60 protein-coding genes and 1 tRNA gene (2 of these 61 only partly in view) are annotated in these 55,637 nt (G+C 65.5%); 34 read left to right on the top strand and 27 right to left on the bottom strand.

Annotated features, from left to right (window positions below; translation table 11 throughout):
* Both JWN03_RS18185 and JWN03_RS18180 read left to right on the top strand, forming a co-directional pair.
* Positions 1–42, top strand: partial view of a helix-turn-helix domain-containing protein gene (locus JWN03_RS18185; RefSeq protein WP_297616054.1) — the 3' portion only. Its footprint begins 564 nt before the window's first position; only the last 42 of its 606 coding nucleotides appear in the window; the start codon falls outside the window, past its left edge; its stop codon occupies positions 40–42.
* A 56-nt stretch (positions 43–98) separates the two neighbouring features.
* A tRNA-Leu gene (locus JWN03_RS18180) sits at positions 99–172 on the top strand.
* Between the two features lie 244 nt (positions 173–416).
* Here the strand turns inward: JWN03_RS18180 and JWN03_RS18175 are convergent.
* Positions 417–653 carry a hypothetical protein gene (locus tag JWN03_RS18175; RefSeq protein ID WP_297616052.1) on the bottom strand — a complete coding sequence of 79 codons (237 nt, stop codon included), beginning with the start codon at positions 651–653 and terminating at the stop codon, positions 417–419.
* 209 nt (positions 654–862) lie between these two features.
* Between JWN03_RS18175 and JWN03_RS18170 the strand changes: the two genes are divergently transcribed.
* Genes JWN03_RS18170 through JWN03_RS18160 form a run of 3 tightly spaced genes read left to right on the top strand, consistent with a single transcriptional unit; the run spans position 863 to position 2,521 of the window.
* Positions 863–1,189 carry a hypothetical protein gene (locus JWN03_RS18170; RefSeq protein ID WP_297616051.1) on the top strand — a complete coding sequence of 109 codons (327 nt, stop codon included), beginning with the start codon at positions 863–865 and terminating at the stop codon, positions 1,187–1,189.
* Positions 1,170–1,685 (top strand): DUF6879 family protein, encoded by a 516-nt coding sequence (locus tag JWN03_RS18165; RefSeq protein ID WP_297616049.1) that lies wholly within the window; start codon positions 1,170–1,172, stop codon positions 1,683–1,685. Before JWN03_RS18170 ends, JWN03_RS18165 begins: the two co-directional genes overlap by 20 nt.
* A complete protein-coding gene (locus JWN03_RS18160) occupies positions 1,682–2,521 on the top strand; it encodes a helix-turn-helix domain-containing protein (protein WP_297616047.1) in 840 nt (279 codons plus the stop codon). Before JWN03_RS18165 ends, JWN03_RS18160 begins: the two co-directional genes overlap by 4 nt.
* 434 nt (positions 2,522–2,955) lie before the next feature.
* On the opposite strand, the gene JWN03_RS45530 is transcribed toward JWN03_RS18160, so the two are convergent.
* Both JWN03_RS45530 and JWN03_RS18155 read right to left on the bottom strand, forming a co-directional pair.
* Positions 2,956–3,204, bottom strand: a complete 249-nt coding sequence (locus tag JWN03_RS45530; protein WP_366914442.1) for a hypothetical protein — start codon at positions 3,202–3,204, stop codon at positions 2,956–2,958.
* A 22-nt stretch (positions 3,205–3,226) separates the two neighbouring features.
* Positions 3,227–4,501, bottom strand: a complete 1,275-nt coding sequence (locus JWN03_RS18155; RefSeq protein ID WP_366914441.1) for a tyrosine-type recombinase/integrase — start codon at positions 4,499–4,501, stop codon at positions 3,227–3,229.
* 288 nt (positions 4,502–4,789) lie between these two features.
* On the opposite strand from JWN03_RS18155, the gene JWN03_RS18150 reads away from it, so the two are divergent.
* Together JWN03_RS18150 and JWN03_RS18145 are read left to right on the top strand one after the other, a co-directional pair.
* On the top strand, positions 4,790–4,924 hold the full coding sequence (locus JWN03_RS18150) for a hypothetical protein (RefSeq protein ID WP_297616045.1): 135 nt from the start codon (positions 4,790–4,792) through the stop codon (positions 4,922–4,924).
* A 366-nt stretch (positions 4,925–5,290) separates the two neighbouring features.
* Positions 5,291–6,145 (top strand): alpha/beta fold hydrolase, encoded by an 855-nt coding sequence (locus tag JWN03_RS18145; RefSeq protein ID WP_297616043.1) that lies wholly within the window; start codon positions 5,291–5,293, stop codon positions 6,143–6,145.
* 193 nt (positions 6,146–6,338) lie between these two features.
* On the opposite strand, the gene JWN03_RS45820 is transcribed toward JWN03_RS18145, so the two are convergent.
* Both JWN03_RS45820 and JWN03_RS18135 read right to left on the bottom strand, forming a co-directional pair.
* Positions 6,339–6,887 carry a hypothetical protein gene (locus JWN03_RS45820; RefSeq protein WP_297616041.1) on the bottom strand — a complete coding sequence of 183 codons (549 nt, stop codon included), beginning with the start codon at positions 6,885–6,887 and terminating at the stop codon, positions 6,339–6,341.
* A gap of 349 nt (positions 6,888–7,236) precedes the next feature.
* Positions 7,237–7,521: a hypothetical protein gene (locus JWN03_RS18135; protein WP_297616039.1), complete on the bottom strand. Its 285-nt coding sequence runs from the start codon at positions 7,519–7,521 to the stop codon at positions 7,237–7,239.
* An 869-nt stretch (positions 7,522–8,390) separates the two neighbouring features.
* On the opposite strand from JWN03_RS18135, the gene JWN03_RS18130 reads away from it, so the two are divergent.
* Together JWN03_RS18130 and JWN03_RS18125 are read left to right on the top strand one after the other, a co-directional pair.
* On the top strand, positions 8,391–8,834 hold the full coding sequence (locus JWN03_RS18130) for a hypothetical protein (RefSeq protein WP_297616037.1): 444 nt from the start codon (positions 8,391–8,393) through the stop codon (positions 8,832–8,834).
* A gap of 264 nt (positions 8,835–9,098) precedes the next feature.
* Positions 9,099–9,560 (top strand): hypothetical protein, encoded by a 462-nt coding sequence (locus JWN03_RS18125; protein WP_297616035.1) that lies wholly within the window; start codon positions 9,099–9,101, stop codon positions 9,558–9,560.
* A 40-nt stretch (positions 9,561–9,600) separates the two neighbouring features.
* Here JWN03_RS18125 and JWN03_RS18120 read toward each other — a convergent pair whose 3' ends face one another.
* Complete coding sequence (locus JWN03_RS18120; protein ID WP_297616033.1) at positions 9,601–10,899, bottom strand: acyltransferase family protein; 1,299 nt, start codon at positions 10,897–10,899, stop codon at positions 9,601–9,603.
* A gap of 95 nt (positions 10,900–10,994) precedes the next feature.
* The gene (locus JWN03_RS18115) at positions 10,995–11,747 is read right to left on the bottom strand and encodes an SDR family NAD(P)-dependent oxidoreductase (protein ID WP_297616030.1); all 753 of its coding nucleotides are present in this window, start codon (positions 11,745–11,747) and stop codon (positions 10,995–10,997) included.
* A 148-nt stretch (positions 11,748–11,895) separates the two neighbouring features.
* Here JWN03_RS18115 and JWN03_RS18110 point away from each other — a divergent pair, with 148 nt between their 5' ends.
* Complete coding sequence (locus JWN03_RS18110) at positions 11,896–12,474, top strand: LppP/LprE family lipoprotein (protein WP_297616028.1); 579 nt, start codon at positions 11,896–11,898, stop codon at positions 12,472–12,474.
* A gap of 149 nt (positions 12,475–12,623) precedes the next feature.
* Here JWN03_RS18110 and JWN03_RS18105 read toward each other — a convergent pair whose 3' ends face one another.
* A complete protein-coding gene (locus tag JWN03_RS18105; protein WP_297616026.1) occupies positions 12,624–13,439 on the bottom strand; it encodes a M20 metallopeptidase family protein in 816 nt (271 codons plus the stop codon).
* A complete protein-coding gene (locus JWN03_RS18100; protein WP_297616024.1) occupies positions 13,436–14,764 on the bottom strand; it encodes an MFS transporter in 1,329 nt (442 codons plus the stop codon). Before JWN03_RS18100 ends, JWN03_RS18105 begins: the two co-directional genes overlap by 4 nt.
* A 121-nt stretch (positions 14,765–14,885) precedes the next feature.
* On the opposite strand from JWN03_RS18100, the gene JWN03_RS18095 reads away from it, so the two are divergent.
* Positions 14,886–15,518, top strand: coding sequence for a TetR/AcrR family transcriptional regulator (locus JWN03_RS18095; RefSeq protein WP_297616022.1), 633 nt, complete (start codon positions 14,886–14,888; stop codon positions 15,516–15,518).
* Here the strand turns inward: JWN03_RS18095 and JWN03_RS18090 are convergent.
* The 3 genes from JWN03_RS18090 to JWN03_RS18080 form a co-directional block, all read right to left on the bottom strand.
* Positions 15,515–16,330 (bottom strand): alpha/beta fold hydrolase, encoded by an 816-nt coding sequence (locus JWN03_RS18090; protein WP_297616101.1) that lies wholly within the window; start codon positions 16,328–16,330, stop codon positions 15,515–15,517. The two genes, JWN03_RS18095 and JWN03_RS18090, sit on opposite strands and share 4 nt — an antisense overlap.
* Positions 16,331–16,447: 117 nt before the next feature.
* Positions 16,448–17,899: a sulfatase-like hydrolase/transferase gene (locus tag JWN03_RS18085; protein ID WP_297616020.1), complete on the bottom strand. Its 1,452-nt coding sequence runs from the start codon at positions 17,897–17,899 to the stop codon at positions 16,448–16,450.
* A gap of 41 nt (positions 17,900–17,940) precedes the next feature.
* Positions 17,941–18,885 (bottom strand): formylglycine-generating enzyme family protein, encoded by a 945-nt coding sequence (locus tag JWN03_RS18080; RefSeq protein ID WP_297616018.1) that lies wholly within the window; start codon positions 18,883–18,885, stop codon positions 17,941–17,943.
* Between the two features lie 241 nt (positions 18,886–19,126).
* Between JWN03_RS18080 and JWN03_RS18075 the strand changes: the two genes are divergently transcribed.
* Positions 19,127–19,537, top strand: a complete 411-nt coding sequence (locus JWN03_RS18075; RefSeq protein WP_297616016.1) for a MarR family winged helix-turn-helix transcriptional regulator — start codon at positions 19,127–19,129, stop codon at positions 19,535–19,537.
* Here JWN03_RS18075 and JWN03_RS18070 read toward each other — a convergent pair.
* Positions 19,507–20,727 carry an acyl-CoA dehydrogenase family protein gene (locus JWN03_RS18070; RefSeq protein WP_297616014.1) on the bottom strand — a complete coding sequence of 407 codons (1,221 nt, stop codon included), beginning with the start codon at positions 20,725–20,727 and terminating at the stop codon, positions 19,507–19,509. The two genes, JWN03_RS18075 and JWN03_RS18070, sit on opposite strands and share 31 nt — an antisense overlap.
* Positions 20,728–20,811: 84 nt before the next feature.
* Positions 20,812–21,156: a hypothetical protein gene (locus tag JWN03_RS18065; RefSeq protein ID WP_297616012.1), complete on the bottom strand. Its 345-nt coding sequence runs from the start codon at positions 21,154–21,156 to the stop codon at positions 20,812–20,814.
* Between the two features lie 74 nt (positions 21,157–21,230).
* Between JWN03_RS18065 and JWN03_RS18060 the strand changes: the two genes are divergently transcribed.
* The 4 genes from JWN03_RS18060 to JWN03_RS18045 are packed head-to-tail and all read left to right on the top strand — an operon-like array spanning position 21,231 to position 23,419.
* Positions 21,231–21,542, top strand: a complete 312-nt coding sequence (locus JWN03_RS18060; RefSeq protein WP_297616010.1) for an ArsR/SmtB family transcription factor — start codon at positions 21,231–21,233, stop codon at positions 21,540–21,542.
* A complete protein-coding gene (locus tag JWN03_RS18055; protein ID WP_297616008.1) occupies positions 21,539–22,078 on the top strand; it encodes an SRPBCC domain-containing protein in 540 nt (179 codons plus the stop codon). The genes JWN03_RS18060 and JWN03_RS18055 overlap by 4 nt, the downstream gene beginning before the upstream one ends.
* A gap of 15 nt (positions 22,079–22,093) precedes the next feature.
* A complete protein-coding gene (locus JWN03_RS18050) occupies positions 22,094–22,549 on the top strand; it encodes an NUDIX hydrolase (RefSeq protein WP_297616006.1) in 456 nt (151 codons plus the stop codon).
* A 57-nt stretch (positions 22,550–22,606) separates the two neighbouring features.
* Entirely contained in the window at positions 22,607–23,419 is an 813-nt protein-coding gene (locus tag JWN03_RS18045) for a ParA family protein (protein ID WP_297616004.1), read from the top strand.
* A gap of 29 nt (positions 23,420–23,448) precedes the next feature.
* Here the strand turns inward: JWN03_RS18045 and JWN03_RS18040 are convergent, their stop codons facing one another.
* From JWN03_RS18040 to JWN03_RS18025, 4 genes are all read right to left on the bottom strand, one after another.
* Entirely contained in the window at positions 23,449–23,673 is a 225-nt protein-coding gene (locus JWN03_RS18040) for a hypothetical protein (RefSeq protein WP_297616002.1), read from the bottom strand.
* Positions 23,674–23,857: 184 nt separating this feature from the next.
* Positions 23,858–24,082, bottom strand: coding sequence for a 4-oxalocrotonate tautomerase DmpI (gene dmpI, locus JWN03_RS18035; protein ID WP_297616000.1), 225 nt, complete (start codon positions 24,080–24,082; stop codon positions 23,858–23,860).
* A 64-nt stretch (positions 24,083–24,146) separates the two neighbouring features.
* The gene (locus JWN03_RS18030) at positions 24,147–25,049 is read right to left on the bottom strand and encodes a LysR family transcriptional regulator (protein WP_297615998.1); all 903 of its coding nucleotides are present in this window, start codon (positions 25,047–25,049) and stop codon (positions 24,147–24,149) included.
* Positions 25,050–25,187: 138 nt separating this feature from the next.
* Positions 25,188–26,084: a LysR family transcriptional regulator gene (locus JWN03_RS18025; RefSeq protein ID WP_297615996.1), complete on the bottom strand. Its 897-nt coding sequence runs from the start codon at positions 26,082–26,084 to the stop codon at positions 25,188–25,190.
* Between the two features lie 188 nt (positions 26,085–26,272).
* Between JWN03_RS18025 and JWN03_RS18020 the strand changes: the two genes are divergently transcribed.
* Positions 26,273–26,770 carry a hypothetical protein gene (locus JWN03_RS18020; protein ID WP_297615994.1) on the top strand — a complete coding sequence of 166 codons (498 nt, stop codon included), beginning with the start codon at positions 26,273–26,275 and terminating at the stop codon, positions 26,768–26,770.
* Positions 26,771–26,816: 46 nt separating this feature from the next.
* On the opposite strand, the gene JWN03_RS18015 is transcribed toward JWN03_RS18020, so the two are convergent.
* The 3 genes from JWN03_RS18015 to JWN03_RS18005 all read right to left on the bottom strand — a co-directional run bounded on the left by JWN03_RS18015 (position 26,817) and on the right by JWN03_RS18005 (position 29,224).
* Positions 26,817–27,380: a TetR/AcrR family transcriptional regulator gene (locus tag JWN03_RS18015; protein ID WP_297615992.1), complete on the bottom strand. Its 564-nt coding sequence runs from the start codon at positions 27,378–27,380 to the stop codon at positions 26,817–26,819.
* Entirely contained in the window at positions 27,381–28,019 is a 639-nt protein-coding gene (locus JWN03_RS18010) for a hypothetical protein (RefSeq protein WP_297615990.1), read from the bottom strand.
* 134 nt (positions 28,020–28,153) lie between these two features.
* Complete coding sequence (locus tag JWN03_RS18005) at positions 28,154–29,224, bottom strand: alpha/beta hydrolase (RefSeq protein ID WP_297615988.1); 1,071 nt, start codon at positions 29,222–29,224, stop codon at positions 28,154–28,156.
* Positions 29,225–29,641: 417 nt separating this feature from the next.
* Here JWN03_RS18005 and JWN03_RS18000 point away from each other — a divergent pair, with 417 nt between their 5' ends.
* From JWN03_RS18000 to hrpB, 4 genes are all read left to right on the top strand, one after another.
* Positions 29,642–30,091, top strand: a complete 450-nt coding sequence (locus tag JWN03_RS18000) for a hypothetical protein (protein ID WP_297615986.1) — start codon at positions 29,642–29,644, stop codon at positions 30,089–30,091.
* A gap of 27 nt (positions 30,092–30,118) precedes the next feature.
* The gene (locus JWN03_RS17995) at positions 30,119–30,940 is read left to right on the top strand and encodes a helix-turn-helix domain-containing protein (RefSeq protein ID WP_297615984.1); all 822 of its coding nucleotides are present in this window, start codon (positions 30,119–30,121) and stop codon (positions 30,938–30,940) included.
* Between the two features lie 96 nt (positions 30,941–31,036).
* Complete coding sequence (locus JWN03_RS17990; RefSeq protein WP_297615982.1) at positions 31,037–31,627, top strand: DUF6636 domain-containing protein; 591 nt, start codon at positions 31,037–31,039, stop codon at positions 31,625–31,627.
* A 306-nt stretch (positions 31,628–31,933) separates the two neighbouring features.
* On the top strand, positions 31,934–34,414 hold the full coding sequence (hrpB, locus tag JWN03_RS17985) for an ATP-dependent helicase HrpB (protein WP_297615980.1): 2,481 nt from the start codon (positions 31,934–31,936) through the stop codon (positions 34,412–34,414).
* A 4-nt stretch (positions 34,415–34,418) separates the two neighbouring features.
* Here the strand turns inward: hrpB and JWN03_RS17980 are convergent, their stop codons facing one another.
* Positions 34,419–35,207, bottom strand: coding sequence for a maleylpyruvate isomerase family mycothiol-dependent enzyme (locus JWN03_RS17980; protein WP_297615978.1), 789 nt, complete (start codon positions 35,205–35,207; stop codon positions 34,419–34,421).
* A gap of 241 nt (positions 35,208–35,448) precedes the next feature.
* The gene (locus JWN03_RS17975; RefSeq protein WP_297615976.1) at positions 35,449–36,345 is read right to left on the bottom strand and encodes a LysR family transcriptional regulator; all 897 of its coding nucleotides are present in this window, start codon (positions 36,343–36,345) and stop codon (positions 35,449–35,451) included.
* A gap of 91 nt (positions 36,346–36,436) precedes the next feature.
* Here JWN03_RS17975 and JWN03_RS17970 point away from each other — a divergent pair, with 91 nt between their 5' ends.
* From JWN03_RS17970 to JWN03_RS17940, 7 genes are all read left to right on the top strand, one after another.
* Positions 36,437–37,684, top strand: a complete 1,248-nt coding sequence (locus JWN03_RS17970; RefSeq protein WP_297615974.1) for an MFS transporter — start codon at positions 36,437–36,439, stop codon at positions 37,682–37,684.
* A gap of 77 nt (positions 37,685–37,761) precedes the next feature.
* Complete coding sequence (locus JWN03_RS17965; protein WP_297615972.1) at positions 37,762–38,538, top strand: hypothetical protein; 777 nt, start codon at positions 37,762–37,764, stop codon at positions 38,536–38,538.
* Between the two features lie 140 nt (positions 38,539–38,678).
* Positions 38,679–40,640: an ArnT family glycosyltransferase gene (locus JWN03_RS17960; protein ID WP_297615970.1), complete on the top strand. Its 1,962-nt coding sequence runs from the start codon at positions 38,679–38,681 to the stop codon at positions 40,638–40,640.
* A 146-nt stretch (positions 40,641–40,786) separates the two neighbouring features.
* Positions 40,787–41,911 carry a BTAD domain-containing putative transcriptional regulator gene (locus JWN03_RS17955; protein ID WP_297615968.1) on the top strand — a complete coding sequence of 375 codons (1,125 nt, stop codon included), beginning with the start codon at positions 40,787–40,789 and terminating at the stop codon, positions 41,909–41,911.
* A gap of 112 nt (positions 41,912–42,023) precedes the next feature.
* Complete coding sequence (locus JWN03_RS17950; protein ID WP_297615966.1) at positions 42,024–43,253, top strand: cytochrome P450; 1,230 nt, start codon at positions 42,024–42,026, stop codon at positions 43,251–43,253.
* 36 nt (positions 43,254–43,289) lie between these two features.
* Entirely contained in the window at positions 43,290–43,859 is a 570-nt protein-coding gene (locus JWN03_RS17945; protein ID WP_297615964.1) for a TetR/AcrR family transcriptional regulator, read from the top strand.
* Between the two features lie 25 nt (positions 43,860–43,884).
* Positions 43,885–44,172 (top strand): chorismate mutase, encoded by a 288-nt coding sequence (locus tag JWN03_RS17940; RefSeq protein WP_297615962.1) that lies wholly within the window; start codon positions 43,885–43,887, stop codon positions 44,170–44,172.
* Positions 44,173–44,181: 9 nt separating this feature from the next.
* Here the strand turns inward: JWN03_RS17940 and JWN03_RS17935 are convergent, their stop codons facing one another.
* Positions 44,182–45,099 carry an alpha/beta hydrolase gene (locus JWN03_RS17935; protein WP_297615960.1) on the bottom strand — a complete coding sequence of 306 codons (918 nt, stop codon included), beginning with the start codon at positions 45,097–45,099 and terminating at the stop codon, positions 44,182–44,184.
* A 7-nt stretch (positions 45,100–45,106) separates the two neighbouring features.
* Positions 45,107–46,570 (bottom strand): flavin-containing monooxygenase, encoded by a 1,464-nt coding sequence (locus JWN03_RS17930; protein WP_297615958.1) that lies wholly within the window; start codon positions 46,568–46,570, stop codon positions 45,107–45,109.
* 139 nt (positions 46,571–46,709) lie between these two features.
* On the opposite strand from JWN03_RS17930, the gene JWN03_RS17925 reads away from it, so the two are divergent.
* From JWN03_RS17925 to JWN03_RS17915, 3 genes are all read left to right on the top strand, one after another.
* Positions 46,710–47,750 carry an NAD(P)-dependent alcohol dehydrogenase gene (locus tag JWN03_RS17925; protein WP_297615956.1) on the top strand — a complete coding sequence of 347 codons (1,041 nt, stop codon included), beginning with the start codon at positions 46,710–46,712 and terminating at the stop codon, positions 47,748–47,750.
* A 409-nt stretch (positions 47,751–48,159) separates the two neighbouring features.
* The gene (locus tag JWN03_RS17920) at positions 48,160–49,686 is read left to right on the top strand and encodes an APC family permease (RefSeq protein WP_441343010.1); all 1,527 of its coding nucleotides are present in this window, start codon (positions 48,160–48,162) and stop codon (positions 49,684–49,686) included.
* 150 nt (positions 49,687–49,836) lie between these two features.
* Positions 49,837–50,124, top strand: coding sequence for a hypothetical protein (locus JWN03_RS17915; protein WP_297616097.1), 288 nt, complete (start codon positions 49,837–49,839; stop codon positions 50,122–50,124).
* 73 nt (positions 50,125–50,197) lie between these two features.
* Here JWN03_RS17915 and JWN03_RS17910 read toward each other — a convergent pair whose 3' ends face one another.
* Positions 50,198–50,833 carry a DUF305 domain-containing protein gene (locus tag JWN03_RS17910; protein ID WP_297615954.1) on the bottom strand — a complete coding sequence of 212 codons (636 nt, stop codon included), beginning with the start codon at positions 50,831–50,833 and terminating at the stop codon, positions 50,198–50,200.
* A gap of 90 nt (positions 50,834–50,923) precedes the next feature.
* A complete protein-coding gene (locus JWN03_RS17905; protein ID WP_297615952.1) occupies positions 50,924–51,340 on the bottom strand; it encodes a DUF6153 family protein in 417 nt (138 codons plus the stop codon).
* A 118-nt stretch (positions 51,341–51,458) separates the two neighbouring features.
* Here JWN03_RS17905 and JWN03_RS17900 point away from each other — a divergent pair, with 118 nt between their 5' ends.
* The 3 genes from JWN03_RS17900 to JWN03_RS17890 form a co-directional block, all read left to right on the top strand.
* A complete protein-coding gene (locus JWN03_RS17900) occupies positions 51,459–52,376 on the top strand; it encodes a ribonuclease Z (RefSeq protein WP_297615950.1) in 918 nt (305 codons plus the stop codon).
* 125 nt (positions 52,377–52,501) lie between these two features.
* Entirely contained in the window at positions 52,502–54,178 is a 1,677-nt protein-coding gene (locus JWN03_RS17895) for a DUF885 domain-containing protein (protein ID WP_297615948.1), read from the top strand.
* 468 nt (positions 54,179–54,646) lie between these two features.
* Positions 54,647–55,637, top strand: partial view of an MDR family MFS transporter gene (locus JWN03_RS17890; protein ID WP_297615946.1) — the 5' portion only. It continues 422 nt past the right edge of the window; the window shows 991 of its 1,413 coding nt (coding positions 1–991); it begins with the start codon at positions 54,647–54,649; its stop codon lies off the right edge, out of view.

The raw sequence follows: 55,637 nt of genomic DNA, 5'->3' as shown, positions 1-55,637 counted from the left end.
GAAGACGCCACAATCCGCCGCTCCCCCCACAAACCCCGCTAAATCACCCCGAGGCTAATTCCACTCTTGTCCGTACTGCTCGGTACTCTGACCCAGACGCCCCCGTAGCCCAATTGGCAGAGGCAGCGGACTTAAAATCCGCCAAGTGTCGGTTCGAGTCCGACCGGGGGCACTGTAAAGGCGCAGGTAAGCGCCCTGCTGCGGTGGTGTGACAGGTCAACACGGCCTGCCGTACCACCCCCATGCCATCCCAGCGGGTTATGTACCGGCAGGTGGGCCATCTTCGTCGGCGATGCGCTGGCGAATCACGTCTACGGTTCGGTCCTTGGGGACGCGCTCGGGCCAGAATATGGCCCCGACCAGAACGCCCAGGGGAATTCCCACCGCGAGAACGAATCCCAACATAGTGCCGCTGCTCACCGGATTTCGGTGTCGGACACGGACACTGGGTCCATGTCGATTACGGGGATCGTCGCCGCGGCTATCGCGCTCATAACCTCTTCGTGGAATTCCTCAGGGCTCACCGGCCAGCCGTCGTCGCCGACGAACGACCACGAGCCATCACTGTGCTGGAGGTAGCTGCGCGGGCCGTCCTCGGGTGCGAGGGTCAGCTTGCGCGGGTCTTCGTTATCCCATCGTGCGGGTGCGTTCATGGCCCGCCCCTTCCGTCGTCCGGCTGGATAGCACCCACCGCCGGGGAAGCCGACGCGCGGATTACAACCCGGCGGCGGGGCTTGAAGAAACGGTATTGGCGCGCCGACGAGGCGAACTAGGATCTTGCGCCATATTGCGCCGAATTGTCGTGCGCCAGTTCGGAGGCGGATTGATGATGAATGGGTCCATCCACTACACAGGAGGAACCATGAAGCTCGAACGACTTGGCGGCGACAGCACGGACGGACAATCACCCACTCTCTTTCTCAGCGATCGGGGTACCTACATCGCGCAGAGCTGGCGCACCGACCGACCGGACACCATCGAAATTCCGCACCGCCTGATCCGGCACCTGAAGCCGGGAACGTGCTTTGGTGCCCTGCTGCGCGACACAGGGAACGGCACATTCCTTCTTACAGGCGAACCGGTCACGGACCCGGAAGCGTTGGAACAGATTCGGCTTCCCGGTCATGAAACAGCGGTTGAGGTGCCGATCGGCACGGAGCGGAGGCGCGATGCTGCACCTGGCGTTTGATGACCTGGCGGATGCCTTCCGCACACACCGCCGGGCGTTCCACCTGGAGGTCCGCGACGACTACAGCGGTGTAGCCGGGGAAGCGGATCGGGTACGGCGATTCCTGAACGGGGAACCGCAAGATCCGGCGGCGAGTGCACGTTGGCACGCGCTCATGCGGGAGGTTGCCGGGGTGGCCTGCGCAGTGCAGCGGGTCCGGGTTATCACCGAGCCGCACGGCGACTACACCCGATTCGCAGTGGGCACGACTGTGCCCAATCTTCAAGCAGGCGAGGATATTCGGTGGCTGCCCCGGCAGGATGCACCGCCGGATCTGCCGGACGATGATTGGTGGCTGTTCGATGATGAACTTGCTGCCTACACGGTGTTCGAGCGGGACGGCTCAGCGTTGCCGGGCTGGGCCGCTATCACTGATCCTGTGATTACCGCCTATTGTGCGCAACTTCGAGATCAGTTGTGGGGGAAGGCAATCCCGCACAACGAGTACGCGAAGTGACCAACGCAGGTGAAGCGCGCCGCGATCTGGGAGCCCGGCTCCGGGGGCTCAGGGTCGCGGCACGCTTGCGTGGGTATCAACTAGCCGAGCGCGCCGGTTGGCATGCGGCCAAGGTCTCTCGCATTGAGCACGGCGCGCAGGCTATGAGCGAGGACGACTTGGCGGCGTGGTGCCGCATCACCGAGGCTGAAGACGAGTACCCGGATCTGCTCGCTACCCTGCGCAACATCTCCGCCGCATGGATGGAATGGCGGCGCATCGTCGGCCTCGGGTACGCCGGTCACCAACGGCAGATCAGCGGCTTGGAGGACCGGAGCGAGCTGTTACGCGGCTACGACCCGCAGGTGTTCCACGGGCTGTTGCAGACGGCGAACTACGCACGAGCACTGATGGTGGCAGGCATGGAGTTCCTGAACACCCACCGCGATCTGGACGAGGCCGTAGCGGCTCGCGTGGAGCGGCAGAGCGTCCTCTACGAAGGACGGCACCGCTTCTACCTTCTAGTCGGCGAGCAGGCGCTACAGACCACTGTGGGAGACGATGCCGTCATGGTCGAGCAGTTGCGGCATGTGCTCGACCTGATGAGCCTGCCTCGCCTGGTGTTCGGCGTCGTCCCAGGTCGAGCCCAGTTCTTCCGCCGCACAACGGATTTCGTTCTGTATGACCGGCGCAAGGTGTTGGTGGAGACCATTACGGCCGAATCCACCATCACCCAGCCCCGAGAGATCGCCCTGTACGAGAAGGTGTTCAACCAGCTGTCCGAGCAAGCCGTGCATGGCGATGCCGCCCGCGCGTTGCTGACTGCGGTGTTGGAGCAGCGCGGGGCGAGCGCGTAGGTCAGCCCGCGAGCGATGGCATTCTGCGAAGAGTGCCGCGCAGCGTTAGCGATTGCTGGAAGAATGCTAGTTATGACGAGTGAGAATGAAAACGATCCCGAAATTCGGCTGTCCAGGATTGTGGGCGGCCCGGAGACCGAAGGTATCGCAGCAGTCCAGCACATCAAAGCCGACGATCTGAACGAGAGTCGCGTCGGACGCTTTCTTGGGTTCCACCATGAGGACGCAGGAGTTAACTACCAGGTGAAAATCCTGAGGGTGGCTCGGAATGAGGCCGACACGGCTCCACCTGGAACCGCGCCCGGAGTCTCGGTGTGGGTGCGCCATCCGCAAGTGTTGGACCACAAGTGTTGGACCACGCACCCTACGAGGAACGGTGGCATCTGCCGTTCGACTACGACCTGGAGTTCTACGATCTCATTGCACTGTGATCGTTAGCCTGCCGAGCGCCGACCAAACAGTGACACCACGTTAGACGGAATCGCCTCAGCCGCAATGCTTTCCGTTACAGATGGCTGCCCTGTCGCAGAGCCGAGCGCCTTGGGCGGTTCGGGGAGGTTGTTGCCTGCGCCGCCCTCCTCTTCGGGAATCCAGTCACCGTAGGTATTCAGGGTCAATGTGAAAGTGCTGTGCCCCAACCACTTTGACACCTGCATGTAGTGCGTACCGGCCATCAGCTGCATCACGGCGAAGGTATGACGCAGGTCATGCAGGCGTACGCCGCGCGTGGCCGGGATGGCGGGAGTGTTCTGGGTGGCGGGTATCTCGGGAGCGCTGACCGGCAGACCCAGGGCGCCGAGCGCGGGGCGGAAAATGGTGTCGTAGAACGCGCCCATGGCCATCGGCTGAGACCAGTCCAGCGGGACCGCGTAGCGCTGCCCGGTGGGTCTGTAGCCTCCTCCGTTCTGGCGACTTGGCCACAAGGGCGCAGTCAGTTCCGCGGAGCGAGCGTGGCGAATGGCTGGGTCGCTGCCTGGCCCGCCATGGAGATAGGCGTACAGCCGCGCTGCAAGCCGGGAGTGGGACAGAGCGCTTGCTGCGCTTGGACTTTGGCGTACTGGTGACCCATTCCGACTTACCTGGAGTGCCGGTGCTCTTACGGGTCTTGGTCCGGCGGACGTGCACCGTGCAGCGGATCACGTTCGGTGCGATGTGGAATTCCAGGTCTCGCACCTCGAGCCCGGCGTTCTCGCTGGCGCGCAGCCCGGTGTACGCCAGAAAGCTCACCATCAGCCCGTAGATGGGATAGCCGGGCAAGCGATGAGCGGAGGGAATCGCAGAGGTGCCTGACGCGGCCCCGCTCGGTGTGGTGACTAGTTCGCCCGCGATGGTCGCGCTCAGCCGGGCCACCCGTTCGGCGGTGAGCGGATTGTGTTCGAAGCCTTCGTGATCCCCGGTGGCACGGTTGGTGTCGAAGTCCACCCGGTCGGCCGGATTGGACGGGATGGCGTCGTGTCGCACCGCGTACTTGAGTACCCGCCGGAACGTGCCCCAGCCGTGTTTCACGGTGGCAGGCGAGAGGGTGTTGTCCAGTTGGCCGTCTGCGCCCTGGCGCGACTTCTGCCGGACGAGCGCGGCTAAGAACTCCTCGCAGTCGTGCGGGGTGATTGCGGCAATCGCCTTGGAGCTGAACATCTTCAATGCGTAGCGCTGGAGGTTGGCCTCGTACCCGTCCAAGGTGTTCTGCTTCAGGCGACCCTGCTTCACCTTGACCTGCAAGCTGTCCAGCCAAGCCTTGGCGTAGTACCCGAACGGCAGGTCGCCCGCCTTGCGCGCTTCAGCGAGAGCGCTGGTGCCTGTGGTGTGCCGGGCGGCGTTCAGCTCGTCGCGGCGGGCTTCGGCGGCTTCGCGGTTGGGGTAGGTCTCCTGCTGCTGCACCTGCTTCTTGCGACCGTTCGGCCGGTTGGGGTCGGCCGGGATGGGCAGGCCGAATTCGTCGCAAGCGGGTTCGACCGGACCTCCCGCGGAGTGCTTGAGCATCGTAGCCAGTGCTTCGTTAAATTGCTCTTGTTGTGAATCGAAAACGACAGAAACGCAGGTCGCGACGGTGTCGATTCGAACCTCACCTCACCGTCCGACGCCAATGCAACAGCTCGCAAGACCGGACCCACGATTTGCACTGTCCGACTACAGATTTCAGCATAGCTGCCCCTGATCACCTGGGAGGCGGACAACGGCTTCACCTTCCACTACGGCAACAATGGGATCGCGCCCTACCCCGGCTCGCAGTCGTGCTACTTCCGGATCGACCGCGGCAGCAACGGGCGGATGCGCGACCTCGTCTCCGGCAGCTCGGGGTGGCCACAGCAGTCGTTGACCGGCACCGTCACCAGCCCGACGACGCTGTTCCTCGAAACCGGCGACAAGGTGACCTCCGACTGCATGCCGTCGGCTCTGCACTGAGCGCGGCCAGCGGGGGAGTGAATCGGGTTGCCCCAGAAGCAGAGTCGAGCAGCGGGTCATCAACACTGAGCTGGACCGCAACTTGGTTTACGTCGCCGCACCCTCATCTCGTGAACGCGCTCAACTCGGCATGAGTGCGCACCAGGAAGCGCTGTCGGCCAACCATTTCGGACGGCCGACCAACGCGCGGGTCGCGGCAGATTAGTGCGTTGATCGCGCAACTGGCCTGAGGCCGCTGGGCTTAGAGATCCCCCGAATTGCGTGTACCCCAGTCGATCTCGCCCTGGATAGTCGGGGTGTCGACAATGGTCGACGGATTGGTGTGCCAGTGTGGCTGAGTGGTGAGTACTACGACAGGGGGAGTTCATGGCGGGCATAGCTGGTGATAGCGGTAGTGAACGTTGGGATGGCCGACCGACGTTCGTCCTCGTGCACGGAGCGCACGGCAATGCCGCAGCGTGGTCATCACTGCTTCAAGAGCTTGCATTACTCGGGCACCGTGCGCTCGCGGTTGATCTGCCAGGCCACGGGATCGACGCGTGTTTCCCGCTGTCGTACCAATCACCGCAGGACTTGAGGGCGTTTACTGCACAATCCTCACCACTGGCCGCGGTGACGCTGGAAGACAACGTCGCCCACGTCGAGTCCATGGTTCGCCGGGTCGCGCAGTTCGGGCCGGTAGTGCTTGCCGGGACCAGTGGAGGTGGCGCGACCATCAGCGGCGTCGGCAACAGGGTGCCCGACCTGCTGGCCCGCATCGTCTACATCTCGGCCTGGTGCTGCGTCGAGCTACCCAGCGTGGCAGCGTACTTGGCCACCCTCGGCCATCACGATGTCGCCGAATCCATGGTCAACTGGCGCGCGGCCGACCCGCAGTTGCTACAGGTACTCAAGGCGGGACTGATGGCTGATGCCACCGATGAGCAGTTCCGTGTTTGCTTGAATACGTTGGAGCCGGCTGACTCCGCGCAGGTGCTTGCCGCCGATTCCCGTGTGGACGCGGCGACGTGGGGTCGGATTCCGCGAACCTATATCCGGCTTGCCCAGGATCGGGCCATACCTATCGACTTGCAGGACAAGATGATCGCCGAGGCCGATGAACTCACTCCTGGCAATCGCTTCGACGTCCACACGGTCGATACCAGCCATATGGGAGTACGACTGCACAGCGACGAAATCGCCGATATCCTCGACCGCATCGTGGCATCGGATGCGCACTGACCAGCGTAAGTCGAACGACCGGCGCAGCTCAGCCAGGGATACGTGCAGTTGCCATTCGGTCATGAGCACCGTCATGGCCGAATCGAGGGAATGCCCTGGAATCGGCATGTGCGGGTGTTGGGAAGCACTGTCGGCCAGCCAGTTTGGGCGGCTGACCAACGCGCGGGTCGCGGCAAGAGCGGATGTTCCCGTTCTAGCTCTTCCGGTGTGACGACGGGTTGCGCGGAGAATCGGCCGAATCGTTCACCCTCGGGAAGGATTCGGCCGATTCGACGGTCAGTGCTGGCAGAGCCATTCGGTCGGTGCCATAGTGGCCGGCGTTGCCCGCGTCCAGGTGGACCCACCGGCCGTCGCCCTCGCAGGGGGCGCCTTCGACCTGTCCCGAACTCTGCGGGGTGGTCGAGGGTATGTCGACCGGTGCGGACGTTTCGGGGGCGGTGGTGTCCGGGCCTGCGCCGTGGTTGGGGTTGGTGCAGATCGTGCCCTCGCAGGGCACCCAGGTACCGTCGCCGTTCGGGTTCGGGATGGCATTGGGGGCGATGTAGCTACCGAGCGGACATCCCGGATCTTGGTTCTTCGCGCAGTATTCGGCGCTCAGATTGTTGCCGGTGGACCCATCCGCGCCGCGCTGAGCGGGCGTAGTGGGCACCGGTCGCGGCGGCGGTACGTGAGCCGCGATCAGGCTCAGCGAGCGCGCCGATGTACTGGACGCTTGATATGCGGGTAGCTGAACTATAGCCATGGCAGATCAATGTAGAAGTCGGTTCCAGTGATCGGTGTGCCCGGCTCGCGGTTGTTTTTCGGTGACCGCAGCTGAGCCGTGCGCGGTGTGACTCACAGCAACAGGTTGCGATGTTGTCGCGCTGTCACGTGGTGCATCCCGCAGGAGTTCGATTCCGATCAACACGGTCAGCGATAGGTGAGGATTCGGGCGCGTGGCTGATTCGGTCAGCGCGGGATCGACCCCACCGCCGACCGCGCCCCGAGGCTGCCCTGCTTTACGCTTGGGCCGGCCGACAATCGAGACGGGCGGGTAGAGCTGTTGCCAGCACCCCGCCCGCACGTTCGGACCCGGCATTCCTGGGCGGGTGTCAGTTGTGGGCGCACAGCCATTCGGTGCCGTAATGGGCGGCGTTGCCGCCGTCGAGGTGCACCCAGTGACCATCGCCTTCGCAGGGTGCGCCTTCGGTCGGCACGGGCCCGGGCGGCGGGGTGGCGATGACGCCGGGCAGACCTCGGAACACGCCGTCGGGTAGCGGGATCGAAATGCCCGGGACCGGCTGCCACACGTCGGCGTTCGCGGTGGCTGTCATCAACAGTGGCGCCGCGAGGGCGGTGCTCACCGCTGCGGCCAGTATCGCTGCACGCTGCTTCATACGGTCCTCCTGTGGAGATGGCTCGGAACTGCTCTGGGACAACCCATCTATCTGTAGCTGAACAGTAACTGTTAGAAGGCTGTGGACAGGATCACATGCGCGTTGGACGGCCTCGGATCCGCATGGTGGCTTGCCCCCGCGTACCCCCGAGCTGGCCGGTTGGAACAGCGCGGGCTACTCAGGGCTGATGTCAGCACCGAGCTGGCCAGGATCTGGGTCAGCTGCCAGGAGCGGATGATCGGTGCGCTAATCGGCTACTTAAGACTGGTGGTAGGACCGAAGCTCAGCCAACTGGGCTGCCGACCGCTCAGTGCGAATCACCGGTGATCGACGATAAACCCGCCTAACTATCCTCATATCGGCGGAAATCCGCAGTTCACGGCGGGTGGGTGTTGTTGTAGATGCTGTACGTGTCACCCCGGGCACTGCGAACTGCTGGCAGATCAGCAGCTTGATCGGCATCGTGCCTGGTTCCACCCCGCTGTCAGTCCACGGTGTAGGTCAGGGAGCCTCTGGGGCGCCACGAGTTCATCTCCGAATCGAGCTGCCGCCCAATCCATCCCGGCGGCGGCACCGGGGACCGGTGGGATCCGGACCCCCTTGGAACAGCGGGTCCGGGGTTCGAGTCGCTGATGGCGCATACTCTGAACCTTCGTTGTTTCGGTTCGAACAGCTCTCGTGGTTCATCGGTGACAAGATGAATCACCCCGGCATGTCCGGGAATTCGAGAGAGAGCCGATGTGACGAGCGAGGAATTGCAGCCCTGGCCGGAGTCGTATTCTTACGAACCGTTCGGAGCGGCGGGGTATCCGGGTGGGCCGACGCCAGGCCAACCGCGGCCGCGGACGGTCACCTATGCCTTCTATCTGATGCTGGCCGGTGCCGCGCTCACCCTCGTGGGTCTGTTGTACGACTTCACCCAGTTGGCGGGCGTGCGCGAGAGGGCGACCCACAACGCCCACGGTAAACTGGCCGACAGTCAGGTCGATGCGATCATCGCAGTCGCCTTCGCGATCTCGTTGATCTCCGTCGGGCTCTGGATCTGGATGGCGTTCTCGAATCGTGCCGGAAAGAACTGGGCGCGCATCACCGGGTCGGTTCTCTTCGGCTTGTCCACATTGAGCATTCTGTACTCGACGATCAGGGGGAACGAGACCGGGATCGCGGCCGTGATCACCTTCCTGACTTGGCTTGTCGGCCTCGCCGCCGTGATCTTTTTGTGGATCAAACAATCCAGCGCCCACTTCCGCCCCGCACCGGTGTACACGCCATACCCTCTCGGCTCGCACCCCGCAGGCCCCTACGGCTTCTGACCCGCACCTCCGCTCATCGGTTAGACCTGTGTTCGCTCCTGGACCGTAGTGGGGTCGAGTGCGCCCAATCGCTACAGTCCGCAGACGTGCTGTAGGCAACCGTCAAGAGGTGCCACATCGAATTTGAAACCTCGAAAGTGCTTGGAGTGCAGTGGAAGTGCGGTATCCCCGCGCGGCGGGGAACCACTTCGGCCGAAGGTGTGGTTTCGACCCGGATTTCCGGGCAGGGCAATCGCGTAACTCGCCGCAGCCGCGGCGTTGGGGGTGGCCACCATCGTCACGGGCGCGACTGCATCCGCGCAGGGCTCTATTACCAGCTCGACGGCTTACTGCGTCGGTACGACCTATACGGTCACCCTGCCCGCCGCCGACGCCGCGTCGGTCATGGCGGGCCTCCCGATCACCGATAACCAGCTGGTATTGGTGGTGGCACCGAGCGGCGGAAGCCTCACCCCGATCCCCTCCACCGCAGCCGCGTATGTGGCCGGCAAGGACGTGACCTTCCAGTGGACGCCGACTGCGGCTGGCAACACCACCGGACTCTGGGTCTACCCCTACAACGGCCAGGGCATGGAATACCGCAATGGCTCGCTGGTGCGGTACATCGATATCGTTCAGAGTGCTCCCGCCGGCACAACTTGCTCACCGTCGACCGGTGGGACAGGTAGCGCAGGGTCTATTCCGGTGATCGGCGGTCTCCTGAGCAGCCTTTCGGCTCAGAAGTAGCATCACCCTGCTGAAAGCCCTGGCTTGCCAGGGCTTTCAGTCACTTCGCTGCGATTGCTATCGGTTGGGCCCGCGCGTCCATTTTGGCGATCACGCGGTGACCGAGGTTGAGGAAGGGTTTCTCGACCTTGTGGTAGGTCAGGGTGGCGAGGGCGATCGAGCCGAATACCCATGTGCACCAGGTGAGCCAGGCCGCGGGGATACCAGCGACCGACACCGTCCATTTGGGTAGGAAGTTGATTGCCAGGGCGTGCACGAAGTACAGCGAGTAGCTGATTCGTCCCAGGAACAGCAATGGGCGCGGGAAGGAATACCGGCGCAGCAGTAGCGTCGCCGCGAACAGCAGGTAGGCGGCGGCCATGGTGATGGCATTGTGCTTCCAGGTGACCAGGACGCCGAGTTTCGTTTCCAGGGCGGGCTGTTGGAGAAGTGCGAGCCCGATGACCGCGCATACGGCGAGCCCGAACACTCCCCAGCCGAGCCTGGCGGTGATCTCGCCCGCTGTCATCCGGTACATCACCGTGCCGACGAACATCGTGGCGAAGATCGCGGCGGAGTACCCCGACGGCCCAGGTTGGTTGAGCACCAACGGGATAGCGAGCGATGCGAGTAGGACCGCGGCGACGGCCGAGCGTCTGGTGGCCGCCCGGCGGGCGAAGAACACCGCGACCACCGCTGTCGCAGCCACGACGATCAGACGGGTAGCAAGGTTCGCGTCGGAGCCGTTGACCATCGAGGTCGGCAGGAACAGTTCGGCGAGAAGCATCGAACCGATCGCAAGCACGGCCAGCGGCACCGATCGACGATTCAGTCTGCCGATGAACAGCAGCGACACCACCATGTAGAACACCAGCTCGTAGGAGAGTGTCCACGCGACGACGACCATCTGAGAGTTCGGGCCGCTGATGAACCAGTGCGCCATGGTGAAATTCGTGAAGATGTTCCATGCGGGGCTGGCCATCCAGCCGGGCGGCCCACCGTACATGCGCAGGGCATGCAGGATCATCGCGGCAATCAGGCAGCCCCAGAACAGCGGGAACAGCCGGAAGAACCGGCCTGCCCAGAACGCGCCCAGCGACCGCCCTCGCTCCAATGATGCGGGAATGATGTAGCCGCTGACGATAAAGAAGACAAAGACCCCGAACACGCCGGCCCCGAAGTATGCCGCCGAAAATCGTTCATAGCCCGGCCACATCAGCTCCGAACAATGCTCGATCACTACCGCCAAGGCCGCCACACCTCGAAGCGCATCCAGAAATTCGAACCGGCCGCCCCGTGTGCGTACTTTCTCCTCGACCGGCTCGATCGGATTCGCAACAGCCTCATCGGATGTCGTCACGCCCCACCCCCAAGAATTCGAACAAGAACCGCCAAGAACATAGCCAGCGATCGTGACCGGAGTCGAATCGTGGCCACCCCCACTCCCCAGGCGCTTCAGAGGGCCATTTTGCCGTTGTCGACGGTATAGACGGCGCCGTGCACGGCGGAGGCTTCCGGGGAGCAGAGAAAGGTGATGACGTTGGCCACCTGGGCGGGGTCCATCAGGCCGCGGGCCGCGGCGGTTTTCATGATGAGGGTGTAGTCGGGGTCTTCGGGGAAGGTGAAATTCTGCAGGAGGGGTGTGGTCATGCCGCCGGGGCAGACGACATTGATGCGGATGCCGCGACCGTCGAATTCGAGGGCCATGGCGCGGGTGAGGCCGATGAGGCCGTGTTTGGCGGCGCAGTAGGCGGCCGAGTAGGCCTGGCCTTCGAGGCCCGCGATGGAGGCGACGTTGACTATGTTGCCCTGCCGTTCGAGCAGGTGGGGGAGTGCGGCCCGGGAGAGGAAGAAGGGGGCGTTCAGATTGATGGCGAGGTCGTGCTGCCAGTCGGCGTCGGTGGTCTGCGCGGTGTGGCGCATGGTGTGCGCACCCGCCGCATTGACCAGGATGTCGACTCCGCCGAAACGCTCGACGCAGGCTTCGATCACCGTGGCGCTCGCGGCCGGATCGGCGAGATCGGCTGCCAGCCAAGCAGTTTCGGGGCCCTCGAGGGTGGCGCTCAGGCGGTCCCTGTCGCGCCCGACGCCGAAGACCCTGGCCCCGCCCGCCTGCAGCGACCGCGCCACCGCCTGCCCCAGCCCGGACGACGCTCCGGTCACCACTGCGACCTGGCCATCGAAACGCCCGGCAACTTCGCCTGTCATACCTGTCTCCGTTCAATCACCGGACCGCGATGAAACCGCCGTCCGCACAGGTGATTCAACGACACCGCACCCGGAATCCGCGACCCCTGCTATTCGCAGCCCGGCTACCTGCGCTAACACAATCGGCGGCCTCCGCGATCTCTACCACGTGGCGCGAACTCGAAGCATCTTCAGCACAGTCCGGCCGGCGGCGGTCGGTGTCCTCGCCGCGGCTGTCGCCATAATCGCGACGGGTTGTACGGCAACCTCGTCGACCCCGCAGGCCGCCCCGACGAGCGTCGTGGTCCCCGTCGCTCAGCAGCGCGACACCCCGAACGGCAGCGCCAACGGCCTGTGCTTCGATCCGAAGTCCGCCCTCGCGCAATCCGCTCTGGCCAAGCTTCCCGCCGCCCCTGCCGGCACCTGGTCCGTCGGGCAGACCAGCAACGACCCGATCAGCTCGGGCTGCGACGGCCTGCTGTCCTGGATGATGGCCGATACCAACATCAATCACCCCTACACGCAGGTCCTGCTCTTCACCGGTGGCGCCTACCTCGGTACCACCACCTCCGATCCCTACATGTTCACCATGTTGACCGGCCACACCCGCACCAGCATTTCGCTCACCTACCACTGGACCGTCGGCAGCGATTCGATGTGCTGCCCACAGGGCGGCCCCAGCGTGGTCACCTTCACCCTCAATGGCGCCACCATCACCGCCAACGGTCAGTTCCCGCCGCACCCCTGAGCCGCGCGTGGCCGCGTGGTTCAGGCGCCCCTACGAACTGTCGGGCTTGCGCTCCCGCACCAGCCCGACCTCCCGGAGCACCCGCAGGTGTTTGGACGCCCGGGGAGGGATCAGGCGGGTCTTGTCGGATGACGCCGGCGGCGCCTCCGCTATTTGCTGGGAGTGGGGATGGGCTGGTTGATGGTGGTGAAGTACTGGGCGGCGGCCAGCAGCGCGATGGGCGCTGAAATCAGCAGGAGCTGTCCGATGGTGAGCACGACGGGATCGAATACATCGAATCTGCGGGTGACGAATCCCTGCATCGCGAGCACGATTTCACAGAGCACGGGGACGGGGTCCATCGCCGTGTGCGGGTAGGCGCCGTGGCCGCCGCGTCCCTCGACAGTGACCTGGAATCGGTCCGAGGCGGCGCCGGCGGGCCCGGGCTTGGTGGCGATGACACCGTGCGGGATCCGATTGGCGGTGACGTGCATGGCGTACGCGTAGTCCACCGGTTTCCCAGCGGCGGTGAGAATTCCTTCGTCGATCATGACGCCCGCACCGCGGTGGCTCTCTTCGCCCGGCTGGAACATGAACACCACTTGGCCGTGCAGCCGATCGCGTTGTCCGGCAAGCAGATGCGCGGCGCCGACGAGTCCCGCTGTGTGCATATCGTGCCCGCAGGCGTGCATACGGCCGGGTATCTGTGACGTGAAGTCGAGGTCGTTGTCCTCATCTACGGGTAACGCGTCCATGTCACCACGCAGCAGAACCGTCGGTCCCGGCTGCGCACCGCGCAGCACCGCGGTAATCGATGTGCAGCCGCGTCCCCGAGTGATCTCGAGGGGCAGCCCGGACAGTGCGGCAAGAACTTTCGCCTGGGTACGCGGCACCTGCAGTCCGAGTTCGGGTTCGCGGTGCAGTGCACGCCGTAATGCGACGAGATCGGGTTGGATCTGCTGGGCTCGCTCGATAAGGCCGGTCATGGAATTCCTTTCGCCAGTACGGCGTGGGTGTGAATGGGCAGGCGAGCCGCGATAGCAGCACTGTCCCGGGCATACGGCCGATACAGCAACGCTGACGCGACTCCATTGATGGCGGTCAAGAGGACGGTGACGATGAGTAGCGCGCCCTGCAGTCCGATCGCGTCGCCGAGTACGCCGGTGAGCAATGCGTAAGCGCCGTAGGCGAGTGCATCGGCCATGGACACCGACACTGCGAAGGCCAGTGGGCGCAGGTCGGGCGGTGAAACGGCCATGATCAACGGCCGGTTGATCACCGGAACCTGCCCCTGGAGGAACCCGATCGCCGCGAAGATCGCCACATAGGCCCCGATCGAACTCCACGCCAGCTGGGTTCCGATGAAAGCGACTGCGGCAAAAGCGATTTGACTGATCTGCAGCATCGCGATGCGGCCACTGCGCGGCCGTGCCCGGTGCACCCTGTCGATGACCCGCCCGCCGGTCAGCGTGCCCGCGATATAGCCGAGCGCGAAAGGCAATGCGACGATCGACGCTGTCGCAGTGGTGAACCCGCGTTCCTCGACGAGGAACACCACTCCGAAGCTCATGATGACGTTCTGCCCGGACAGCAACCGTTGCATCAGGATGTAGCGGAATGTCTGCACCGCGAACAGCTCACGCAGGCCGCTGCGGACCGTACGCGCCTTCTCTTCGACTGTGCGTACCGCCGAAGCGGCTGTGTCGCCAGCCCTTATCGGATCCTCGAGAAAACTCACGATCAGCACGCCGACCAGGACGCACATACCGCCGGCAATGAAATAGCCGTAGCGCCAGCCATTCTCGAACTCCGAGAGCCGTCCGAAGAGTGGTGCGGCGATCCCGGTCGTGAGGGCGACGCCGGCGTAGAACAGTCCGGTCGCGCGGCCGCGATGGTTGTCGTCGTAGATATCGCCCACGATGCCGAGCGCGATGGGTCCGGAGCCGGCGAACCCGGCCGCGGCAATCGCGTAGAGAATCACGAATTGCAGGAAGCTGTCCGAGAATCCGGCCGCTATCGCCCACAATCCCCAAAAACCCGAGCACACCGCCAGCGCGATCTTGCGTGGATACCGGCGGGCCAGAAATGCCCAGGGAATGCCCGCGCCCGCCCCGACGACCTTCCCGACGGCGACGATGGTGCCCAGCGCCGCCGAGGACAGTCCCAGCGCGTCCCGCATGAGTGGGAACAGCACGGTTGTCACGCTGGCTTCGGCATTGTCCATCGCATTGGACGCGGTGAGCAGAGCCAGATTCTTTCCCCGTATGCGACGAGCGCCTGGCGCGGCGAAATCGGCGGTATCAGTAGCCATGGAATGTCCTTCAAACTTTATCGACACAAAGGCCAGTAATAGACAGCATGTCCAACTTTGGTCGACGTGTCAATACGGCTATGCTCATCACCGACCGCTCCCACCCGCAGAGAGGGCTCGCGTGCCACCAGAAGATCGCCGCGTGCGTCGCAGCCGACGAGCTCTGCGCGACGCCATGGTGTCGCTCGTACTCGAACGCGGCTATGCCGGCGTCACTGTCGAAGACATCACCGGCCGTGCAGATCTCGGCCGCGCAACCTTCTACACGCACTTCACGGACAAGGACGACCTGCTCAACAAGGTCGTGACGGATCTGACCGAAGAGCTGGAGCAACGACTACGGCCGCTGGTGCCTGCCTCGTCGGCCGGTTTCACCGGCAAACCGGTGCTCGAACTGTTCCGTCATGCCGCCGAGGAGCGGGACACCTACCGCGTCATCCTGCGTGGTGAAGGTGATGGGCGAGCGCTCCGCCGATTTGTCGACGACCGTTCGGCGGCCGCCGCGGAAATCTTCGCCGCTCGGGCCGAGGCGCACGGAAACACGCCGAAAATCGACCTCGACGTGCTCGCCCGGGCCTGGGTCGGCGAGCAGATCGCGGTGCTGCAGTGGTGGCTCGAAACCGACCCGCCCCCTTTGTCTCCGGAGGAAGTCACCGAGATGCTGCTGAACCTCTCGCTGCGCGGCCGCTACTGGGCCTCCGGATTCGAGGTCGAAGCTTCCGGTAGCGGTGCCGCGCCGGACGCATCCTCCTAGGCCGGTCCGGTCCGGCAGTTCCCTTGGGACAGCGCAGCACTCGTGATCGCGTCGATGGCTTCGGCAACGACGTGCGGATTCTCGATCGGCAGGAAGTGGCCGACCCCGGGCACCTCGGTGAAGCGGGCGCGTGGCGTGAGTTCCGCCAGTGCGCGGCCCATGCCGATCACGGCCACTGGATCCTCGGTAGCCCACACGAACTGCACTGGGGCACTGTCGGATTCGGTGGCGAGTGCGCCGAGCCAGCGCTGCTGATGCAGGTAGCGCTCGCGAACGTAAGCGTAGACGTGCGGCAGCCGGTGATGGCCGTCCTGGTAGGCCAGTAGTTCCGTCATGACCAGTGCGTCCTGCTCGGTTACCGCTTCCGGGCAGGCCATCAATTTCTGTAGTCCCGCAACATATTCCGGCAGGATCTCCGCGCACAGCAGCGCGGCTTCCGGTAGCCGGGACGGGGTTTCGAGCATGCGCTGGAAGTCGGTGAGCTGGGCGTGCGTTTTCAGGATGCTGCCGTTGAGGAACGTCGAGGACAGCACGGTGAAGCCGAGCCGCGAATCATGCTTGCGGGCAAGCAGTTCCGTGTGCAGGCTGGTGCCCATATCGTGAGAGAGCAGATGAGCGGCCTCGATATCGAGGGCTCGTGCGACGGCTTCGACGGTATCGGCCTGCTGGAACAGCGAGTAGCTGTAGGCCGCAGGCTTATCCGACAGCCCGAATCCGGGGAGGTCCAGCGCGACGCAGTGAAAGCTGCGGGCGAGCAGCGCCATGGCGTCGCGCCAGTCGAAACTCGAGGTGGGGAATCCGTGGATGAGGATGACCGTCGGATGGTCGCGGTCGCCGCGCTCGTGGACGAAGACCTGCCTCTCGCCGATGGTCAGATGGCGGCCCTGCTCGCTCCAGCCAGGGTGGCTGCGGATAGTTTCATGGGTCTCCTACTCGGGCTGCTCGGGCAGAGCTGGTGGTGGTGTCTCACCGGGAGTGCCGATGGCGGCAGCGGCGGCGGGCCCGCCGAAGCGGTCGACGAGGGCGGCTTGGTCGGCCTTGGCGCGTTTGTCGACGGTGACCGGGTCCAGAATGCGGTCGAGTTCGTGTTGCAGATCGGCCAGCACTCCGGCGTGGTCGAGGAGCTCGGCCAAGTCCCGGGTCTGGTTCGGATCGACGGCCACGTTGTAGAGCTCGGGCGCGTAGCCGACGTAGTGGTGCATTACGAAGTCGCCCTTGCGAATCAGGAAAGCCGCACTCGCCGCACCCATTGCGTGATACTCGCTGAACACAACTCGCTCAGGGTCGGTGTCAGCGGCCGCGAGTTCGAGCAGTGACCGGCCGGGGCGTGGCGTCCCGGTGGGAGTGACCGCAGCGGCGTCGAGAATTGTCGGGTACAGATCGATGAGACTGGCCGGGGTTCGGCATACCGCGCCTGCGGCCACTCCGGGCCCGGCCATGATGAGCGGGACGCCGGCCGACTCGGAATACATCAGCGACTTGCCCCACAGTCCGCGGCTGCCGACCATATCGCCGTGATCGCTGGTGTAGACGACCACGGTGTTCTCGGCTGCGCCGCTGGTTTGCAGGGCTTCGAGAATGCGCCCGAGGTTGTGGTCGAGGTAGCTGACCAGCCCGTAATACGCGGCGGCGGCACGGCGTCGCTCTTCCTCGGTATTGGTGTCGTCCAGGCCGGGCAGGACTCCGGCAAAGGTTTCCACCCACGGATGCCGCTGGTGCCCGTGCTCGGGACGCATTGTCGGGGTGGGCATCTCGGCCGGGTCGTAGAGGTCGAAGAACTCCGGGGGAGCCAGATAGGGAAAGTGCGGGGCGAGCAGGCCGGAGTAGAGCACCCAGGGTTCGGTGTGGTTGGCCCGATCCGCCAGCCACGCGCAGGTGCGGTCGGTCACCGCGGAGTCGTAGCGGGTGTAGTCGCTGTCCGCGCCACCGGAAATGCTGACCATGAGTGGTGCGTTGTCGCGACGTGGCAGTGGATCGCGGACCGATCCCCACACCTGTCCGATGCCGTCTTTGAGATGCATCGGCAGATGCTGTCGGTCGAATCCGGTGGGGTCCTGCGCATTTCGATAGTGCAGCTTGCCGATCGATTCGACCCGCCGGCCCGCACGCTGCAGCTCGTGGCCCCAGCTCTCGACTACGCCGTCGTAGGCGATGGCGTTGTCCCAGTAGCCGGTTTGGTGCGGCCACAACCCGGTGGCGACCGATGCGCGGGAGGGTACGCAGATGGGGCTGGCGCAGTAGGCGTTGTCGAAGCGCGTGCCACGCGCGGCCAGGGCATCCATATTGGGCGTTCTAACTAGCGAATTACCGTCAGCACCAAGTATTTTCGGATTGTGCTGATCGGACATGATCACCAGCACATTGGGTGGGGTGTCAGGCATCGACGTTCTCTCCTTCTCCGGGGGCCCGGTGGCCGCGCGGGTCAGCGGGCAACGCGGAATCCGGTGTTGCCACTGGTGGAATCGGGGGTGTTGTGCGTGCGGGCGGCGACGCGATATCGGTTGCAGTAGCTGTCATGGCACAGGTACGAGCCGCCCCGCAGTACCTTCGTCGCGCTGTGGTCGGTGTGCCATGCGTCCTCGCACCATTCCCACACATTGCCGACCATGTTGTGGAGCCCGAATGCATTGGGCGCGAACGCATCCACCGGCGCGGTGCCGGCGTAGCCGTCGGCGGCGGTATTGCGAGTGGGAAATCCGCCCTGCCAGATATTGCACCGGTACTCGCCGCCGGGGGTGAGCTCATCACCCCACGGATAGCGGGCACGGTCCAGGCCGCCGCGCGCGGCATATTCCCATTCGACTTCGGTAGGCAACCGCACGCCCGCCCACGTGCAGTAGGCCTGGGCATCACGCCAGGACACATGCACCACCGGATGGTCCGAGCGTTCGGAGAGGTCGCTGCCCGGTCCTTCGGGAGCCGACCAGGTCGCGCCCGCCACTGCGCACCACCACGGTGCCGATGCTGGACGGCGCGCGTTGCGGCGCAACGCGGCAGGAAGGAATCCGGCGAAGACGTACGACCATCCGAAACGCTCGGCGTCGCTGAGATAGCCGGTGCTGGAGACGAATTCGCCGAATTCGGTATTCGTCACCGCGTGCGCGGCAAGCTGGAAGGTGCTGACCCGCGCCTGGCGCACCGGGCCCTCGCCGTCATTGGGTACAGCCTCGGAGTCGGCGTTGCCCATCCAGAACTGCCCGCCGGTCAGTGTGATCAACGGGAGTTCGTCGCGGGTAGCCGCGGTCGGCAGCTCGAGTGCTGAGGTATCGGCAGGAGCGCTGCCGCGCGCGGGTGTGCAACAGCTCCGCCCTGCGGAGGACGCAGCGGCCTCGATGCCCGGATCGAGTTCGGTGTTGTCGACGCGCATGCCTTGATGTCCCTGTCCGTGATGGTTGCGCTGGGTCGGTAAGGGATCCCGGCAACCTTTAGTAGACATATTGCCCAAAAATAGACGACATGTCCAGAAAAGTTTCGAACGCCCCGGTCGGCGCGACCAGAGGCGGCCGGTCGACATGAGTGATGGGCTGCGGAATGGGCGGTACGGGAAACTGGGTCGGTGACCACCGAGCGAGCGCCCCGTCCCGCCGCCCGCGAGCGCGTCGATCATCGTGCCGACCCTGGCGCATCGTGTCGAAGCTGAACTCGGTGCGGCCCTCGCGCCGCTGAATCTCACCGTCGCCCGGCTCGCACTGCTCGGCCATATCGCCAGCGTGCCGGGGGCCTCGTTCAGTGATCTGGCTCGGAGGGGTGCGATCAGCGTTCAGGGCGTGCATACCGCGGTGAAGGCCATGGTGGCCGGAAGTCTGGTGCGCGACCGTACGGCTCGGGCCGGGTCCGCGTCGACCATTGAGCTCACCGCCGCAGGCAGGCGGATCATGCAGTCTGTCTGCATGATCCGGTCCGATCCGGTTCTTGAAGGAGCTGCCGCCGCGCTGGAAGCTTTCTTCATGCCCGACAAGATCCTCTACAAAGTGCTCGATCTGGTGGCCTACCGGCTGAGCAGGCCCTTGGCGATGTGAGTGACCTGGATTTCGTTGCTGCCCGCGTAGATCATGAGGGACTTGGCGTCACGGGCGAGCTGTTCCACCTTGTACTCGGCCATGTAGCCGTTGCCGCCGAACAGCTGGACTGCTTCCATGGCGACTTCTGTTGCGGCACGGGAGGAGTACAGCTTCATAGCCGATGCCTCGGCCAGGGAGACCTTTTCACCCGCGGCCGTGCGCTCGATGGCATTGAACACCATGTTCTGCACATTGATTCGGGCGATCTCCATCTCGGCGAGCTTGAGCTGGATGAGCTGGAACTGGCCGATCTCCTTGCCCCACAGCTTGCGTGACTTCGCGTACTCCACGCTGAGCCGGTGGCATTCGTTGATGATTCCCAGCGCCAGTGAGGCGATGCCGATGCGCTCGGCGGCGAAAGACTCTTTGGCACTGTCTTTTCCGTCGCCCTTGGCCGGATTCTCCGTCTCGCCGAGCAGCCGGTCCGGGGTGATGCGCACATTGTCGAAGAACAGCTCGCCGGTGGGGGAGGAGTTCATACCCATCTTCTTGAACGCGGCGCTCTGTACGAATCCCGGCATGCCCTTGTCCAGGACGAAGGTCAGCACCTTGCGGTCGCGCCGATCGGTGCCGTCTTCCTCGTCCAGCTTGGCGTAGACGACGGTGACATCCGCGTACGGTCCATTGGTGATGAAGGTCTTGCGCCCGTTGAGGATGTAGTCCGCGCCGTCGCGCCGCACGTAGGACTTCATGCCGCCGAAAGCGTCCGAGCCGGAGTCGGGTTCGGTGATCGCCCAGGCGCCGACCTTCTCCATGGTGACCAGTTCGGGCAGCCAGCGCTTCTTCTGTGCGAGGGTGCCGCGGGTGCGGATGGTGCCGACGGTCAGCCCGAGGCTCACTCCCATCGACGCCACCAGGCCCAGGCTGATCCCGGCGAGCTCGCTATTGAGGATGACCCCCATGCTGCCCGCCCCGCTGAACCCGCCGCCCGACTTGCCCGTGGTTCCCGCTTCCTCCCGGGCCAGGGTCTTCTCCAGCCCTTCGCGCGCGAGCTCATCCAGCCCGAAGGTCGCGTACATCTTGCGGATGATGTCGAAGGGCGGGAGCGCGCCGCTCTCCAGCTGGTCGACGTGAGGCTTGAGCTCCTTGTCGATGAATCCGCGCAGTGCGTCGCGGAACATCAGGTCTTCGTCGGACCACTGGTACATGTCGTGAGCTCCCAAGGGATCGCCGGAACGGTCCCCCGAATATAGAACACGTTCTAATTCGACCGGGTGGTCAGGGCGATCGTTTTATGGCTGCAGTTCGGGGATGGGTTGTTCTTCCAGTACGACGATTTCGCACTGCTCGGCCCAGTGCAGGTGGTGGTGACCGTCGACCATTTCCAGCGCCTCGTCCATGGAGGCGGCCTGGAGGATGGACATGCCGATCACCCCGCTGTCGGTTTCGCTGACGCCGGTCGGCGTGACGCGGCGCGCGTTGCCGAGGGGTTTGCCGCCGTCGACGAGTCCGGCGCCGATCCGATTGCTCCAATCTGCCCACAGTTGCATGCCTTTCGCGGCTTCCGCGGGCGTGGCCTGGGCGAATCGTTCGGCGACCGAGAGGGGTGCGAGGTAGAGGACTATGTAGCGTTTCATGTCTCGACGATAGGTGACCAAAAGGTCACATGTCAACGATCATGTGACCGATCGGTCTCGTATAAAGTGAGGGCGTGGACGAGGACGCGGTGTTCAAGGCGCTGGCCGATCGCACTCGGCGGCACCTCCTGGACGCGTTGTTCGTCAAGGACGGCCAAACGCTGACCGAGCTGGAATCGGGACTGGAGATGACCCGCTTCGGCATCAGCAAACATCTCCGGTTGCTGGAGGAAGCGGGCTTGGTGACGGCCGTCCGCAGCGGGCGAAAGAAGTTGCACTACCTCAATCCCGTGCCGATCCGGTTGATTCACGATCGATGGATCGACAAGTTCACCGAACAGCGGATCTCCGCGCTGACCGATTTGAAAAGGGACCTGGAATCGTGACCTTCGACGAAGTCCTCGCGCGTGCGCGTCCGGAGACGACGCAGATCCATCGCGTGATCATTGCCGCGCCGGCCGCGCGGATCTGGCTGGCCGTCACCGATCCGGACTGGACCGTGCGCTACGGATTCGGCGGCCGCAGCATGATCGAACCTCGAATCGGCGGCGCATTCACGGTGTTTGCTCCTTCCGGACCTCGTCCGATCGATACCGAGCCCGAGATCATCATCAGCGGCACGGTTACCGATTACGACCCGCCGACCATGTGGGGCGCCCGCATACGTTTCCTCGGCGACGAAAACCTCGTCGCAGAACCGGAAACCTATCTGCGCTACGAGATTCGCGACCGCGGCGACGGCACCTGCGCCCTGACCGTCATTCACGACGTGGCCGGTGCCCCGCTCATCTCGATCATCATCTCCGGTGATCTGGAATCCGAAGGTTTCGGCGGCGGCTACCCATTCATGCTCAGCGACCTGAAATCCCTACTGGAAACCGGGAATTCACTACCGGTAAGCCGCCCCACCCAGAAGAGCTGACCAGAGGGATATGGGATGACCTATACGAGCTTCGTCGATGTTCTGCTCATTGCTACTCGGGGCGATCATGTCCTGCTTGCGCGTCGCGCCGATACCGGGTATTCGGATGGGCTGTGGAATCTGCCGTCCGGGAAACTCGAAGCCGATGAAGACCTGGAAGCTGCCATGATTCGTGAGGCGCATGAGGAAGTCGGGATACGGCTGAGCCGCAAGGATATTCGTATGGTTGCGGCGCTGCATCTGCGGTCGCCGGAGGGGCAGGGGCGCGTCGGATTCTTCTTTCACGCGGACAAATGGATCGGCGAGCCGTTCAATGCCGAGCCGCACAAGTGCTCCGATCTGCAGTGGTTTCATCGTGATGAGATTCCGGCGGACACTGTGCCCTATACCAATGCCGGGTTGGAACTGTTCTGGCGTGATGAGCATTTCGGCTTGTCGGGGTGGCCCCCAGCAGCCGATTTCGTTTCGTGAGCAATGACTCATGCGTCGCATCGGCCCGAAGTGAAGGTGTCCGGCTAGCCTGGCAACATGTTGGCAACCCCCTCGGACGAGGCACCGGCGATCCAGGGCGAAGCGCAGATCGTTGCGCTGTGCAATCAGAAGGGTGGCGTCGGTAAAACCACGTCGACGATCAATCTGGGTGCCGCACTTGCCGAACAGGGCCGGCGCGTGCTGCTGGTCGACCTCGATCCGCAGGGCGCGCTGTCCGCGGGGCTGGGTGTTTCCGTCAATGACCTCGAGTTGACCGTCTACGACCTACTCGGCAAATTCGCGCCGCCCGTCGACGATGTACTGATGGAGACCGGCGTCGACAATGTGCATCTGCTGCCGAGCAATATCGACCTGTCTGCGGCGGAGATCCAATTGGTCAACGAGGTCGGCCGGGAGCAGTCGCTGCGCCGCGTTCTGGAGCCGATCCGGGATCGCTACGACTACATCCTCATCGACTGCCAGCCGGCGCTGAGCCTGCTCACCGTGAACGCGCTCGCCTGCGCGGACGGTGTGATCATCCCGATGGAACCCGAGTACTTCGCGCTGCGCGGCCTGGCGCTGCTCACCGACACCATGGACAAGGTCCGCGACCGACTCAACCCGCGCCTGAGCCTGTTCGGCATCCTGGTCACCATGTTCGATCGCCGTCTACTGCATTCGCGTCAGGTGCTGACCCGGGTCGTCGAAGTCTTCGGCGACCAGGTCTACGGCACCCGGATCTCGCGAACGGTCCGATTCCCGGACGCCAGCATCGCCGGTGAACCGGTCACCACCTGGGCCCCCAAATCCGGTGGCGCCGAGCAATATCGGGCCTTGGCCCGCGAGGTCATCGACCGCGCCGCCCGCTGAACCGATGCTCTCCCGAGTCGAATGCGTGGTCATAGTCGTGTGGCTGCTGCGGCGCGCGCCGCATTGATGGTCGCGGCGGCGGCGCTCCAGATGGCGTAGAGGCTGACCGAGTAGGGCACCCACGTGGGATGGTGCAGCGCGATCAGCACGATGGTGGCGATGGCCAGGGCGACGGCGCGCTGGACCATCCCGTTGTGCAGCAGGGCGCGGAGCACCTGCGATTCGATCGAGTATGAAGCGTTGGTGGTAGCCATTTTTCGATCCTCAAAGTCGGTGAAAGGTGTTGTCTCGAATGTGCTCAGCCGTGCACGGCGTCGGCGGGCAGAAATTTGCCGAGGGCGCCGGCGGGCGCGGGGAATTCGGCCGGTTCGCGGGCGACCGACGGTCGCCCCGGGACCTGGTGAGGCTTGGTTATTCAGGTGCGAAGGGCGTCAGGCCCTACCTGTCGGCGATGAGCTTTCCGGCCACGCCATAGCCGTCCGCGGGGTACTCCTCGATCCAGATATGCACCGTCTCGGCGGGGATCTGATAGGCATCGACGAATGCGTCGGTGATCTTGGCGACCAGCGCTCGCTTGAGTTCCGGGGTCTTGGGCAGCTGCTGAATGGTGACGTTGGGCATGATCGGCTCCTGATCGTACGGCGGCTTTTCCGGGCTGTTCACCTGCGCATTCGAAGTAAATCGGGTTTACCGGCGCGGAACCAGGCGCAGTCCGGACCGACAGCGATCACGATTCGTGATCGTGCTCGCGGCAGGCTTTCAGCAGCAGGCATAGCTGTTCGTCGGGTGTTTCCGCCCTCGTCACCAGGAAGGTTGTCAACGACAGCTCGGCCGGTGCTCGAAAGGGCAGGAAGGCGACGCGAGCGGTCCGTAAGCGCGCGGCATGCGAGGCGTAAACGACGGTCCAGCTCGGCCGGCCCGTGCCGATTGTGGTCAGGGTGTCTGCCATATTCACCGAATTCGGACCCGGCAGCGGTTCGACGCCCGCCGCGTGGCAGGCGCCGACAACCAGGTCGACGAGTACGGGATTGTTCCGTCGGTGTGTCAGACGCAGCGGCAGCTTGGCGATATCTTCCAGCGGCACAGTCTCGTTCTGCGCCAGGGGATGTCGGGCGGGGAGGGCCGCCACCAGCGGATCGGCCCAGAGCGGGATCAGCTGCACGCCAGGCAGTTCGGCCGGATCGGATCTGTCACGTAGAAAGGTGGCGTCGAGCTCGCCCGCTACTACCTGTTCCACCCGGGCCCGGGTCGGCGCCGACACCAGGTCGACCACCAAATCTGGTGCCAGAGCCGCCAACTCGTCCAATATCAGGTCCAGATGCGCACCGAGTCCGGCGCTGGTGCCGATGCGCAGCGTCGCTGTGCGCTGAGCGGCGTGCTCGGCGATCACCGCTTGTGCGCGAGCCGCCGCGGCCAGTACCGCTTCGGCTTCGGGCAGAAAGCACGCGCCGGCGGTGGTCAGCCGGACATGTCGCGGTGAGCGGTCGAGCAGTTCGGCGCCGAGTTCCCGTTCCAGCCGGCGAATCTGCTGGCTGATGGCGGGCTGGCCGATGTGCAAGCGCTCGGCGGCTCGTCCGAAGTGCCTGTCCCGGGCAACCGCCACAAAGTATTCGAGCTGACGCAGTTCCACCTCGGGTGATCCTGTTCCACCGGTTCGTAGCAATAATCGTGTGCCACGAGTTTGCGGGCACGCTCACGGAGGAAGCAACACCGAATCTTGCCGCTAACGATCACTTTTACTTATCGAGCGATGAGCGCGCCGATCGGTTCAGCTTTGTTCGAGGTGTCCCAGCTCGCGGACGATGCGCGCGAAGGCTCGGATCCGTTCGCTTTCGGAATCGCTGCGCCACACCGGCGCCCATCGGACCAGGCGGGAATCGGTGATGGGCAGATACGTGATGCCGGGGCGCTGATAGTAGCGGGCGATATGGCTCATACCACTGGTGAAGGCGCCGCTCATACCGGCGGTGGTCAGAATGTCCTCGAGGGTCGAGATCGGCGTGACACGGTCGATGGTCCGGCCTTTGGGTGTGTAGAAGGGGCTGACCGCGTCCTCCCAGTAATCGGGCATGGGTGCCGTCGGGCTGAACACGCCGCGGTCGCCGAAAACCTCCAGCGATACGTTCTTCTCATCGGCCAGTTCGTGGCTGTCGGGCATGATCGCCACCATCGGTTCCACGGAGATGATCGGCCCGACCGTCAGTCCCGGTTCCTCGATGGGCAGCCAGGCGATGACGATGTCGGCTTCATCGCGATGCAGCGGGCCGAACTGATCGCCGAACTCGCTGCTGCGGACCCGCAGCTCCCAGCCGGGGAATCTGCTTCGGAAGGCGTCCCAGAACGGTTGATAGTCATAGGCGTTGTAGCCGATCATGGCCACGCGCAGTACTCCGGAGATACCCGCGGCGACCTGCCGGGCGTGTTCGATGGCCGCGAGTATGTCGTCGTAGGCCGGCTTCAGTTCGCTCGCCAATTGATGGCCCAGCAGAGTGAGCCGCACATCGCGGGGGTTCGAGCGGTCGACCAGGCGGCCACCGATGCGGCGCTCCTGATTTTTGATCGACTGGCTGACCCGGGCCTGCGAAAGATGCAGCCGCTGAGCGGTTCTCCCGAAGTGCAGTTCCTGCGCCAGGGTCAGGAAAATCTCGATGTCCCGTAATTCCACCGCGATCCTCCCGAACAGCCGAGCCCTGTGCTTGATGCTGGCATGGGCCCTCGACCGGCAACATCAGGGGAAACCCCCCATGCGACCCTGAATTCAGATTGCTCAACTGAAGCATCCGCCCCAAATGAGACCAATCGCCCTGAGTATAAACCTGTTCGGGCGACGTGCTGATCCGGACAATCGGTGGCATGGGGACAGTCGCTATCGGCACCGGCATCGCAGTGGGTTTCGGCGTTGCGTTCATGCTCGGGGCCGGTACTGCCCGGGCCGAAACGTTCAGTCCGGACTATTCGCAGGTGGCGAATGGTGCTGGTTACAGCCAGGATCAGCTGCTCACCCCGGGGTTTTCACCGATTCAGGTGCCGCAGGCGGATGTGCGAGACGGACGGGACGGGACGACCGTCGTCGCGCATCCGTTCATCGCATCCTGGGTGCACCAGGTGATTCCGGTGGCTCCGGGGACGGCGGTCGAGTTGCGGGGCGCGGCTCGGGTGCAGATTCCCGGCGCCGCGGGACTCGCCGGCGGTGGTGCGCCGGGGCGGTCGCTGGTGATCAATCCGAACGGGCACTGCGTCTTCGCGGGGCCGGACACCGACCCGGCGAAACTGGATGCGACCGCGCTGGCTCCGATTCGCGTCGATGTTCCGTTCTTCGATCTGGTGATCGAGCCGACGCTCTACCGCTGAACGGTTGCGCCGCAGCGAATTCCGGTGGCCCGGGAGTGATCCCGGATCACCTGTCGGCGCGGAAGGATGCGTCGAGGGCGTCTATCAAACGATTGAAGGTTTCGTCCATCGGGTCGGGGAGGCCGAAGGCTCCCGCGCCTTCCAATGACGCCAATCCGTGGCAGGCGATGCGCCAGATGCGGATCGCGTGGATCAGGTCCGCGCCCTCCAGCCGGTAGCCCTTGAGGGCGGCGCTGATGACGCCGACCGCCTGCACCGCCACCTCCTCGTGCTCCCGATCACCGGCGGCCGGAGCCTGGACGCTCGCCGTGTAGCGGCCGGGGAAGGACTTGGCGTAGTCGCGGTAGGCCGCCGAAAGCGCCTGCAGCGCTTCCTTTCCCGCTACACCGGAGGTGGCGGCGGCGAGCTTTGCGGTCAGCTCCCGCGTTGCCTGTACGGAGATATCGCGTTTGACGGCGTCGAGCCCGTCGACATGCTTGTACAACCCGGGAAGTGAGACGCCACAGCGCTTCGCGACCGTCGCCAGGGTGAGCCTGTCCAGGCCCACCTCATCGGCGACGGTCGCGGCTTCGGTGACAATCCGTTGCGGAGTCAGGCCGACACGGGGCATCTATTCGGCCGATCGGCCGAGCACGATGCCGGTACCGGTGACGAACACGATGAGCAGTGGCAGGGACACGTAGGCCAGGGTAGCCAAACCGGAGTTGAGCAACAGGTACGCGATGCCCGATCCGGCTATGGCGATCGCCATAGCGATGCCGGTGTAGCGCAGCCAGCGCGGCAACACCCCGGTCATGGCAGCGGCCACACCCATGACGGCAAGTACGAACATCTTGACGCCGTCGAGCCTGTTCAACGATCCGAACAGCAGATGTGCCGTATCGGGTGTGGTCGTCCGGGCCAGCGCGAGGCCGATGCCGAACTCGACCACCGAGATGGTCGCGGCCACGGCTCCCGCAATAGCGGTGATGCGGCCCGCCCGAGACCAGCCGGCCGCCCGAGCCAGCCACAGCGAAATGATGACCAGGCCGATCGCCGGAAGGCCCTCGCTGAACAGGTTGTTCGTATCCATCGCCGCGGAGTGCCCGGCGATCTTGGCGACCAGCGAACTCCCCGAATCGCCGAATCCATTGCTGGGCACCGGGATCGAGAGGGCGATGACCCAGGACAGCGCGTACCCGACTCCGGCGATGGCGGGAACCGTGCGAAGGGCCCCGGCGGTGGTGCGTGTGGTGGCGATGGTCGTCATGATCTAAGCTCCTGCGGTGTAGGTTAATCACACTAACTACAAGTTAATGGCATTAACCGCAGCGCGCAAGTGGTAGGCGGGATCAGAAGGTCAGGGCTGGAAACCGCAGGGCGGGATGCGGTGTGCCCAGGCGGCTACTGGGGGAGGCTCAGGCCGGCGGCGAGGGTGGGCCAGGAGCGGTAGAAGGCGTCTTGCCAGTAGCCCCAGGAGTGGGTGCCGGTGGGCTGGAAGTCGAAGGTGGCGGGGATGTTCAGGTCGTTGAGGCGGTTTTGCAGGTTGTGGGTGCAGTAGTTGATTGCTGCTTCGATGACGCCGCCGACGATCATTTGATTGGCCAGGCCCATTTGGGTGGGGTTCATCATGGTGGGGTCGCCGATGTGGTCGTGGGGGCCGGGGAGGCCGCTGCCGTCGGAGATGAAAAGTCTGGTGCCGCGCAGGCCTTCGGCATTGATGACCGGGTCGTTGGCGGCCCAGGCCGGATCGTCGTCATCGCCGTACATGTTCTTGACGTCGCCGCCGCCATAGGTTTCCACGACCAGTTTGGTGAAGCGCTTACCGATGGGATCGGCGATCTGGGCGCAGCCGCTGTAGCCGGCCACGGCCTGATAGAAGCCGGGCTTGGCGATCGCGAGCTGGAGTACCGCGGTGGCGGTCATCGAATTGGCCGCAATGGCGCTGGCGCCGTTGGTATTCAGTGCCGGGTCGATCAGCGGCGGCAATTCGTCGAGCAGGAAGGTCTTCCATTCGTTGCGGCCGAGGACCGGATCGTCCTGCTTCCAGTCGGTGTAATAGGCCCACGCGCCACCGACCGGCATCACAACATTCACGTCTTTGGTGGCGAGGAAATCGCCGATATTGGTGTTGTGCCACCAGGTTGCCATATCGGTGCCGCCGCCCGCGCCGTTCAGGAGGTAGAGCACCGGCCGCGATTGTGAGGCGTCATTGGGGCGCTGGACTTTCACGGTGATGTTCTTGCCCATTGCGGTGGAGTAGACCTGCAGTGTCAGATTGCGGCCGTCGACAGTTCCGGAGACCAGCTTCGAACCGTCGGGGGCAACCGGGTCCGCGAGCAGTTTCTTCGATGCGATGATCGGATCGGTGTTGTCCTCGGCGATCGCGGTGCCGGTGCTCGATACGGTGGACAGTGAGGCTGCAACAACTCCCGCAATTGCCAATGCCCCGAAACGCCTAATCGACCTGATCATGGGCCGACGCTACCCAATGCCCCAGGCGATGGCCAAGTGTCACACCTCACCTGCACTCGACACCGTGTCAATTGAAGTGACCCGCCCAACTTGGGTGACCTCGGGACGGTGCGGAACCGGCAGGTGCTGCTGCACAATCGAAGTCGATCTAGCGTCGGCGTCGATGCTCTCTTGGCGTGCGCTTATTGTGTTGCGGCCGTGCCTCTTTAGTGGCCACATATAGGTTCGTGACACGCTCACGGCATGGTTGCGGGCACGAGCGGCACACAGCGAGACTGTGCGGAGCTCTGTGCCGTCATCGGGCGGGGGATGACCATCAGGCTCGGTTCCGGACCTGTTGCAGGGCAGCAGCATCGAGCTGTAGCCGTTCTGGCAATGCTCCAGCGCTATAGCGCTACCGTTGGTGCGGTATGGGGAATGGATCCGACACTGGCGGACGAACTGCCCGGCACCTACCGGCTGCGGGAAATCGAGGCATTCGTCGCACTCGCGAGACGCATAGTGCGCGAGGTCGATCAGATCTGCCCCGCGCAGCCGACCGCGAACGTGCGCCGGCGCATGGCGTGGGATGACCTGGACAACTTGCTGATTCGCACCGAAGCCCTGGCCGAGCAGGTCGTGGCCATCGCGCCCCGCCGCTACGACACCGTCGAGGGCTCGCGCGAAATCTCCCGGCTGCGCCTGGCGACCAATGCCGACACGCTGGTGGAAGCCGGGCTGCTGATCCGCTCGGCCGTGCGCGAGGCATTGCGCCTGCCCTCGCCCGATACCGACGTCCTCGCGCTGGCCGCCATGGCCGACCTCGTGCTGGACCTCGCCGCCGACTTGAACGATGAGGCGTGTATGCCTGCGCGCCAACCGATTTGAAACAGACGAGAGAGCAAGGGGAGAGCGATGCGCGCCGTTCAGGCCGAGTCCCAGGGCAGTGAACACAAGATGCTGGGCAATTACATGCAGCGGCAGCGGCTCGAACTCGGACTGACGCAGGCGCAGGTCGCCGCGCTGCTGTTCATGTCGAACTCGGGGTTCGAGAAGTACGAGAACGGGCAGCGGGTGCCCACGGTGGCCACGATTCGCTCCTGGTGCAATGCGCTCGCACTGCCCCGTCACAAGCGCCGCAAGGTGTGGTCGATGGTGATGGGCGAGGACCTCGCCATTGCCGCCGGATCACTGTCCGCGGTCACCGCCGGCGAATTGCACCTGATGAACCGGATGCCCGGCCCCGCCTTCCTGCATCGGGTCCCGGAGTACTACGTGCTGGCGGCCAATGCGCGTGCGATCGACATGTTCCCGTGGCTGGACCCGGCGCTGGGCACGCCGGAACGCCCGGTGAATGTCATCGTCCAGATGATGACCGACCCGCGGGCGCAGCAGGTGCTGCAGAACTGGGACAGCATCGTGCACCGGCTCGTGTACATCCTCAAGGAGAACTCGCTGGGCCTGGTGCCCGAGAGCGAGATCGCCGCGATTCGGCAAGCGTGCCAGGTGAATCCGCACTTCGATCGGATGTGGGACACCGCCGTCGGGTCCAGCGATTACGACGACGACACCGTGATCGTGGTGGAGCCGGAATCGGGGGAGCGGGTCACCTTTCAGATGGATTCGCTGCGCTGGGCGCATCCGTGGCGCGATATCGAAATGTTCAGCCTGACGGAACGCCACGACGACGGTCTTCCGCCGCTGCACGAGACGCTGCCGGGTATCTTCGCGTGGTGAGTCGGACCGCGGAGGGAACAGTGTCGCGATAACAACCTGGTCGGTTGCGTCGATGGACTCCTTGGTTCGGGGCGGAATCTATTCGGGAGGAAACGCATGAGGGCATGGGTTCTGGCATTCGCGGTGGTCGCGGCGGTGGGCGGTATCGCCGGATGCAATGACAACAAGGTCACCAGCGGCGGAACACCGACGAGCGGCGCCACGATCAGCGCGGCCGCAGCCGACGGCGGGGCGCAGACCACGGTCGCGGGGCCCGTCACCACCGCCCCGACCCGCAACGATGCCAATGTCGATGCCCGCGATTTCCAGCAGGGCGACAAGTACTACTTCCAGTCGCCGACCGGAAACATCATGTGCGGCATCATCGATGACAAGAACTTCGGCACCGGTTGCCAACTCGAACACGCGAGCGTGGTCCCCTCCCAACTGTCCGACTGCGGCACTCGCCCCGAGCGCGCCGTGGCCGCCGAGGTCATGGGTGGCGCAGCGAAATTCCTCTGCCTGAACCAGGGCGTCTTCGTCGGCAGCCCCACCGACGGAACCAACAAGGGCGGCGGCAAGGTCCTGCGGTACGGCCAAACCCTCATCGTCCGAGGCACCGCCTGCACCTCGACCCAGGCCGGCATCCGCTGCGACGCAGGCGGCCACGGCTTCCTGATCGCGGCCGATCAGCAGCAGCTCTTCTGACACGTCCCCGAATCACCGGACCACCCAAGGCATGCGGCCACACCATGTAGGTGCGGCCGGTGTGCTCGCAGGAACGGCCTGATGGGCGTGCCTTCGGGCGTCGCCACACTGTCGCGCTCGGCAGTCCGCCGACTTTCATGATGAACAGACGCCCCGCAGGGAGTCGCTCGCGGCCGATGTCAGCGGCCGCCGCAGCGCTACCGCTTACCGTTTCGGTGTGGTGCTGCGGTGGCCCGGGCGCTGCCAGTACGGGATTGCGGCCCTGATGTCGGGGCGAATTCCGTGCGGGCGGCAGACTGGTTGGCAATGAAGCTGCCTGAACTTCCGGATCTGCCTGTTCGCGCCGCGCTCGAGGAGATTGTCGGGACACTGACCGCGCGGGGTACGGCCGTGCTGGTTGCGCCTCCGGGGACCGGTAAGACGACGTTGGTTCCGCTGGCATTGGCGGAGGGGACGAGTGGGCGGATTGTGGTGGCGGAGCCGCGGCGATTGGCGGCGCGGGCGGCGGCCGGGCGGATGGCCGCGCTGCTGGGGGAGCAGGTCGGGCAGACCGTGGGTTATTCGGTGCGCGGCGACCGGCGGATGAGCGGCCGGACCCGGATCGAGGTAGTGACCTCCGGACTGCTGGTGCGTCGCTTGCAGGGCGATCCTGAACTGGCCGGGGTGGATGTGGTGGTGCTCGACGAGTGCCATGAGCGGCACCTCGATGCCGACCTGCTGTTGGCGCTACTGCTCGATGCGCGGAGCGGGTTGCGGCCGGATCTACGGGTGCTCGCAACTTCGGCAACTGTTGCCGCCGAAAGGCTTTCGGCGCTGCTCGGCGGTGCGCAGGCGGCTCCGGTGCTCGAGGTGCACGGGCGCGCCTATCCGGTGGAACTGTCGTATGTTCCACCGCTGCCGAAGGAGCGGATCGAGGCGCAGGTCGCGCGGGCCACGCGTAGCGCGCTCGCCGAAATCGATGGGGATGTACTGGTTTTCCTGCCGGGAGCGGCCGAGATCCGGCGGACGGCCGAGCGGTTGTCCGGCCTCAGACAGGTGGACGTCGTCCCGCTGCACGGCAGGCTGTTGGCGGCTGCCCAGGATGTCGCCTTGCGTCCGGGAACGCGGCGACGGGTCGTATTGTCCACGGCCGTAGCGGAATCCAGCCTTACCGTGCCGGGCGTGCGAGCGGTAGTCGACTCTGGACTGTCCCGGATACCGCGAGTAGATCATCGGCGCGGCCTGTCCGGTCTTGCGACAGTGCGTGTTTCGGCGGCGGTGGCCGATCAGCGCGCCGGCCGAGCCGGTCGCGAGGCCCCGGGACACGTGTGGCGCTGCTGGCCGGAATACGAGCACGCCACCCTGCCCGCCTATCCGGAACCGGAGATCAAGGCCGCCGACCTGACCCGGCTGGCCCTGGAGCTGGCCTGCTGGGGCACCCCCGACGGTTCGGGCCTCGGCTGGTGGGATCCACCGCCGGCCGGTGGGCTGGCGGCTGGGCGAGAAGTATTGCGGGCCTTGGGCGCTGTGGATGGCGACGGAGGCGTGACCGATCGCGGACGGCGGATGGCCGCGCTGGGATTGCATCCGCGGCTGGCGCGGGCGCTGCTCGACGGCGCTGTGGAGGTCGGCGCGCGGTCGGCCGCCGAGGTGGTCGCGCTGCTCGACGACGACACCGTGGTGTCGAAGGTCGATCTGGTGGCGGGGATTCGCGCACTGCGGGCGGAGCGGCCTGCGCGTTGGATGCGAGAGGTCGAGCGACTCACACGCCTGGTGACGGAGGCGGCGGTCGGCGCGCCGGGCCGGGCGCGTGGCCGGGCCGCCGAGTCGAGCGATGACCCGGCTCTGGTTGCCGCGCTGGCATATCCGGAGCGATTGGCGCGGCGGCGTGGGGCAGGGTCGGCGAGCTATCTGATGGCGGGTGGAACCGCGGTGACGCTACCACCGGGTTCCGGTGTCGCCGAATCGGATTGGCTGGCGGTGGCGGGAGCGTCTCGTGATCCCGGGCAGGCCGAGGGGCGCATTCGATTGGCGGCCACCGCCGATGAGGAACTCGCTCGCCGAGCCGCTCCGAGCCTGGTTGCGAAGGTTGATGAGGTGGACTGGATCGACGGCGATGTGGTTGCTCGCCGCATCGAGCGCCTCGGGGCGATCATATTGTCCGAGAAGCCTTTACGTAATCCGGATCGCGCTCTGGTGCGGCAGGCGCTGCGGCGCGGACTCGAATCGGTGGGGCTCGACCTGCTGCGCTGGAACGATGATGCCATCACCCTGCGTCGGCGCCTGGAATTTCTGCACCGCACGCTCGGTGCGCCATGGCCGGCCGTCGATGCCGCGAATCTGCTCGCCGATCCCGAAATCTGGCTCGGCCCAGAGCTTTCCGCCGCCAACCGCCGTACCGACCTGGAACGTATCAATGCCGGGCAGGCGCTGCGCCGACTGCTGCCGTGGCCCGCGGCCGCGCGATTCGACGAGCTGGCTCCGGAACGCCTGGAGGTGCCCTCCGGCAGCAATGTCCGCCTCGACTACTCCGCCGACCCGCCGGTGCTCGCGGTGAAGGTGCAGGAAATCTTCGGCTGGACCGAGCTGCCGCGCCTGGCCGACGGCCGTGCATCCATTGTCCTGCACCTGCTTTCGCCCGCTCAGCGCCCGATCGCGGTCACCGCCGATCTGGCGTCCTTCTGGCGTACCGGGTGGCCCCAGGTCCGCGCCGAATTGCGCGGCCGCTACCCCAAACATGCCTGGCCGGAGGATCCCACCACCCTTTCCGCCCACCGCGGCACCGCCCGCAACGCGACCCGCAAGTAGGCGCTCAGATCAGGTTGAGGGAGTTCAGGAAATGTGTTGCGAGGTCGGTGTTTCCGGTTAGGGAGACGTCGGATTCGGTCCAGGGGCGGCGGGTGGTGGCCCACTGGGGGAATTCGATCGCCAGGGCGGTGATGTGGGCGGCTGTACCGTCGGGGGTGCCGGGGCGCACGTGCAGGCGTCCGCCGGTGGCGGGTTCGATGCGCCAGGTGCCGCCGCCCGGCCCGTCGAGGGTGAGGGCGAGGGGCGCGTCGAGCCAGCTCAGCTGTGTGCGCTGGGACTGCTCCAGCAGCATCATCAGCCAGTTCAGGATGGCGCTCATGCGCTGGGCGTCGGTATCGGGGGCAGGACGACCGAGGGCGGGGGCGATGTCGTGGCGCAAATGGGTGTGCCAGTCGAAGAGGTACAGCGACGGGAAGATGCGCAGCGGGTATGTCCCGATTTCGGCCACCGGCAGCGGGATTCGGCGCACGCCCGGCAGTGTGAAAGCCCGCAGCGCGGTGATCCCGCGACCGCTCCAGGCCGAGAAACCGTCGAGCACCTGCTGCGGCGATTGGGATCGCGCCTTGTCGACGGGCGCATTGTTCGACTGCTCGATATCCCGCGAGAACATGGACGTGATCGCGGCCGGGGTGATCAGCGCGCGCGACAGCGCAGTCATATGCGCCACCACGTCCTGGACACGCCAGCCCTCGGCGAGGCTCGGTGTCGCCCATTCCTGGTCGGTGAGGTCGCGGCAGAAGCCGAGAAGCGTCTCGCGTTCGGTGCGCAGCGCCGCCAGGGAATCGGAACTCATGCTCTGAGTATCGACCCTCACGCCGGCCGTGCGCCGATGACCGCCCGCAGCAGCGGCAAAGGTTTCGCGCCCCGCTGACGGGTGTACGGAACTCAGCGGGGCGCGGCTCGCGCCGTCAGACGGTGCGAGAGATCGGGGGAGTATCAGCAGCTGAACTCATGATCGACAGTTTGATACCTGAACCCATGTTGAGGTCAAGCGCGCGGCGGAATCACGCTGTCTGCTGATCTTCTCCCAGCCGTCACCGCGCATAACGACTCCTTCGAGGGGATACGACACCCTCGCGCAAAGCGTCCATGACGGTGCGGGCGGCATGCGAAGGGGTACGCCGGGCATCGTGACCGATGGAGATCTGCCAGGGGATGGGCTCGCCGATGCGCTCCGCGTGGACGATTCCCGGTATGCGCGCGGCAACCGATCGCGCAGTCAGCGTGATGCCGAAGTTCCGCGCGGCCAACGCCAGCGCGAAATCCTGGTCGGCGACCTCGATGACCGGAAGCCGCTGGGGAAACAGGGTGTCGGCAATACTCCGAATGCCCCAGCCGGGAGCGAAATCGATGAACCGGACATCGGTGAGGTCTGCGGCGCGGAAGGGCCTTCCCGCCAGCGGATGCTCCGGCGCGGTGCACAGCACCAGGGTTTCCTCGCTGATCAGGTACTGGGTGATCCCAGGCAGATCCATGGTCGATCCGATGAGGAACGCGATGTCCAGGCTGCCGTCCCGCAATCCGGCGATATTTCCCGCCACACCCGAGATGCTTTGTCGCATATGCATTGTCACCTGTGGAAAGTGTTCGTGTATGTCGGCGATCGCCGCGGCGAGATCCACACTGTGCACATTCATGAGACTGCCGACCACGACCTCACCGCGAACCTGTCCGTGCGCCATATCGATCGCATCGACGATGTCACGGCGGGCGCGCAGCATCGAACGGGCCGGTTCGACCATGGCGTGCCCCGCATCGGTGAGCTCGAGTGCGCGCGGTGTGCGATCGAACAGCCGGGCGCCGAGTTCATGCTCCAGCTTCGCGACGCTCGTCGATACGGCGGACTGCACCAGATTCAGTGCCTTGGCCGCCGCCGTGAAGGAGCGATGCTCGTGGCAGGCGAGAAAGCACTCGATCTGGCGGATCTCCATGCCCCGATCTTAGGCTGCTATCGAATTCATAGATATCGGCATCGAAATTCATCGCTTCCATTGATTGGCGAAGAGGCAGACGATCATTCGTGTGACTACCACGATTGCCCCCGCCGCGACTGCAAAGCTGACCCGTTTGACGGTGCTCGTGTTCGCGCTGACGGCCGGATCCTCGGCCGCCTGTAACTACTATCTGCAGCCGCTGTTGCAGCAGGTCGCCGATGATCTGGGGATATCGACGGTGGCTGCGAGCCTGCTGGTCAGCGCCGCCCAGATCGGCTACCTGTCCGGACTGGCGTTGCTGGTGCCGCTGGGCGATTTCCTGAACCGCCGCCGCATGGTCCCCGCGCTGCTGGCCACCTCGGTCGCCGCGCTCCTGGTGTCCGCGGTGGCGCCGACCTTCCCGATATTGCTGATCGCCGTGTTCGCCACCGGAATCACCGCCTCGGCGGCACAGGTGGTGGTGCCGTGGGCGTCGGCGCTCGCGGACCCGGAGCGGCGTGGCGAAATCGTCGGCACGGTGATGAGCGGACTGCTGCTGGGCATTCTGCTGTCCCGAGTGCTGTCCGGTGCGATCGCGCAGCTCGGTGGCTGGCGTGCAGTGCTCTTGGTGGCGGCGGGAATTCAGCTGGTCATGGCGGTGAGCGTGTACCTGCTGGCGCCGAATACCGCCCCGACCGCACCGAAGGAGCGGTACTCGCAGGTGCTCGCCTCCATCCCCGCGCTGATTCGGAACCACGCGGTACTGCGGCATCGCATGATGTTCGGATTCATCGGCATGGCTTGCTTTTCGGCGGTCTGGACCGGGCTGGCCTTCCTGCTCGCCGGTGCCCACTCGAGTCCGTATCACTACCCGGAGTTCGTCATCGGCCTGTTCGGTTTCGCCGGTGTGGCAGGCGCGCTGGGTGCGCCGGTGGTGGGCCGTCTCGCCGACCGGGGATATCTGCGGATGGTCACCACGCTCATGTGGGTGGTGCTGCTCGCCAGCTGGGGTCTGCTGGCCTGGGGCGGCCATCAGGTCGTCGTGCTGATCGTGGCACTGGTGGTCTTCGACTTCGGAATCCAAGGCATCCACCTGTCCAATCAGAGCGCCATCTACGTGCTCGCTCCCGAGGCGCGCAGCAGATTGACGACGGCCTATATGGTCACCTACTTCCTCGGCGGCGTGACGGGCTCGGTGTCGGCAGGGGTGGCGTACCAGGCCGGTGGATGGAATCCGGTGTGCGAAATGGGCCTGGCCGCAACAGTTCTGGGCGCGGCGCTGTGGGCCGTCTTCTCCCGTCACGCCGGCGCTCGATCTGGGCACAGGCGGGAACCGGGTGGTCCACTTCACTCGTGACGGGGTTGCGGATATACCCCTAGGGGGTATTTACTCTCTCATACGAAAGATCGACAACGGTGGAGAGAGGCCGAGAAATGACCACACACGCGCACACCGAGCACCACGCGCATGGCGGGCACGACGCGCCCGCCGGACTGCCCGGCGGCTTGCAGATCAGCCAGGACGGTTACACCCTCGAACTCACCGAAACCATCCGGCACACAGGTGAATTCGAGTTCCGCTTCCGCATTCTCGGACCGGCCGGCGATCCGGTGCTCGACTACACCCCGCTGCACGACCGCGATCTGCACCTCATCATCGTGCAGCGGGAGCTGACCGGCTTCTGGCACGTCCATCCCGAACTCACTGCCGATGGCACCTGGTCTGTGCGGCTGAATCTCCCTGTGGCAGGGGCGTATCGGGCGTTCACCGATATCGCGCCGCGTGATCTCGGCAAGACCATCACGCTCGGCGCCGATTTCGCTATTGCGGGCGCCTATGATCCGCAGCCGACTCCGGCGCCCGTGCGGACCGCTGAGGTGGACGGCTATGCAGTGACCCTCGACGGCGACCTCGTCCCGGGTGCGGGCCGCATGCTCACCCTCACTGTGCGCAAGGACGGCGAACCGGTCACCGACCTGCAGCCGTACCTCGCCGCCTACGGACATCTGGTGATCCTGCGCGCCGGTGATCTGGCCTACGTGCACGTCCACCCGAACGGCGAGCCCGGCGACGGCGTCACCGCGCCCGGCCCGGACATCACCTTCCACACCGCTGTCCCGGGGCCCGGCACCTATCGGCTCTTCCTGGACTTCAAGCACGGCGATACCGTCCGCACCGCCGCTTTCACACTGCCGACCATCCGGCCCTGAGCAGCGGCCGGTGGCTGTGACCAGCCACAGTCCGCTCACAGCCAACTCCCAGCCGAGCTGGACCCGAACCACACACAGGCTGCATATTCTGCGCGAGTCCAGCTGGAAGAAGTGTGGAGTAGAAGGAGGGTTCTGCGGGCATGACGGCAGCCATCAGCGTTGCGGAGGAAGAGATATCGGTGGAAGCGGTCCGCCGATCGCGGTGGGAGCCGCTGATCTTCGGCCCGCCGGATCGCCCCCGCTGGGAGCGACCCGGTCTGCTTGCCCTACTGATAGTGACCGCGGTGGTCTACCTGTGGGGGCTGGGCGGTGCGGGGTGGACCAACCCCTACTACGCCGCGGCCGTGCAGTCCGGTACCCAGAGTTGGAAGGCGCTGCTCTTCGCCTCGCTGGATCCGCAGAACGCGATCACCGTCGACAAGCCGCCGGCCGCCATGTGGGTCATGGCCCTGTCCGGTCGTGTCTTCGGATTCAATTCGTGGTCCATGCTCGCGCCCGAGGCGCTCATGGGCGTCGCCGCCGTGGGGTTGCTGTTCGCTACGGTTCGCCGGTGGGCGGGTCCCGCGGCCGGGCTGCTCGCCGGAACCGTGCTCGCGGTTACTCCGGTGGCGGCCATGATGTTTCGCTACGACAACCCCGACGCACTGCTGACCCTGGTGCTGGTCGGTGCGGCGTACTGCACGGTGCGGGCTGTTGATGAGCCCGGCGCACGCTGGTGGTCGGCGGGCACCGGCTGGCTGGTGGGCGCGGGCCTGCTGATGGGCCTGGGCTTCCTCACCAAGATGATGCAGGCGTTCCTGGTGCTGCCCGGCCTCGCGCTGGTGGTGCTGGTCGCCGGTGCGGGCGGAATCCTTTCTCGCATCACAAAATTGGCGACGGCGGGCGCCGCGCTGGTGGTTTCCGCCGGTTGGTATGTGGCGCTGGTGGAGCTGTGGCCGGCGGATTCGCGGCCCTTCATCGGCGGCTCCACCTCGAACTCGCTGTGGGAATTGGCCGTCGATTACAACGGTCTCGGCCGGGTCTTCGGCAATCACGGCGGTGGCGGGCATCCGGCCGCCACCCCGCATCCGATGGCTGCCCCTCCGGCGGACGCCGTTGTGGCTTCCGGCGGCGGTGGTCAAATGCGCGGCGGTTTCGGGGGATTCGGCGACAGCCATCCCGGTGTCACCCGCCTGTTCCACGGCGAACTCGCCACCGAATTCTCCTGGCTGCTTCCCGCCGCGCTCATCGCGCTGGTCGCCGGGCTGTGGTTCACCCGCCGCGTCGCCCGTACCGACCGGGTGCGCGCCGGACTGCTGCTGTGGGGCGGCTGGCTGCTCGTCACGGCCGCGGTGCTCAGTTTTATGAGCCGTTCCTTCCACTCGTACTACTCGGTCATGCTGGCTCCGGCCATTGCCGCGCTGGTCGCCATCGGCGCGACTCAGCTGTGGCAGCGCCGCGATCAGCTCGCGGCCCGAATCGTCCTGGCCCTCATGCTGGTTGGCACGGGCGCCTGGACATTCGCACTGCTGAATCGCACACCCGATTGGTTGCCCTGGCTGCGCTGGAGCATTGTGGTGCTGGCGCTCGCGGCCGCCGTTATGGTGCTGGGGAGGACCAAATTCCGCCGCTACGGACTGGTGATCGCCGGTGTCGCAGTATTTTCCGCGCTGATCGGCCCGACCGTGTACACGTTGGAGACGGTCGCACAGACGCAGGCGGGCGGTAGCCCCATTGCGGGACCGCCGCGTTCGTCGGACGAGCAGGGTGGTCGAGACGGCGGCAGCGCCGATCCGCAACTCGACGGCTTGATCACCGGCGCGAACAATCGCTGGGCCGCCGCGGCGGTCGGTGCCTCGCAGGTGAGTGCCATCGAATTGCGCACGGGCGCTTCACTATTGGCTGTGGGCGGCTTCAGTGGCCGGGACGAATCCCCGACGCTCGAGCAGTTCCAGAGTTATGTGGCTGATCACCAGGTGGGCTACTACCTGGTCCAGCAGCGTAAGGACGGCGGCCGGCGCTCCGATACCGAGTCGACGTCGGCGCAGATCACCGCCTGGGTCAAGGCCAACTTCCCGGCGACGACGATGGGCAATATGGAGGTCTACCGCCTCGATACCTAGACGTAGGGAGACCGGCCGCTCTCGGTGACTAATCAAGCCGGGCGGCCGGGTTTTCATCTCCGGGTTCGTCGCAGCGGCCCGCGCGATGACGATGGAAAAGTTAGAGTTGCGGTCGATAAGCAGGGGCGGGCGTGAGGAGTTCGGCGATGGCCGAGGTACGCGCACAGGTGGGCGTACTGGGCCCGGTACAGCTCACCATCGACGGTGTGCCCCAGCAGCTCGGCGGGCCGAAACAGCGTGCGGTACTGGCATATCTGACCATCAATGCGAACCGGCCGGTATCGGTGGATGCGCTCGCCGCCGCCGTCTGGGAGGAGACGCCGCCGCCCGATGTGCGCGTCAGCCTGCACGCCATCGTCTCCAACCTGCGAAAACCGCTGCGCGACGGTGGTATCGACGCGCGCAATGTGCTGCAGCACATGGGCACCGGATATCGGATCGTGGTGGACGATGCCGCCTGCGATGTCTTCCGCTTCCGGACCCGCCGCGAAATCGGCCTGCGTGCCCTGGCCGCCGGCCGGTTTCCGGCAGCGGGGCAGGCGCTCTCCGAGGCGCTGGCGCAGTGGCGCGGGCCGGTGCTGTCGGATCTGCGCGGACTCGAATTCGCGGACGCCTATGCCGTGGCGCTCGACGACGAACGGCTGGGTGTTGTCGAGGCTCGTGCCGAGGCCGATATCGCCCAGGGCCGCGCCGACTCCGTCATTGCCGAACTGGCACTGCTGGTGCGCGACCATCCGCTGCGCGAATCCCTGTGGGAGCAGCTCATTACCGCCCTCTATATCGCCGGGCGGCAATCCGATGCACTGGAGGCGGCGCGGCGGTTGCGCGCCACGCTCGCCGAGGAACTCGGCCTCGACCCGAGCCTCCGCATTCGTGAGCTGGAGGCGCGCATTCTGCGACAGGATCCGCTCACCGTGGGTGCGGCGGGCGCCGCCTCGGCCACGCGCGCGACAACCATTGTCGACAGCAATTGGCATGAGCCACAGGCGATCCTGCGAGATAACAACGGCAATGTGTACCCGATCGCCGGGGCGATGACCCGCATCGGACGACTGTCGGACAATGACATAGCGCTGTCCGACGGCCGAGTGAGCCGGCACCACGCACTGATCATCGACAACGGCCTGACCTACGTGGTCAAGGACCTGATGTCGTCGAACGGTGTCCACCTCGACGGCGTCCGTGTGGCGGACAGCGCCATTCTGGCCGACGGGGTCCTGGTCCGTATCGGCGATACCGAGTTCACCTTCGTGCTCATTCGCGGCGCCTAGCTCCGGGCGGCTGGTACTCGGTGGATTCCTCGACGGGCTGTACCCGGTGGACAGCGACCTGGTTCTGAAACATGTTCTAGACAAATGAAGATATTTGTCTTACCGTCGATTCATGAGTTCAATAGCGTCTCAGGAAGTGCGTTTCGAGCTGATGTCGGGGGATACGTGGCGTGACCCCTGGCCGATGTACGCGGCACTTCGGGAATGCGATCCAGTGCATCGAGTGGTTCCCGGCGACCGGGAATCGGACGACTTCTATGTGCTGTCACGTCACGAAGACGTATACGCCGCGGCGCGGGACCCGGAGACGTTTTCGTCCGCCTCCGGACTGACCGTGGACTATGTGAGCCTGGAAGCCGCGGGCATTCCGATCAAGCCGTTCGTCTTCATGGACCCGCCCGAGCACACTGATTTCCGCCGCCGGGTCGCGGCCGGATTCACACCCCGCCAGGTGAATTCGGTGGAACCGGCGGTGCGGGCCTTCGTCGTGGAACGCCTCGAGGCGCTGCGCGAGGCCGGGTCGGGCGATATTGTCGGCGAGCTGTTCAAGCCGTTGCCGACCATGGTCGTGGCGCACTATCTCGGGGTGCCGGAGGCGGACCAGGGCAAGTTCGACGAGTGGACGTACGCCATCGTCGGCGGTGCGATCGACGGTGCGAAGATCGCCGCCGGCGGTGAATTGCCTGCTGCCGTAGGTGAAATGGTGGGCTACTTCGCGGAGCTCATCGCTCGCCGCCGCGCCGAGCCCGGTGACGACACCATCTCGCATCTGCTCGCCTCGGGGCTGGGTGATGAGGGTGACAATGAGGGCATCCTGGCCATTCTCGGCTTCGCCTTCACCATGATCACGGGTGGAAACGACACCACCACCGGCAATCTCGGTGGGGCGGTGCAGTTGCTGCAGCAGTACCCGGAGCAGCGGCGACTGCTCGTCGAGAATCCGGAGCTCATTCCCGATGCGGTGGAGGAATTCCTGCGCATGACCTCGCCCGTACAGGGGCTGGCCCGCGCTGCCACGCGCGATGTGGAGTTGCACGACACCACCATTCCCGCCGGGCGCAAGGTACTGCTGCTGTACGGATCCGCCAATCGTGACGAGCGCGAATTCGGTACCACCGCAGGCGAACTCGAAGTGCGTCGTAATCCCAAGCGGATCATGACCTTCAGCCACGGGCATCATCACTGCCTCGGTGCGGCCGCCGCGCGCATGCAGGCGCGGGTAGCGCTCGAAGAACTGCTCGCCCGCTGCCCCGACTTCTCGGTGGACCTCGAGAATGTCACGTGGTCCAACGGCAACTACGTGCGCTGGCCCATGAGCGTGCCGTTCCAGGCGAATCGGTAGTCTCGATCGGATGTGTGACGGCGGAGGGGAGGTGGCATGAGCCGGGACTGGCTGTCCGATGATCGCGCCGACCTCGCCGCCGAACGCATTCTCGACGCCGCCGCGGCACTGTTCGCCGAGCGTGGCGTCACCGCCGTCGGCATGGGCGACATTGCCAAGGCCGCGGGGTGCTCGCGCGCGACCCTGTACCGCTACTTCGATAATCGGCAGGCGGTGCGGCTGGCCTTCGTGCACCGCGAAACCCGCCGCATCGCGGCGCGCATCGCAGCCGAGGCCCGCACCACCGACGATCCGGGCGAATGGGTGGTCAGCGCCATGCTCGCAGCGGTCCGCGAGGTACGCGCCGACCCCTTGCTCATCGCCTGGTTCCGGCCCGGCGAGGCCGGGTCGGCCGGCCGCATCAGCCAGGACTCCACTGTTGTCGAATCCATTGCGGCCGGACTGTTCACACCCATGGGCCTCACCGACCCGGAACGCAGCCGCCTCGCCCGCTGGCTCACCCGCATCATCGTCTCGCTGCTCTCCGCGCCGGGACGTGACGATGCCGAAGAGCGAGCCATGCTCGAGGAATTCGTCGCACCGACGATCACCCGCGTCATCGCCTGAACCGCACCGGCTAAGGTCGCGAACTGTGTCTGCTCCAGAATCGCTCGCCGACGTCCGTAGCCGCATCGATGCGCTCGACGGCGAACTCACTCGGCTGCTGGCCGCACGCCAGGAACTCGTCCGCGCGGCAGCTGGTTTCAAAAAGGACGAACAGGCCGTGCGCGCTCCCGATCGGGTCGAGCGGGTGGTGGCGCTGGCCCGTGCACGCGCCGTCGCCGCCGGGCTGGAACCCGCTGTCGCCGAAGCGGTCTGGCGCGCCATGATCGGTGCCTTCATCGACCTCGAGCTCGGTGAGCACGCCACTCGGCGGTGACTTCCGTCGCTAGCTGGTGGCTCGGTAGCCGGTGCGGTGGCCGTAGATGGCTTCGGTGAGCATGGCTGCGAGGTCTCGGGTGGCTTCCCGGCCTGGCTTCATGGGCATGGCGTGGAAGACGTGCCAGACCTTGTGGTACTCGCGATGGCGTAGGGGGACACCGAGTTCGGTGGCGCGGTCGGCCAGGCGGCGGGCGTCGCCGGAGAGCGGGTCTTCGCTGGCGGAGTGGAGCACTATGGGTGGGAGGCCAGTGATGTCGCGGTGGAGCGGGGAGAGTGCGTGGCGCTGGGCCGCGGGGATTCCGGGGAGATAGGCGTCGAGGAATTGCTCGATGACCTTCGGGGTGAGGAGTGGTTCGCGGGTGCGGCCGCAGTGGAAGGCTGCGGAGTCGGGGGAGAAGTCCAGTACGGGGCAGATCAGGCCGAGAATTGCTGGGGCGGGCAGGTTTTCGTCGCGTACGCGCATGCCCACCTCCAGTGCCAGACCGCCGCCTGCCGAATCGCCTGCCACCGCAATGCGTTCGGCTGGGATTCCGCGCTCCAGTAATTCGCGGTAGGCGGCCATTGCGTCGTCTATGGGTGCGGGGTGGGGATGTTCGGGGGAGAGCCGGTAGTCCAGTGCGTAGATGGTGGTGCCCATATCGAGTGCGAGAGCGCCGGTCAGCGGCCGCATCATGCGGGCGCTGCCGATCACGAATCCGCCGCCGTGCAGATAGAGCACCGCAGAATCGGCGGGAGCGGATGGGGGCGTGAGGATTTCGACCGGCAGGCCCGCCAGTTGCGCCGCGGTCACCGTGACCGTGCGCGGGGCGCGCGAGTTGGCGGTGGTCGTGGCGGCGCGACGGCGGGCCAGCGCCCAATCGGGAGCCGCGGCGAACCAGTACGCGCCCATCAGGCGAGAGGTGAAGCGCAGCAGGGATTTCAGCACGTGGTATTCACTTCCGGCTCATGATCTGACGATTCAGGTGGTAGTCGACCGGATCGGGTGCGCGGCGAATGAGCTTCTCGTACCGGCCCGGACTCCACGGCCACAGCTCGGGCAGTCCGTCCTTGCCCAGGTACCAGCTCTGGCATCCGGTGGTCCATACGGTGCTCGGGGCGGCGGCCCGCATCTGTGCGTTGTAGCGATCGGTGGCGGCGTGCGTCGGCGCGACGGTCGCGAATTCGCCTGTGCGCCAGCGTTGCAACCAGCTCACTATGCGGAAGGACTGGGCCTCGGCGACAGCGGTGAGGGGATGATTGGCGAAGGGGCTGTGCGGGCCGACCAGCATGAAGAAGTTCGGGAAGTCCGGCATCATGACGCCCTCGAAGGCGCGCGGGCCATCCGCCCATGCCTGATCCAGGGTGCGCTCCCCGGCGCCGGTGATCGCGATCGGCCGCATGTAGGCGTGTGAATCGAATCCTGTTGCCAGCACCAGGATATCGAGCTCATGGGCTTGCCCGTCGGCGGTGATGACGCCGTTCTCGAGCACCTGCTCGATGCCGCTGGTGATCAGCTCGACATCCGGTCGCTGCACGGCGGCATAGAAGCGATCCGACACCACGAGGCGCTTGCACATGGCCTGGTAATCCGGCGTCAGCTTGCGGCGGAGCTCAGGATCCTTGACCGACTTCAGGTTTCGCTCCACCACCCACTGGATGAGTTTGCGGATCCGGCCCTGATGCACCAAGCCCTGCGAGAAGGCCGCGAAGAACGCGCGATTCATGTGATAGGCGGCCGAGCCGAGCACGGGTAGTCGCCGGTACACCTGCTTGGCCAGCTCCGAATACGGCTTGTTGACCGTCGGGAGAATCCACTGCGGAGTTCGCTGGAACATCACGACTTTCGGCACCTGCCCGGCCAGCGCACTCACCAGTTGGGTGCCGGTGGAGCCGGTGCCGATCACGCCGACCCGCTTACCGGTCAGATCGACCTCGTGATCCCAGCGCGACGAATGCATGACCGGCCCGGTGAAATCGTCGAGTCCTGGAATGGCCGGTCGATTCGGGTGATGCAGGAATCCCGTTGCGCACATGACGAAGTCGAAACGCTCCACCTCGCCGCCCGCCAGCGTGACCTGCCAGCCGTCCTCTTCGAACCGCGCGCCGACCACCTGCGCGCCGAATCTGGTGTGCCGCTGCAAGCCCTGATCGCGCGCCACCCCGGCCAGGTAATCCTTGATCTCCGGTCCGCCCGAATACAGCTGGGACCATTCGGGATTCATAGCGAAGGTGAATTGGTAGTAGCGCGACGGCACATCGCACACCAGGCCCGGATAGGTGTTGTCGCGCCAGGTGCCGCCGTAGTCGGCGGCCTTCTCGAAGAGGGTGAAATCGGTGAAGCCGGCCCGCCGTAGTGCGACGCCCATGGCAATGCCGGAGATCCCGGCGCCGACGATGGCGATCCGCGGTTCGTTCATGGCACCGCAGCCTAGGTGCGTGCTCGGCCGTCCGGAAGACTTTTTCGAATATCAGTAGACATTCCGTTAGTGGCTAGACGCAATGTACAGCGAATGCTACGTTGTGCGACAGATCACAAGCTCGAGCCAAGGGACAACTATGCGAGCACTCCAGTGGACCGGTCCCGAAAAAGTCGCGGTCAACGACATTCCGGTCCCCGATATCGGACCGAACGACCTGTTGCTGAGGGTCGGCGCGGCCGGCGTCTGCCATTCGGACCTGACCCTGGTCAACTTCCCGTACCAGCTGCGTGAAGACCCGCTCACCCTCGGCCACGAGATCGCGGGCACCATCGAGGCCGTCGGGTCCGATGTCAGCGGGCGCGATATCGGCGAGCGCGGTCTGGTGTACCTGTTCTGGACCTGCGGGATCTGCCGCGAATGCGTGAGCGGCAATGAAAACGTCTGCATCGCCGCCGGTCGCACCGCCATGCCGCCGTGTCCAGGCCTCACCGTCGAGGGCGGAATGGCAGAGTACGTCCGCATTCCGGCCACCTCGTTCGTACCGATCGGCGACCTGGACTTCCTGCAGGCCGCGCCGGTCGCCGACGCCGCACTGACCGCGTACCACGCCATTCGCGGCGCTCGCGATGTGCTGCGGCCCGGTGGCACCGCCCTCGCCATCGGCATCGGCGGGCTCGGACATGTGGCCGTCCAGATCCTGCAGGCCATCAGCGGTGTACGGGTGATCGCGGTGGACGTGGCTCAGGAAAAGCTCGACCTGGCCGCCAAATGCGGTGCGGACCTTGGCCTTCTGGTCGGTGACGACACCGCCGAGGAGATCCTCGAGCTGACCGGCGGCCGTGGCGCGGAAGCGGTCTTCGACTTCGTCGGCGTGGACTCCACCGCCAAGCTGGCCGTGGAAACCGTAGCGCCCAACGGCGCCTATCGCATGGTCGGAATCGGCGGCGGCGCACCGGAAATCAACTCCGGACCCGCCGGTGGGCCCGGCTGGCCCTGGGGCGCCTCGGTGCGAAAGTCACTGGGCGGCACCCGAAGTGACCTCTACGACTGCGTCGGCCTGGCCCAGGCGGGCAAACTGCACATGGAGGTCGAGCGCTTCGACCTCGCCGACGGGCCGAAAGCCCTGCGGCGCTTGGACAAAGGTCAGATCCGGGGCCGGGCGGTCCTCGTTCCCTGATCGATCCGCACCACGCTCGGCGGCAGCCAGAACCTGGCTGCCGCCGAGCGTGTTTCCATGGGGAGGATGGGGAGGATTCGGCCAGTTCTGGTCATTTCACTACTGGCAGCGGTTCCCAGATTCGGGAATGAGCGATGCTGAAGTGGCGCAAAGGTTCGGGGTAAGCGAGTCCCATACCAATCCGGCGAATGTTGTCCGTCCAGTTGCTGAACTGGTTCGTACCAGTTGGTGATACGGTGCGATGTGACGCCGACAACTCAGGTCTCGCCCCGAGATCGAGAGCACTGACCGGGGCAGGACCAGGGTTTCTGTCTGCCGGTTGCATGCGATGGCGAAGGAATCAGGCACCGGGCCTCAACCGCCCGGTGCCAACTGCATTGTTGCCGCGAAGCCAGATAGAGGAGACATAGTGGCGATATCGGACCCCCAGCCGGATGTGTCAGGGCCGCCCGCCGGTCGGACCACCGGACTGTTCCGCACCAAGTCCGTCGAGCAGTCCCTGCGCGACACCGACGAGCCGGATGCCAAACTCCGCAAAGACCTGACCTCGTGGGACCTCACCATTTTCGGTGTCGCGGTCGTGGTCGGCGCCGGTATCTTCACCCTCACCGCGCGCACCGCCGGCCAGATGGCCGGACCCGCGGTCTCCCTGGCCTTCGTCTTCGCCGCCGTGGCCTGCGGCCTGGCCGCGCTCTGCTACGCAGAATTCGCTTCCACCGTGCCGGTGGCGGGCAGCGCGTACACCTTCTCCTACGCCACCTTCGGTGAACTGGTCGCCTGGATCATCGGCTGGGACCTCATTCTGGAGTTCGCGCTCGGCACCTCCGTCGTCGCCAAGGGCTGGTCGCAGTACCTCGGCACGGTCATGGGCGACCGCCCCGCGATCTGGCACTTCGGCTCGGTCAAATTCGATTGGGGCGCAGTACTTCTCATCGCGGTCCTGGCCGTGCTGCTCGCCATGGGCACCAAGCTGTCCTCGCGGGTCTCGGCGGTCGCGGTCGCCATCAAACTGGCCGTCATCGCACTGGTCGTGGTGGTCGGCCTGACTTACTTCAAGGCCTCCAATCTGAAGCCGTTCATCCCCAAATCGGTTCCCAACACGGGCGCCGAAACGAGCAAGCTGCATCAGACGCTGTTCCAGCTCGTCACCGGCGGCGGCCACAGCAGCTTCGGCTGGTACGGCCTGCTCGCCGCGGCCAGCATCGTGTTCTTCGCCTTCATCGGCTTCGACGTGGTCGCCACCGCGGCCGAGGAGACCAAGAACCCGCAGCGCAATGTGCCGCGCGGCATTCTCGGCTCGCTCGCCATCGTCACCGTGCTCTATGTGGCGGTATCGCTGGTGCTGACCGGCATGGTGCCCTACACCGATCTGCAGGGCGAGGACGCCACTCTCGCCACGGCTTTCGCGGTGCACGGCGTCACCTGGGCCAAGAACATCATCTCCATCGGTGCGCTGGCCGGTCTGACCACCGTCGTCATGGTGTTGTTCCTCGGCCAGACCCGGGTGCTGTTCGCCATGTCGCGCGACGGGCTCATGCCACGCAAGCTGGCCAAGACCGGATCCCGGGGCACCCCGGTCCGCATTACCGCCATCGTCGGCGTCATCTGCGCGGTGCTGGCCGGATTCGTGGACTTCGGCACCCTCGAGGAAATGGTCAATATCGGCACGCTCTTCGCGTTCGTGCTGGTGTCGCTCGGCGTGGTCGTGCTGCGCCGCACCCGCCCCGATCTGAAGCGCGGCTTCCGGGTGCCGCTGGTGCCGTTCGTGCCGATCCTGGCGGTCATCGCCTGCGCCTGGCTCATGTTCAACCTGTCGGTGGAGACCTGGCTGCGGTTCGTCATCTGGATGGCCCTCGGCTTCGTCGTGTACTTCCTTTACGGCCGCAAGCACTCGCTGCTGGGCAGGGCGAACGCGGAAGTTATCAAAAATCAGTAGCTGATCGGCTGCTCGAGTTCGGTGCCGGTGGTGTGTCGTCATGACTCGACCTGGCTGGATGATGTGTAATGGCTCCAACTAGTGAGAGTTGCGACACAAGATCCGCCCCACCAGCACCACCTCAGCATCCGAGAGGAACCGATCGTGAGCATGCTCCTCGCTATGCACGAGACATACACGACCGTTGTCGCGCAGATCGGCAACCCGACACCGGAGACTCCACCGGTGGCGGACAAGCTGATGAAGCTGGTCCGGTACTTCACCTGGTTCACCATGCTGTCCGGCGTCACCGCCATCACCTACGGTGGCGGCCGCTTCGCCTGGGAGAAGTGGAGCGGCGGCAATCTCGAATCGCCGAAGATGGTGGCCGGAGCCATGATCGGCGGCGCCACCGCCACCAGTGCCGGAACGATCATGAATACGGTCATCGGCAACTGACAGCGGCCGCGATGCGAATCAGAGCACGGGTGCACCGGAAAGCCGGTGCACCCGTCGCTGTTTCCGGTGGGGCCTACTGGCCGAGCATGGCGTTCATCTGATCGATCTCGGCCTGCTGGCCGGTGACGATCGCCTGGGCCATGGCCTTCGCCTCGGCGTTCGTGCCGTTCGCGAGTTCGGTATTCGCCATGGCGATCGCACCCCTGTGATGCTCGATCATCATCTGCATCCACTGCTTGTCGAAATCGGGGCCGGACAGGTTTTCCAGCGACTTCATCTGATCGGCCGACATCATGCCCGCCATGCCCTCATGGCCCATGGTGGCGCTGGGCGCACCCTTGCCGAAAGCCTGCAGCAGCGTGGTCATCTGCTGCATCTCCGGCGCCTGCGCCTGCTCCACATTCTTGGCGAGAGTGATCAGCTGCTGATTCTGCGAGCGGCTCGGGACCAACTTCGCCATCTCCACCGCCTGTGCGTGATGGGGGTACATCATCTGCAAGAAGGTGACATCGGCATCGTTGAAATCGCTGCGGGTGGCGGGCTGCGCCGCCGTGCTCGTGGCGGCGCCGTGATCCATGCCGGACATGGTCGAGGTGCTGGTCGCGGCGGGAGTCGAGGACGAATCGTCCGTGCTACAGCCCGCGGCGATCAGGGCCAGTGCGGCGGTGCCCGCGACGACGGCGAACTTGATACGGGTAGCGGTGAACATGGTTGTACTCCTTGGTGATTGCTCGTGAACCTGGCGATAGGCATGCGAAAACCCGCGTCCGCGTGGGTGATACGCGGCAGCGGCGGTCCATCAGACGCGCAGAATCGCCAATTCGGCCAAAGAGAGCACCGTCCATGGAGGGGGACGGGCGCGGTGCGGGCTCGGTTGCCGCACCGTGGTGGTCGGGGTATCGCGCTGCCGGAGACCGAACCAGCCCAGCAGGGCCAGGCCGAGTGCCAGCAGGAGCGTGGTGAGTACGAAAAGGCAGCCGTGCATTCCGGCGTGGCCGCTCTCGCAATCGCCGCCGGGGCAACCGGGCATGGTCATGTCGTGCTCGGCACTCATCGCGCCCATGACGGTGACCATGGCGGAGTCGCCGGTCGGTGCGGTGGTGTGGCTCGAACCCATCCCGAAAATCACCGAATGCATGATCGCGACCCCGGCGAGCAGGGTGAACAGCCCGAATGCCCGGAGGTACCGGGTTTCGTGTGCCTGCAGTTCCACCACGGCGGCCATTCTAATACCCCCGCCTGGTATCGCCGGAGGGCGCGCCCGGGGCGATCGGGTGGCGCGCCCGGAACGGCACTGCCGCGGGTACGCGCAGACCGGACGTTAGTCTGACGCCGTGTCACAGCGCGAACTGGTCATTCTGGGAACAGCCAGCCAAGTACCGACCAAACAGCGCAACCACAATGGATATCTATTGCGCTGGGACGGCGAAGGACTGCTCTTCGATCCGGGGGAGGGCACCCAGCGGCAGATGATCTATGCGGGGGTATCCGCCACCGACCTCACCCGCATCGGCATCACCCACTTCCACGGCGACCACAGCCTCGGACTGGCCGGGGTTGTACAGCGCATCAGCCTCGACAAGGTGCCGCATCCGGTCGACGTCTACTACCCGGCCTCCGGGGAGCAGTACTTCCAGCGGCTGTGCAGCTCCACCGCCTACCACCAGACCGGTGAACTGCGGCCGTACCCGATCACCGAAGCCGGTGAACTACCCGGGCCCGCAGCGCCTTTCGCGCTGCATACGGCGCCGCTGTCGCATCCGGTGGAAGCCTTCGGCTATCGGCTCACCGAACCCGACGGGCGCCGCATCGTTCCGGAGCGGCTGCGCGAGTTCGGGCTTTCCGGGCCGGTGGTCGGGAAATTGCAGCGGGACGGCGAGGTGGAATTCGACGGGCGCACCGTCCGGCTCGACGAGGTCAGTGAGCTGCGGCGGGGGCAGAGCTTCGCATTCGTCATGGATACGCGGCTGTGTGCGGGTGTGCATGAGCTGGCCGCGGGGGTGGACATGCTGGTTATCGAGGCCACCTTTATTGATGCCGATACGCATCTCGCCACGGAATTCGGACATCTGACCGCGGGTCAAGCCGGTGCGGTCGCTGCCCGCGCGAAGGTTCGCACCCTGGTGCTCACCCATTTCTCGCAGCGGTATCGGACGCTCGATGTGCATCTGGCCGAGGCGAGGGCCCAGTTCGACGGCGAGATCGTGGTGGCCGAGGATTTGATGCGGATCCCGCTGCCGCCGCGCCGCTGACCAGGGCTCCGGTGTCCGGCGGCGAGGTCCCCGGATCACCAGTGCGCGATCTGGCCGGAATTTGTGGGGGTGCGAAGTTCGCGGCGGCATTTCGGGGTTCAATGTCGCCGGGCATGATGTTGTACATGGATGCGCACGAGGAACTGATTGCTCTTGCCGACCGGTACTGGGACGCCATGCTGGAGTCGGCGCCCAGTGAGGCAACGCTGTTGGGGGACAGGCGATTCGACGATCGGATCGAGGATCTGTCGGAAGCCGCCGAACAGCGGCTGCTCGGCACCTGGCGGGAGCTGCTGACGCAGGTCGACGCCCTCGATCCCGGGCGATTGAATGCCGAGGACCAGGTCACCCGCAGTCTGCTGCGCACCGAACTGGCCTCCGCCGCAGCCAATCTGGAATGGCGGCCGATCGAGCTGGCCTCCGATCAGATGACCGGTGTGCATGCGGCCCTGCTCACCATGGCTCCCCAGCTGAATGCGCCCGAGCCGGAGCATGCGCTGAAACTGGTGCGGCGCTATCGGCAGTTCGGTGCGCTCCTGGACCAGGCCGTGCAGCGCTTCCGCGCCGGGCTGGCCGCCGGGCGCACACCGGCGCGCATCGCCATCGAACGTTCGCTCAATCAGCTGGACGGGTACCTGGCCTCGGATATTGCCGCCGATCCGTTTGTCACCTTCCCCGGCCCGCCGAACTGGGACGGTGAAACCGCCTGGCGCGCAGACCTGGCCGAGGTGGCGCGGGATGTCATCCGGCCCGCCTTCCGCGCTTACCGGGATGTGCTCGCCGATGAGCTGCTACCCGCCGCACGCTCCGATGAGCAGCCCGGGCTGTGCTGGCTCGGTGACGATGGCGCGAATATCTATCGCACCCTGTTGCGGCAGCACACCACGCTGTCCGACCTCGGTGCGGACGAGATCCATCAGCTCGGTCTCGACGAATTGGACGGGCTGCGTGCGGAGTACGCCGAGGTAGGTGGCCGGCTCTTCGGCCTCACCGGCCTGAACGAGATCTTCGCCCGGCTGCGCGAGGATTCCGGGCTGCGCTACGGCGACGGTGAGGAGATCATGGTCGATGCGCGGCAGTGCCTGGCCGCCGCGCAGGCCGAGATGGGGAACTGGTTCGGCCGGCTGCCCCGGGAGTCCTGCGACATTCTGCCCGTTCCGGAGTTCCTGGCGGCGGATGCGCCTGCGGCGTATTACTTCCCGCCCGCCGCCGACGGTTCCCGCCCCGGCGCGTACTTCGTCAACCAGCATGATCCCAAGGGTCGCAATAGGTATGAGACCGCCTCGGTCGCCTACCACGAGGCCATTCCGGGGCATCACCTCCAGCTCACCATTGCCAATGAGCTCGACCACCTGCCCCGCTTCCAGCGCATGTCCTTCTCCAATACCGCCTTCGTGGAGGGCTGGGCGCTCTACACCGAGCGCCTGGCCGACGAAATGGGCCTGTACACAGACGATCTCACCCGCATCGGCATGCTGGCCGCCGACTCCTGGCGCTCCTGCCGCCTGGTCGTCGACACCGGCCTGCACGCCAAGGGCTGGACCCGCCAGCAGGCCATCGACTTCATGGTCGCCAATGCCCCCGTCGGGGTGGACGAAATCCGCACCGAAGTAGACCGCTACATCGCCATGCCCGGCCAAGCCGTCGCCTACAAAGTCGGTCAACTCGAAATCCGCCGCCAACGCGCCGCCACCGAACAGCGCCTAGGCCCCACCTTCGACATCAAAACCTTCCACGACAAAGTCCTAGGCTCCGGCTCCGTAAGCCTCCCCGTCCTCCGAGATCTCGTCGCCACCCTCTGACCACCAGCCGAGTCACAGCCCGTTACGGCGACGGCCGGCGTCCGCGCGGAGAGGTCGACTCGCTGTGCGCCGCAATGCGATCGCTTCTAGCCGCCGCTTCCCAGGGCGCGTCGCATTCGCACCATCGGGCCGCAGGCGGCCACGTGTCCGGCACAGCGTCTCGGCTACGGGGTGAACATGCTCGCTCTGACCCATAGTTCGGGCGATCTATCGGCCACGCTGGGCGGATCACAGCGGGCGTCCTCTTGCTGGGGGTTCTGCCTTCGGGATTCGGTCTGCGCGGCCGACCTCGATTCGGCAGTCGTGCTGGGGGAGGGCCTGACGGGGAGGGGCGGGTGTGATTCGCTGATTGGGTGGCCGGGGCGATTTGTCGGTTACCGCGGTTGTGGACGGTTGCGGGCTGGGCGGTCGGCGGCTTCGGAATAGGCGCAGTTGCACGGTGTTCGACTCGATTGTCGGGTCGAATTGATGAGGGGGTTGCTGGTGACTGCTACCGAATCGGCGTCGGCTGTCGGGTTGCGGTCTGAGCGGGGGCCGGTGTTGGGGGCCATTATGTTGGCTACCTCGCTGGTTGCGCTGGACTCGACCGTTATTGCTACCGCGGTGCTCACGATTACCGATCAGCTCGGGGGGTTTGCGCAATTCCCCTGGCTGTTCAGTATTTATCTGCTGGCGCAGGCGGTGACGGTGCCGGTGTACGGGAAGCTCGCGGACATGGTGGGGCGGAAGCCGGTGATGCTCTTCGGGATTGCCGTTTTCGCGCTCGGTTCGCTGCTGTGCGGGCTGGCGACCAGCATGCTTGGGCTTATTGTCTTCCGGGCGGTACAGGGGATCGGTGCGGGTGCGGTGGGGCCGATGGCCATCACCATTGCGGGTGATATCTATACCGTTCAGGAGCGGGCGAAGGTGCAGGCCTATCTAGCCAGCGTCTGGGCGGCCTCCTCGGTGCTGGGCCCGCTGCTCGGCGGGGTATTCGCCGAATACATCAGCTGGCGCTGGATCTTCCTGATCAATCTGCCGCTGGCGGCGGTGGCGGCATGGATGATCCTGCGGAAGTTCACCGAAAGCGCACCGCGGCAACGGCATCGGATCGACTACCTCGGGGCGGGGCTGCTCACGGTCGGAGCGGGCGGGCTCATGCTCGCGCTGCTGGAGGGCGGGCAGGCGTGGGCGTGGACCTCACCGGCCAGCATTGCACTCTTCGCGGCGGGCGTGCTGGTGCTGATTCTGTTCAGCCTGGTCGAGCGCCGGGCAGCGAATCCGATTCTGCCGCTGTGGGTTTTCACCCGCCGCATCATTGTGGCCAGCAGTCTGGTCTCGTTGCTCGTCGGCGCGGTGCTGCTCGGCCTCACCTCCTATGTGCCGACCTTCGCGCAGAGTGTGCTCGGCACCGGAGCGCTGGTCGCCGGGCTGACGGTCGGAGCGCTGACCCTCGGCTGGCCCATGACGGCCTCGCAAG

It is taken from the genome of Nocardia sp., from assembly GCF_025465275.1.
GTDB lineage: Bacteria > Actinomycetota > Actinomycetes > Mycobacteriales > Mycobacteriaceae > Nocardia.
This window is presented reverse-complemented; position numbering and strand designations above follow the sequence as displayed.

Excerpts from the sequence above, each read along its gene's own strand:
- JWN03_RS17955 (WP_297615968.1), top strand. The coding sequence starts at position 40,787 with ATGGCCGAGGTACGCGCACAGGTGGGCGTACTGGGCCCGGTACAGCTC.
- JWN03_RS18165 (WP_297616049.1), top strand. The coding sequence starts at position 1,170 with ATGCTGCACCTGGCGTTTGATGACCTGGCGGATGCCTTCCGCACACAC.
- JWN03_RS17895 (WP_297615948.1), top strand. The coding sequence starts at position 52,502 with ATGGATGCGCACGAGGAACTGATTGCTCTTGCCGACCGGTACTGGGAC.
- JWN03_RS18175 (WP_297616052.1), bottom strand. The coding sequence starts at position 653 with ATGAACGCACCCGCACGATGGGATAACGAAGACCCGCGCAAGCTGACC.
- JWN03_RS18170 (WP_297616051.1), top strand. The coding sequence starts at position 863 with ATGAAGCTCGAACGACTTGGCGGCGACAGCACGGACGGACAATCACCC.
- JWN03_RS17980 (WP_297615978.1), bottom strand. The coding sequence starts at position 35,207 with ATGAGTTCCGATTCCCTGGCGGCGCTGCGCACCGAACGCGAGACGCTT.
- JWN03_RS17925 (WP_297615956.1), top strand. The coding sequence starts at position 46,710 with ATGCGAGCACTCCAGTGGACCGGTCCCGAAAAAGTCGCGGTCAACGAC.
- JWN03_RS17990 (WP_297615982.1), top strand. The coding sequence starts at position 31,037 with ATGAGGGCATGGGTTCTGGCATTCGCGGTGGTCGCGGCGGTGGGCGGT.
- JWN03_RS18100 (WP_297616024.1), bottom strand. The coding sequence starts at position 14,764 with ATGGCTACTGATACCGCCGATTTCGCCGCGCCAGGCGCTCGTCGCATA.
- JWN03_RS18000 (WP_297615986.1), top strand. The coding sequence starts at position 29,642 with ATGGATCCGACACTGGCGGACGAACTGCCCGGCACCTACCGGCTGCGG.
- JWN03_RS17915 (WP_297616097.1), top strand. The coding sequence starts at position 49,837 with ATGCTCCTCGCTATGCACGAGACATACACGACCGTTGTCGCGCAGATC.
- JWN03_RS18045 (WP_297616004.1), top strand. The coding sequence starts at position 22,607 with ATGTTGGCAACCCCCTCGGACGAGGCACCGGCGATCCAGGGCGAAGCG.
- JWN03_RS17995 (WP_297615984.1), top strand. The coding sequence starts at position 30,119 with ATGCGCGCCGTTCAGGCCGAGTCCCAGGGCAGTGAACACAAGATGCTG.
- JWN03_RS18020 (WP_297615994.1), top strand. The coding sequence starts at position 26,273 with ATGGGGACAGTCGCTATCGGCACCGGCATCGCAGTGGGTTTCGGCGTT.
- JWN03_RS18050 (WP_297616006.1), top strand. The coding sequence starts at position 22,094 with ATGACCTATACGAGCTTCGTCGATGTTCTGCTCATTGCTACTCGGGGC.
- JWN03_RS45820 (WP_297616041.1), bottom strand. The coding sequence starts at position 6,887 with ATGGCTATAGTTCAGCTACCCGCATATCAAGCGTCCAGTACATCGGCG.
- JWN03_RS18080 (WP_297616018.1), bottom strand. The coding sequence starts at position 18,885 with ATGCGCGTCGACAACACCGAACTCGATCCGGGCATCGAGGCCGCTGCG.
- JWN03_RS18145 (WP_297616043.1), top strand. The coding sequence starts at position 5,291 with ATGGCGGGCATAGCTGGTGATAGCGGTAGTGAACGTTGGGATGGCCGA.
- JWN03_RS17975 (WP_297615976.1), bottom strand. The coding sequence starts at position 36,345 with ATGGAGATCCGCCAGATCGAGTGCTTTCTCGCCTGCCACGAGCATCGC.
- JWN03_RS17960 (WP_297615970.1), top strand. The coding sequence starts at position 38,679 with ATGACGGCAGCCATCAGCGTTGCGGAGGAAGAGATATCGGTGGAAGCG.
- JWN03_RS18070 (WP_297616014.1), bottom strand. The coding sequence starts at position 20,727 with ATGTACCAGTGGTCCGACGAAGACCTGATGTTCCGCGACGCACTGCGC.
- JWN03_RS18105 (WP_297616026.1), bottom strand. The coding sequence starts at position 13,439 with ATGACCGGCCTTATCGAGCGAGCCCAGCAGATCCAACCCGATCTCGTC.
- JWN03_RS18115 (WP_297616030.1), bottom strand. The coding sequence starts at position 11,747 with ATGACAGGCGAAGTTGCCGGGCGTTTCGATGGCCAGGTCGCAGTGGTG.
- JWN03_RS17930 (WP_297615958.1), bottom strand. The coding sequence starts at position 46,570 with ATGAACGAACCGCGGATCGCCATCGTCGGCGCCGGGATCTCCGGCATT.
- JWN03_RS18065 (WP_297616012.1), bottom strand. The coding sequence starts at position 21,156 with ATGAAACGCTACATAGTCCTCTACCTCGCACCCCTCTCGGTCGCCGAA.
- hrpB (WP_297615980.1), top strand. The coding sequence starts at position 31,934 with ATGAAGCTGCCTGAACTTCCGGATCTGCCTGTTCGCGCCGCGCTCGAG.
- JWN03_RS17950 (WP_297615966.1), top strand. The coding sequence starts at position 42,024 with ATGAGTTCAATAGCGTCTCAGGAAGTGCGTTTCGAGCTGATGTCGGGG.
- JWN03_RS18150 (WP_297616045.1), top strand. The coding sequence starts at position 4,790 with ATGCGCGACCTCGTCTCCGGCAGCTCGGGGTGGCCACAGCAGTCGTTG.
- JWN03_RS17965 (WP_297615972.1), top strand. The coding sequence starts at position 37,762 with ATGACCACACACGCGCACACCGAGCACCACGCGCATGGCGGGCACGAC.
- JWN03_RS18130 (WP_297616037.1), top strand. The coding sequence starts at position 8,391 with ATGCTGGCCGGTGCCGCGCTCACCCTCGTGGGTCTGTTGTACGACTTC.
- JWN03_RS18155 (WP_366914441.1), bottom strand. The coding sequence starts at position 4,501 with ATGCTCAAGCACTCCGCGGGAGGTCCGGTCGAACCCGCTTGCGACGAA.
- JWN03_RS18015 (WP_297615992.1), bottom strand. The coding sequence starts at position 27,380 with ATGCCCCGTGTCGGCCTGACTCCGCAACGGATTGTCACCGAAGCCGCG.
- JWN03_RS18005 (WP_297615988.1), bottom strand. The coding sequence starts at position 29,224 with ATGATCAGGTCGATTAGGCGTTTCGGGGCATTGGCAATTGCGGGAGTT.
- JWN03_RS17945 (WP_297615964.1), top strand. The coding sequence starts at position 43,290 with ATGAGCCGGGACTGGCTGTCCGATGATCGCGCCGACCTCGCCGCCGAA.
- JWN03_RS18010 (WP_297615990.1), bottom strand. The coding sequence starts at position 28,019 with ATGACGACCATCGCCACCACACGCACCACCGCCGGGGCCCTTCGCACG.
- JWN03_RS18040 (WP_297616002.1), bottom strand. The coding sequence starts at position 23,673 with ATGGCTACCACCAACGCTTCATACTCGATCGAATCGCAGGTGCTCCGC.
- JWN03_RS45530 (WP_366914442.1), bottom strand. The coding sequence starts at position 3,204 with ATGCAGCTGATGGCCGGTACGCACTACATGCAGGTGTCAAAGTGGTTG.
- JWN03_RS18135 (WP_297616039.1), bottom strand. The coding sequence starts at position 7,521 with ATGAAGCAGCGTGCAGCGATACTGGCCGCAGCGGTGAGCACCGCCCTC.
- JWN03_RS18085 (WP_297616020.1), bottom strand. The coding sequence starts at position 17,899 with ATGCCTGACACCCCACCCAATGTGCTGGTGATCATGTCCGATCAGCAC.
- JWN03_RS17910 (WP_297615954.1), bottom strand. The coding sequence starts at position 50,833 with ATGTTCACCGCTACCCGTATCAAGTTCGCCGTCGTCGCGGGCACCGCC.